Source organism: Chryseobacterium ginsenosidimutans (assembly GCF_039536845.1).
GTDB classification, from domain to species: domain Bacteria; phylum Bacteroidota; class Bacteroidia; order Flavobacteriales; family Weeksellaceae; genus Chryseobacterium; species Chryseobacterium ginsenosidimutans_B.
Genome location: NZ_BAAAZJ010000010.1, coordinates 230686 through 288356, shown reverse-complemented (window position 1 = coordinate 288356; position 57671 = coordinate 230686). Strand labels below are relative to the sequence as shown.

Here is a 57671-nt window from a genome sequence, read left to right as displayed (position 1 = left end):
CTAAATCTTTCGCCATCAACCAATTACAATTGAGGGATTATGTTGCGGAAAGAAGAACTTTGGGCTTTAATGGTGCTTTGGATTATCAGATCAATAAAGAGAATAAGCTTTATTTCAAAGGATTGTACAGCCAATATCTCGATCAACAGACCGTTCGAGAGACTTATTTTAACTTTAATACAAAAAATGTTCAGCTGCAGGCAAGGCACGCTGATTACGTTACAGACTTATATTCTTTTGATCTTGGGGGTGAGCACAAATTATCCGACAAATTGAAACTCGACTGGTCATTGGTAAAATCCAGGTCAAGTTTTGAATTCAATTCTCCTAAAAATCTGGGCAAAGATGAAAGAGGGTATCCTATTGTAACTTTCAGACAGAATATGACCTACGGAAATCTATCAGATGATGGGTTGAAATATTTGACAATGGATTCTCCGGATGGTACAGGCGATGCTTCAGATATTGTTTTGCCACACAATTTGGATGCATTAGATGCTTCTAAATTAAATCTTTACCAAACCATTATCAGCAGAAACAAAAACAGTGAGAGAGATTACAGAGCACAGTTCAATTTCAATTATAAGCTGAATGACAAGATCAATCTGAAGGCCGGAGGGAAATTAATTGATAAAGACAAAAACTTTACTTCAAGTGTTTTCGTATGGATGCCTTCAAAACTATTGGGAATTCCCGGAGCCGCACCTCTTGTGTATCTCAACCAGTTGCAGACGGAAGGTTTCCCGTACAATGGTGGATTTCTGAATCCTTTAGACCAGCCTTACAACAATGTTTTGATCAATCAGATTACCAATGGTCAAATAGATCAGATGTACAGCCCGGAATTTATGGCGGCTAACTCGATGACCAATGTACAGGGAGACACTGCCGCGAGTAATCTTGCAGGATCGTATTCGGGAAAAGAAAATGTATATTCTGCTTATTTGATGGGTAATTTTAGAATAACTGAGAAATTCACAGTGATTGGAGGATTCAGAAATGAATATAATGTGACCAATTTTAAAGGAAACAGTGTTGTAATAAAAGGAACTAATACTGTTGCAGAACCTGTGGAAAAAGAAAATAAATACAATGCATTTTTACCAATGGTAAATATGAAATATAATCTGGATGAGAACACTATTTTCCGAGCTGCATACACCAGATCATTTGCAAGAGCAGATTTCAGTGACTTAAATCCCGGTTTGCAAATCAATGACGCCCTTCAAACAATCACACAAGGTAATGCAGAGCTGAAACCTACTTTTGCAAACAGTTTTGATTTGATGTTTGAAAAGTATTTTCCCAATCTGGGAATTATTTCTGTGGGTAGTTTTTACAAAAAACTGAGCAACATCATATATCAGGATCAAACTACAGAACAGAGAAATGGGCTTAATTATCTTAAAACCTCGCCGGGTAATCTGGAAGATGGCTGGTTATTTGGTCTTGAAGCCAATTTCAGCAAACGTCTTACAGAATTGCCAGGTTTTCTTCAATATTTTGGATTTGAAGGTAATTATACCTATGTAGATTCAAAAACGAAAATACCCGTGTATCAAAACGGAATAGCCTTGGAAAAGATTGAAACGACCCTGCCCAAACAGGCAAAACATATTTTCAATGCGAGTATTTTCTATGAAACCGATAAGTTTATGATAAGATTTGCAGGCAACTATAAAGGGAAATACCTGAACGCCATCCGTTCTTTGGCAGGTCCGGAGCATTACCAATGGTTTGATAAAAACATTACGCTGGATGCCTCTGCTTCTTATGCATTTTCAAAAAGAATAAGAGTGTTTGCTGAACTTAACAATCTTTTCAACGAGCCCAACAGATTCTATCACGGAGAACAGGACAGAACGGAAAGTGTCTCTTATACGGGCTTCCGTGGACAAATGGGCGTTTCTTTAAACTTTTAACATCAATATTCCAATAATGAAAAAAATAATACTATCCACATTCGGATTGCTATCTGTGATGGCAGTAGCACAAAATAAAAAAGAATTCAGCGGTTATCCAAAAGATCTGAAGATCAACCAGATTCAGGTTTTGGGAACGCATAACAGCTACGCAAAACCAGTAGATCCAAAAGTTCTCAAATTAGCAACAGGGATTATGGACAAATTCAAAGACTCTTATTTTGATAAAATGTCGGCGGCAGAAAAAGCAAAATTTCAGGAATACCACCCGAACGGAATAGATTTTGCCGAGGGACTGAATTACAACCATCCCGATTTTAACGAACAGCTGAATGCGGGACTTAGAAACCTCGAAATAGACGTTTACTACGATCCTACAGGAAACAGATTCACCAAACCCGCTTCTTATGAACTTCTGAAAAAACAAGGCGTTACAGATCTTGCACCTTTTTCTACGGAGGATCTGGATAAGCCGGGTTTCAAAGTAATGCACATTGCCGATCTGGATTTCAGAACGCATTACACGACTCTTAAAAAAGCACTTCAGGCTTTAAAAGACTGGTCTGATAAAAACCCAGATCACATCCCGATTTTCATTCAAATTGAAGCAAAAGATTCAGGGCTTCCTCTCTTTCCTAATGCAGCAGAAGTACTGAAGTTTGATCAGAAAGCATTTGATGATCTGGATCAGGAAGTACTTTCTGTATTAGGAAGAGATAATATCATCACGCCTGATGATGTAAGGGGAAAATATAAAACCCTGAATGAAGCTATACTTCATAACAATTGGCCAAAAGTAAATGATTCAAAGGGGAAATTTATATTTATTCTATTACCATCTAGTGCGGGAATCAGTAATAATGAATCACCTTATCTAACAGGACATCCAAGCCTTAAAGGTAGAATGATGTTTATAGAATCTGATCCCGGGAAAGAAAACTCTGCATTCATACTTTATGATAATGCAATCGTAAGACAAAATGAGATCCAAAAATTGGTAAAAGAAGGTTATCTGGTAAGAACCCGCACAGATATAGAAACTTATGAGGCTAAAGTGAATGACAGAACCAGAGAAAAAGCAGCTTTCAGCAGTGGCGCGCAAGTGGTTTCCACAGATTTTTTCAAAAAAGGGAATACATATGGAACCAATTATTATGTAACGATCCCTGGTGGTGAAACTGCAAGATGCAATCCTGTGAATTCACCTGAAAACTGCCGTAAATAAAAAATAAGTACTATTTACAAATTACGCTTAAAATCAATGATTTAAAAAGCCAATAGCAAAAAGCTAATTGCTATCGGCTATTTGCATTTTTTTGCCACAAATGCACGGATGATTTTTTTATTAAATTAATTTGTGCATTTGTGGCAATTTTTTCACAATAATGAGTGAGGGTTTAAAATACTTTTTATACATTTCTAGAAATTTTTCAAATTAAAAAATACAAATAATCCTGCTCAATGCTAAACGATTCTAACCTAAAATTTTCAACTTCAAGAAGTCTGGAAATAACCCAACAGTATTTTAATTTTCTGGACCAGCATATAGAGGATGTGGTAAATGGAAACGTTGCAGAGTTTTTAGAAATAAATGAAATAGCTTCTAGATTGGCTATTTCTCATACACATCTTACCGATACTGTCCAGAAAGAAATGGGGCATCATCCCTGCCACTTTTACGATTCGAAAATAATAGAAATAGCAAAAAAATGTTGATGAATACCAATTTATCAATTGCTGTAATTGCTAAAAAATTAACCTACGACCCCTCCAACTTTTCAAAATTTTTTAAAAATTGGACAAGTCAAACCCCGGGACAATTTCGTAAGGAACATAAAAAGTAAGAGAGGAATTTTGTAACCTCCCTTTATCGCTTTATTGATAAGCATTTGTTTAACATTGTAAAACAGGAAAAGGTACTTGACATTAATGCTTAAAATCACTGAGAACAACAAGCCCAGACATTTGTCTGGGCTTGTTGTGATTGCTAAGTCTAACAGAAATTAGATTTATGCAACATTGATTTTGTTTATTTATTATCCGTTCTGAAACCTGAACAAATCGGCGTTACAATGCATCCATCTTCAATGACAAGAGAGGGCAGTGGGCTTTTAAATAAGGTCTTTTTTATAGTGTTAAAAAATACGTTTGAAAATTGGACTACAACAATTACCAATTGAGCTACTTTTTACAGAACGACAATCCAGAATTTTGTACCTGAGATTAAAGTCAGTTTTAGAAACAATAAAAAAAAGAATTATGCAAAAAAGAAAATTAGGAAATAGCGGATTAGAGGTTTCCGCCTTGGGTTTTGGCTGTATGGGTCTAAACTTTCTGGACGGAAAAGGTCTTGATAAGAAAGAAGCCATCACTTTACTACATAACGCAGTTGAAAAAGGGGTCACATTTTTTGATACCGCAGAAGCTTACGGACCTTACACCAACGAAGAACTCGTAGGCGAAGGACTAAAGCCTTACAGAAAAGACGTCGTGATTGCTACAAAATTTGGTTGTAAAGACGCCAGTCCGGCAATTGGTTTAGACAGCAGACCCGAAACGATCAGGGCAGTAACCGAAGCATCTTTAAAAAGATTAAAGACAGATTATATTGATTTGTTGTACCAGCACAGAGTTGACCCCAATGTTCCGATAGAAGATGTTGCAGGAACAGTAAAAGATCTGATACAAGAGGGTAAAGTGAAATATTTCGGTTTATCGGAGGCAAGTACTAAAACCATTCGGAAAGCGCATACCATACAGCCTGTTGCAGCTTTACAGAGCGAATACTCTTTGTTTTGGCGTGAGCCCGAAAATGAGATCATACCAACTTTGGAAGAGTTAGGAATTGGTTTTGTGCCATTCAGTCCGCTGGGAAAAGGTTTTCTCACGGGTATCATTAACAAAAAATTAGAAGCTGTTGACCGCAGAAATGTAATTCCCCGTTTCACCGAAGAAAATATTAAGGCGAATATGGTTTTAGTGGATGCGCTTTCTGAGATTGCTCAACAAAAAAATATTTCAACCGGCCAATTAGCATTAGCCTGGCTGCTAGCCCAAAAGCCTTGGATAGCACCAATCCCCGGGACTACAAAATTGCATCGTTTAGAAGAAAACATTAGCAGTACGAATATTGTATTAACAGCTAATGAACTTGCAAAAATTGAAGCGACAGTCAATGGAATTACACTTGTAGGTGACCGCTATCCCGAATTTTTAGAAAAACAAATAGACAGATAAAAACCAACAGCAATGCAAAATATTAAGGGAAAAGTAGTAGCCATTACAGGTGCAAGCAGCGGAATGGGCAAAGCCATTGCCCTAGAATTAACCAAAAACGGCGCAAAGGTTGTCTTGGGCGCAAGACGAGCAAAACAATTACAACAAATTGTTGAAGAAATTAAAAGTAAAGGTGGTGAAGCCACTTTTACTCAAATTGATGTGAAGAATAAAGCCGATCTGGTTCGGTTGGTCAATACAGCCGTTGAGCAATACGGAAAATTGGATGTCATTGTAAACAATGCAGGGATCAGCCAATTAAGCCGAATTGACGAGTTGGATATTGACGGTTGGGAAGAAATGATCGACATTAACCTCAAAGGTGTTTTGTACGGAATGGCGGCTGCAATTCCTGTTTTCAAACAACAACAACAACAACAACAACAACAACAACAATCGGGACATATTGTCAATATCATTTCAACATCAGGAATAAAGATTGTGCCCATGCAAGGCGTTTATGCAGGAACTAAAAATGCCATTCGCACGATTGCAGAAGCGTTTCGTCAGGAGTCAGACGGAAGTATACGTATTACAGGGATTTCGCCGGGATTTGTGAAAACAGATTTTGCGAACAACATAAAAAACGAAGAAATGAAAACAGCTATTCAAAAAGGAATGGAACAAATGGCCATAGATCCCATAGCTATTGCTAATGCTGTCATTTATGCCATAAGCCAGCCTGAAGATGTTGAAGTTGGCGACATTGTTATTCGTCCGTCAAAACAAAATTAACTATATTAGTAATTGAAAAAAATGCAACAACAATCCAACATCAATCAAATTAAAAGTATCTCACAGCTTGTGCGTGTCTTGGGATTTCCTGCACCACTGCATCCATTGATCACGTTGGTTGATTACAACAATGTTTCGATTGAAATGTTTCCAAAAGAGCAAAAAATAAGTCTTGATTTCTACAAGATTTCCTTTAAGCCTACCTTCACAGGACACATAAAATATGGACAGGGATATTATGATTTTGAAGAAGGCGGATTGGCATTTCTAAAGCCGAAACAAATTGTTTTCCCACCGGATAACATAGAAAGTTATGAAGGAATCGCTTTGTATTTTCATCCGGATTTTATACGAAACTATCCATTAGGGAAAACAATAACTCAATATGGCTTTTTCTCTTATGATGTTTCAGAAGCCTTATTTTTATCGGCAAAAGAAAAAGAAATTATAGCCAATTTATTTGCTACAATAGCCAGTGAATTAGAAAACAATATTGACAGTTTCAGCCAGGATGTTCTGGTGTCGCAGATAGAACTGTTATTGAATTACAGCAATCGTTTTTACAACAGGCAATTTTTGACAAGGAAAGCCGTCAATCACGATATCATTACTTCTTTGGACAAACTCCTAAACAACTATTTTGAAGAGGGAAATAGTCTAAGAGATGGATTGCCATCCGTGAAATACATCAGCACGGAATTAAAGCTGTCACAACGTTATCTGAGTGATATGTTGAGTTCATTGACAGGGCTGAACACACAACAATACATCCAGAACGCCATCATAGAAAAAGCTAAAGAAAAACTATCAACGACGAGTCTTTCTGTTTCGGAAATAGCTTATGAACTAGGCTTTGAACATTCGCAATCGTTCAGTAAACTTTTCAAGACCAGAACAAATGTTTCGCCTTTAGAGTTCAGGCAGTCTTTTAATTAGAAATCAAAATGTAACGATTTTTCGGATTTCCTTAAAACATCAAAATCCCGACAGAAATCGAGATTTGATTTATTATTTCCAAAGTAAAGTGATATCAAAAGGTAACATATTTTTTTTAGGATTATTCTAGTCACTAAAACTTTTCCTTTCAGATTGTTCTAAAAAACTTCTCAATCCAATCATTAAAAAAGCCAAAACTCCAAAGACAATTCCAACCCAAGGATTAGAAGAAACGCCTTTGGTAATGATTATCCAACCGCCAATGGTTGTTCCCAAAGTCACTCCTAGATTTCCAAATGAAGTAGCGAGGCTATTTCCGAATTCCAAACTATGAGGTACTGACGAAATCTTATAAGAAGGTATGGTATCTTTAAAAGTATTCATCAAATTGTAAAATTTTTTATCTTATGAATTAAAATAAAACTTTATTTGATGTGATATAAGATTTAGTAAAATAAGAGTTTGAAACATTATTTTTAAGATGGTGTTGTTTTACACGTTATTTTTTCAGTTTTTAATCAAAAGGATATTTTTAAATTACTTTACTTTGTCAAAAACCTTTAAAGTATAAGATTATATTTTTTTTATCATAAATAAAGAAGACTTCCAATCAACACCTATACTGTATTGGAATCAACTCTCAATAAATTTTTCAGTCGGCTACAGGGCATATCAATGTGTCTCCGGAATTTACAGAGGAAGATTCAAGTAATCGCGTCAATGCGTCGAAAAAAATATATGAAGAAATATTTGAAAGAATAATTTACAATAAAAAATATGATATAAACTTCAAAACCTATCTGTAAAATTGGAGGAACAGTCATCACTAGACCTGTTCAGTATAGACTGCAAAATCTGCTGAACTATGGTAGAAATGTTGATAAGGTATATGTATATACAAGGAAATGGAAAATATAATGTATTGAACAGCTACGTAATTCATTACTGTACGAATCGTTACGAGGCATATAGTGCATATTTCATTAATAATGCTTTTTCCTTACTTTTGGTAGACAAAGTGGTTTACCCAAAATTGAAGATCCTAAATTCATTTATGTACTTAGTTTTTTTAAGAATCACATTTGAATCAATTTCACCACCAAAAATGGGGAAGAGCCATTTTCCCTGAAATACCCATCTATGATCAGCAGTACTGCCTTCTTTTTGCGTACACTCATCAGCGTTAACTTAGCCTGCTAAGCCTACCCCGAAAATCTAAAATTCTGGATATTGAGATCATTTATCACGGTATTGCTTTGGTGTCATTCCCACATATTTTCTGAAAAGGCGGATGAAGTAGCTGGGCGTTTCAAATTTTAGCTTATCACTGATCTCTATAACTGATAAGCTGGTAAACTTAAGTAAATTCTTTGCTTCCTGAATAACCCTGTTAAGTATATAAGATTTGGACGTTGCCCCTAAATACTCTTTGGTCATCCTGTTTAAATAATTGACTGTTATGAAAAGTTGGTCAGCATAGAACTTAACATTATGTGATTCTAAATAATGCTCATCCACCAGCTTTACGAAGGCCTGAATATGCCTGTTAGCCTGTTCTTCTTTAGTCAATGTATATGTAGACTTAACTGGTACGGCCTCTGCCCGTTCAAGAAGTGCCAGGATCAGATACAATAATGCCCGGAGAACATGTTCACTGCTGCTAACGCCCAATTGGATTTCATTGTTTATTTGCTCCAGATATGCTACAATGTTTTTAAAAAGCTTTTTGTTAAGCCGTATCAACGGAGAAATACGGCCATGTTTCAAATACTTGAATTTGTTCAAAAACTGTTTATCGTTGAAGAATGAAATCAGGAATTCTTCTTCAAACAGCAATACGTATCCTTGCACTGTAGTCTGTTTTGGCCAGCTCCAGATCTCACTGGGAATAGAACAGATCACATCACCTGCACTTACATGCAATTCCGCTTGATTTATAAATATTTTTTCATTCCCCGTGGTTATAAAAGTCATATCGTAATAGGTAAGCCTGTGGGTGGGCTCTTTTTCTATGTACTTATTTATTTCAGAAATGGGGACAATATCTATGAGTAGAGTTTTCCCATATTTTTCATTGATAAAATTATATTGCACTATCGATTTCATGAGTATTAAGATATGACAAATTTATCAATTCAGTTATGGTTACGGCCGGTTCAAATGGTGAAACAATTATTCAACCAGTCCGAAAAGTCAGAATCGTCCGGTACATTAGCATGATTAGTGACATTATTGGCATCATTTGTTTATTTGATACAATTTTGGTGAGCAATATCTTTGTCTGCATCTAATTAAATATTTGGAAAGTCCCGGTTAAGGGTTAATTAGAGCTTAACATTAAAAATTATTAAACAAATAGCATTATGAAGTATTTTATCGAACTTTTTACACCAACACAAGCCTGGCTTGATCTAAACAAAGAAGAGAGAGCCGCTTACATTACTAACATTAATGAAGGCTCAAAACACCTGATGGATCAGGGTGTAGTAATAATCAGTATGAGCGAAAATGACCAGGACACCCTTCATCGTGCCGAATTTAATTTCTTTGTCATCTGGACTATTCCAACAGATGAGCTTGCAAATGCTGTTCAAGACCTTATGGCAAATTCGGACTGGTTTACCTACTTTGATCAGTTAAATCTGAAAGGCGATTCTACGGATATTTTTGAAAAACTTATCAATATCTAATATTAGCAGGTTGGCAGCTGCTTTATTTTGTTCCAGTTTTTCATAAAAATTATCCGTAGGATAAACTTACTCCTGTTTCCGTAGAGAACATAACGCGTGTGCTAATGGAGAAAACAATTTACCTATCGCAAGAAAAAACTTTTTGGATACAACATTCCGTGATTTGAATACTTTTAATCAGGCTGCATGACATAGCTTTGTTTTAAATTAAAATAGTGAATCTATGAGCAACATCAAAGAAGTAAAATTAGGCAGTCAGGGACTTATTATACCAACAATTGGTCTGGGCTGTATGGGTATGACAACAGGGTTTGGGGGAGATATCTATGGAAAAGCCGATGAGAAAGAAGCAATCGCTACCATTCACCGTTCATTAGAACTGGGCGGTAGTTTTTTGGACACGGCAGATATATATGGCCCTTTCCTTAACGAACGGCTGATCGCAAAAGCCATCCACGGAAACAGGGATAAATACACTATCGCCACAAAATTCGGATTTGAAATTAACGATAACGGACAGGCAACTGGTGCATTCAAAGGCAGTAAAAATTATGTAAAAAAAGCTGTAGAGCGTTCATTAAAAAATCTTGGCACCGATTACATTGACCTGTATTACCTTCACCGGTTGGATACCAATACACCAATTGAAGAAACCGTGGGGGCAATGAGCGAATTGGTAAAAGAGGGAAAAGTAAAATACATCGGACTTTCGGAAGTAGGTTCTGAAACCATCAGACGAGCACACCAGGTTCACCCGCTTACGGCAGTACAGTCCGAGTATTCTTTGTTTGAAAGGGAAATTGAAAAGTTGGGCATTTTGGCTACGCTGCAAGAATTAGGTATCAGCCTGGTTGCCTACTCACCTGTAGGAAGGGGATTTTTAAATGGCGAAATACAAAAGCCTGAAGATTTTGCCGATAATGATTTCAGAAGATCTATACCCAAATATCAGGGTGAGCAATTTTACAAGAACTTGGAGCTGGTCAATGAAATTAAAAAAGTAGCTGTCGAAAAAAACATCACTTCTGTACAATTGGCCATTGCCTGGGTCATTGCTAAAGGGCACGTGCCTATTCCAGGTACAAAACGTGTGAAGTATGTGGAAGAGAATATCGTAGCAGCAGGCATTTCGCTAACGCAGGAAGACTTGGACAGATTGGAACGTATCCTTCCTTTGGGAATCGATACAGGGGACAGGTATGATGCAGCAAGCATGAAAGGAGTAAATTTATAGTATTTAAACTGCCAGTAGTTTTACAGGTTGGCGCTTATTTTAAAATTTTAGATGATGAATAATAAAGGTCAGCATATACTTAATTCTGTTTCAGACTTTCATTCTTTGATGAATGTGAAAAAGCCTACCCATCCTTTGATAAGCGTAGTGAGGCTTGAAGACGTCAGCCGGGATGCCAGCCGGGATTTAGAAACAATCATGTTTAATTTCCACACCATTTTTTTGAAAAGAAATTTTGATGGAAAGGTTAAGTATGGTCAGCAATATTACGACTTTGACAATGGTACGATGTCCTTTTATGCACCCAAGCAATTAATAAGCTTAGAGGGTGATCAACCCGGCAAAGTAGAGGGCTGGATGCTGGCTATTCATCCCGATTTCCTTCATGGGTATCCACTTGCAAAAAAAGTAAAAGAGTACGGTTTTTTTGATTACGCCACCCATGAGGCCTTGCATCTTTCAGAAGCTGAAGATGAAATTATTTCAGGTCTAATGCAAAACCTGCAACAGGAAATTGTAGAAAGGATAGATAGCCACACCCAAGATGTTTTGATCGGACATGTAGACCTTTTACTTAGCTACTGTAACCGATTTTATGGCCGCCAGTTTATTACCCGGAAAAAAGTTTCCAGTGATCTGCTTGTAAAATTTGAAACTCTTTTAAAAGCATATTTTAAGGAAGACAAAGCTGAAACAGCAGGTCTGCCAACGGTTCAATATTTTGCTGACCATTTATTCGTATCTCCAAATTATCTGAATGATATGCTCAAAAACCTTACGGGGCAGACCACACAGCAACACCTGCATAATTACCTTATCGAGCAGGCAAAAGAGCTGCTTGCTACGACCAACTTATCGGTAAATGAAATAGCCTACCAATTGGGTTTCGAATTTCCGCAGTCTTTCAGCAAACTATTCAAAAAGAAAACTTTGCTGACACCACTACAATTTAAACAGTCGTATAATTGAATGATCCGTTACGTTATTATTTAAAGAAGGCGAAGTTGAATCCTGAGGGGGCACATTACGATCGACGTTAAATATTTTTTTTATAATCAAATGCCAATTCTGTACATCCAGGAGTTATCAGGACGCCTATGGTGACTACAATATTTCCATTCAAGATGAGCTTGATATACATGCTGATGCTCTTTTGGGTTACATTTCATACAAGCATGGTAGCCAGCTGATCTTCGACAACCTTAAAAACTCCACATCCAGTTATAAAGATAATAAGCATTCAGTAATAGCAGGTTTAGACCAAAAAAGTGATACTATAAGTGGTAATTTGGTAGATGAACCAAAAAGTAAATATTATAATATTGAAATTATTAAAAAAGACAATAAAACTATTGAACTGGTCTTAGGTCGTGCCAATGTATTAAAAATTTGGTACAACGTCAAAAAATGAGAGAACATTTTCAACAAGTATGATTTTCAGGAGGGAAAAAGAATAGCTGTTCAAAGTAAAAACATTTTTGATTCTTTTTAGTGTTTTTAAGTATAGAATGAATTACTGGGAAATTTAGAACAAGGTTAGACTAGGTTGGCACTAATCCTAGGCTTTCAACTTATTTTTGTAACTAATCTTCCGTAATCTTGTTAATTTTTATTTGCAATATGGACATAGAGATATGTCCATATTTTTTGCAGCTAGTACCTAATCTGTGTATTGTAATAAAACTGAACAACGGCCCTAATATGCTTTTGAGGCATACAGAAAAGGGGCTTTCCGAAAAGGTCGAGTAGCCCCTTTTTATTCGGGTAGCTGGGAGAAATTTTTCCTACAGCCAATTCTCAGACGTTAGTTTTTCCTTTTTTGGACACCTTCTTTTCTGTATTTTTTGACAACTCAAACTGTTGGAAGAAAAAAAATGAAATTTATTTTGTATCATTCGATACAAAATATGTATATTTGCAACAGAATATTAATCATGGCAGGCAGGAATAAGATATATAACGAAGAGGAGGCCCTTGATAAGGCGATTAAAGTTTTTTGGGAAAAAGGCTATGAGAACGCGTCTTCGCGGGATCTGCAAAAAGCAATGGGCATCGGAATGGGCAGTTTTTATTTGGCTTATAAAGGAGGTAAAGAAGAATTGTTTCTCAAGTCGATGGATCGTTTTTTTTCCGTTTATCCGACATATGCGTTATCAATGCTGAAAACTATTGAAAATCCCATCGAGGTTTTAAAACAGTATTATTATGTGTTGGCAGAACCGGAGGGCATGTTTGGGCAGTTTGGTTGTTACTTCAGTAATGCGATCATCCAGATTGCTGACCCCGAATTAAAGAACGGTGCTACAGGCCACATTACCCGTATTGTTGAGGTTTTTTCGGCAGCGTTATTACGGGCACAAAATGCAGGCATCATTCATCCGAAGATCCCGCAGGAATTATGGAGTGCTTATCTTCTCAATTTATGGACCGGACTAAATACTACCAGATATATTGAAAAGGATGCGGCCAAGCTAAGAGCTTTGATTGATTTCAGCTTAGGGGTTTTTGAGTAAGCCTTTTTTTTAATCAATTTTGTATCAATTGATACAATTTGTATTTTGCTAGAAACGAAAATAATATAGAATTATAACACAATTAATTTTTTACAAACATGAAAAAGACAATTTTAATTACCGGCACTTCATCAGGTTTTGGTTTAATGCTGGCCAACAACCTGCAACAAAAAGGTTTTAATGTGATCGGCACCAGCCGTGAACCGGAAAAGTACAAGGGAAAAGTTGCGTTTAAATTGCTGCGCTTGGACATTTCTGACGATGACTCTATTGCAGCATTTACCAGGGCACTTTCGGCAGAAACCAAACAACTCGATGTGCTGGTGAATAATGCCGGTTACATGGTGACAGGTATTGCAGAAGAAACCCCGATAGAGATTGGAAGACAACAATTTGAAACCAACTTCTGGGGTACGGTTAAGGTTACCAATGCGTTACTACCGCTGTTCAGGAAGCAAAGATCAGGTCAGATCATCACGGTAGCTTCGATTGTAGGTTTGATCGGTCCGCCGAATCTATCGTATTATTCAGCATCCAAACATGCCGTTGAGGGGTATTTTAAATCGCTGCGCTTTGAATTGAACCAGTTTAACATTAAAGTGAGCGTGGTTGAACCAGTTTGGTTTAAAACCAATCTGGCCCATAACGCGGTATCGTCAACAGTAGGAATATCGGATTATGACAGCTACAGGCGCCAGGTAAATGCTTTCACCAAGAAAGGAATCGATAGTGCAGAAGCACCTGATGCCGTTATAAGTACCATCACTAAATTGATTGATGCCAAAGAGCCGAAGTTCAGCAACCCAGTGGGCAAAATGACCGGGATGATCCTGTTTTTGCAAAGCTATGCCCACAAGATGTTCGAAGGAGCCGTACTAAAAGATGTTAGAAAAGCGATTTAACCGCAAACATTTTTAGTAAAGTCATGCGGGGATAGCGAAAATTTCTATTACCAACAGTTGGAAGCTATTAGAATTTACGCAGTTGTTAATTACGATGCACGACATAACAATACATTCAACATAAATAAACAGAAAATGAATATTACGAATAAAACAGTGCTCATCACAGGTGGTGGCTCAGGAATCGGTTTTGAAACCGCTAAACTATTAAGTGCTAAAGGAAACAAGATCATCATTATCGGCAGAACCGAAAGCAAGTTAAATGCCGCAGCAGCAGTCTTACCCAATACGACAGCTATACGCTGCGATATTACCAGCGAACAGGACGTAAAAGACCTTGTTGCACGGGTGTCTGAAGAGTTCCCGGAATTAAGCGTTTAAGCGTTCTAATCAACAATGCAGGGCGCGCATTTGCTTATACGCACAATGAAAATGCAGGTGCATTTGAAAAGTCGACCGAAGAGTTTGCAACAAATTATTTCTCACTGATCAGGTTAACGGAAAGTTTCCTTCCGCTTTTAAAAGGACAAGTGGAAGCTGCTATCATTAACGTAACATCCATTGTCGCTTTCGCACCATCAGCGCAATTGCCATCTTACTCTGACAGTAAAGCTGCGGTTCGTTCTTACACGCTATCGCTGAGGCATAGCTTAGCCAAAAGTACATCCATTAAAGTATTTGAGTTAATGCCACCTTTGGTTAACACTGAGTTCTCTAAAGAAATAGGGGGCGAACACGGCATATCACCTGTTGAGGTTGCACAAGGGTTGGTCGATGGCATTATGAACGACAAGTTTGAGATCAAGATCGGCCAGACCGCTGACTTCAGGACGTTTTATCTCACCGCACCTGCAGAGGCATTTGCCATGATGAACCAGGGTTAAAAAACCTTTTGGGGCTGGGGCGTACAAAAAACACGTCCGGACCAAACCTTATTATAAATAAAAGAAGATGAAAAATAACAAAATCATTACCCTGGTAAAAATGACTGTCCAACCAGAGTTCGTGGAGGACGTCCTTGTTCAGGCCCGCCAAACCAGGCAAATCATCCAGACTGAGGAAGGTTGCGAGCGTTTTACACTGACAACCAAAACTAAAGCACCAAACACGCTTTTGCTTTTTGCGATATACAAATCAAAAGAAGCATATGACTGGCATCTGGAACAGGATTATTTAAAAGCCTTTTTCCGTTTTCTGGAAGGGAAATTAACGGGCAAACCTGAAGTTGATTTCCTTGAAGAAATTTAAGGCCAATATCCCTTCACAGCTTAACAAATCGGTTGATGTATTCTCGCAGGTAGCCTACCACCAGAAGTGGGGAAGAACTACTTTCACCGAAATATACAATCATACTACATTTTCATATTCAACTTTGGGAACTTTGGTGTTGAAAGTGTTTTTATTGATAAATCCGTGCAATACCAATTCTTGTAGTTGTTTATCCATAACCCTTCTGTCAGCATTGGGAATCATTCGTTGCAGTTCACTCGGACGTTTGAGGTTTTTGGAAATATAATAAACGAGCATCAGTTTCCATTTGCCAGTTAGAAGTTCTTTGAAAAACTGTAATCCGCAATCAAGTTGGACCGGTGTTTTCTTTTGATACATAACTAATGATTTTCTGTTGTAAAATTACACGTTTTTAAACAGGTCGGCAACTGATAGGATACGCATAAATTTGTGCGTAATTGTCTAATAAAAGGGAGCGCTCTACTTTTGAACAAATTAAAATTATAAATAGACAATGATCAAATTTACGTTCTTAGTACAGAAGCTGCCAAGCTTGAGCCTTGAAGAATTTATAGATTATCACAAAAATCAACATGCTCCTTTATTCTGTTCCATCCCTGAGACAGAACTTTACGTTAGAAAATATGTAGTTAACCACCCCATAGTAGCTGAAGGATTTCCTAAGCCTTTATACGATGCTGTTGTAGAAATCTCGTTTGACTCGTTTGAGGATTTCAATACCTTTTTCAATTCAGAAAATTATTTGACAAAGGTTCATCCCGATGAACCCAATTTTTTTGATACTGCAAACTATATTGCAATGGCAAACAATGAAACGATCATTAAGGCTGGTACATAATTAATAACCATATCAATAACGCATATCTAACCCATTAGTTAGATGTGCGTTATTTAAATGAAGTGAAGATGACAGATAATCTCCAACTGAATTATTTACCCCTTTTAAATTAAAAATATAGAACTGCGTAACAGAATTGGTGCTCCGCCCATGTGCCAGTATGTGGCAACGGATGGTGTCGCCAATGATTGGCACGTTACCCACTACCTCCAAATACCCCCAGTTTGTCCGTAGCACGGCCAACTTTGATATGCATCATTTGTGCCGGCGTTGCGGGTCTCATCTTGATTCCAATATTTAATTTATTATTGCCAGGTAGGATATCAAACTTTCATTAGTGTACTTATGTATTAGAATTTCATCCTTTTGATTCATAAATTAAAATAAATAAAGATTAATTTTGTTTCAGCATAATTAAAATAGTAATCCTAAAAACAATAGATGTTATGCACCATTTTAAATCTCTCAGTGAACTCGCTCTTGCCAATGGAATGGAGCCGCCGGAACATCCTTTAGTTGCGTTAATCCGTATAAAGGAGGATATGGTAGTTAATCATCCGGAATTTACCAGCGATTGCTATATGATAGGCCTTAAAAAGGTAAAGGAAGGCTATATGCTTTACGGAAGAACAAAGCTCGATCATCAGAAAGGATCTATGATTTTCACAAAGCCTCGCCAGATCATAGAGATGAAAAATCTTAAATTTGAAGAAGATGGGTATATACTTTTTTTTCATGAGGATTTTTTGAATGGAAGCACTTTATTTCAGGAGATCAGCAGGTATCACTTTTTTGATTACGAGACCAATGAAGCGTTGCATTTAGCGCCGAGGGAAGAGAAGATTATTTGGAATATATTTCATGGACTTGAAATAGAATATCATAACAATGAAGATGAATTCAGTCGTGACATTATAATAGCTGGCATCAATGCCATGTTGCGGTATGCGGAAAGATTTTACAAACGACAATTTATCAACCGCAAGGAGATGTCTGGTAAAACAGTTACCGAGTTCAATAAAATTTTGAATAAGTACATTGCTGACGGACATTTTGAGCAAGGTATCCCAAATGTTACCTATCTGGCGGGCCAACTGAATATTTCACGCAGGTACCTGACTTCTCTTTTAAAGGTTGAAACAGGTAAAACAGCGCAGGAGCTTGTTCATCTGGCACTGATCAATGAGGCCAAAAACCGGCTCCTTACTTATTCCAAAACAGTTTCAGAAATTGCCTATGCATTGGGTTTTGAAAATATGTCTTATTTCTCAAAACTTTTCAAGAGAGAAACCGGGCACTCACCTTCATCCTATAAAAATAAACATATAAACTAAATTGCCGGGCAATTAGTCAGGGCTTAAACATTAATGCTACAATTGCCTTTAAGAATCTGTATCCATTGATTTTTCGGAAGCCATGAGGTCGATCAGGTTTAGTAGCGGGACAGATGGTAATCTAAGTGTTTTTTTGTGTCAGAATAGGCTCCATTAGTGTTAGTTTCCAAACATTTATTAGATCTAAATTTGTATTGTTAATGAGATCAATGAATTATTGAAGATAGTTACTGGAATTTTCATACTGCAAGTGTTCGATACTTGTAAATAAATAAGATTACAGGACATTAAAATCTTCAGACTTAATTGAATTGATTTTTTTGAATAGAATGAATTAACCCATAACACATTACAATATGAATTTATTTCAGGAAATTTTCGAAAAACAGAAAACCTATTTCAATGCGGATCATACCAAATCACTGGAATGGCGTCTAGATCAACTCAGCCGTATGGAAAGAATGCTCTCAGATAATGAGGTGGTATTAAGAGAAGCTGTCGGAAAGGATTTCAAAACTTCTTTTGCTGAGCAGGTATTTGAAGTGTTAGGACCTTTAGCTGTCATTGATGCAACGAAAAAACAGTTGGAAGGATGGATGCAGCCTGAAGAAGCACATTTACCTACATTTTTATCAGAGAGTGGTCACAAGGGAATCGTATACCGTGAACCTTATGGGGTAACACTTGTCATAGCACCATTTAACGGTCCCTTACTGTTGGCTGTAGATCCTGCAGTTACCGCTCTTGCAGCTGGGAATACTGTCATCCTAAAAGCTTCGAATGCGTTGAAGCATACAGGTGATCTATTACAAAATCTTGTAGCCATTTATTTTGAACCGGAATGTTTTACAGTGGTAAAAGGAGACCGTGAAAGCATCTCGGAGCTGCTGAAGCTGCCAATGGACTTTATCTTTTTTACTGGAAGCACGCAGGTAGGAAAAGTGGTGATGAGAGCAGCTGCAGAAAACCTGACTCCTGTACTGCTTGAACTCGGTGGGCAGAACCCTGTGATCGTGGATGAAACTGCCGATGTTGCCGATGCAGCGAAGAAGGCGGTCTGGGGAGCAACTGCCTGGGGAGGGCAATGGTGCACTTCTCCTGGTTATGCCTACGTTCATGAGTCCAGAGCTGAAGAATTTGTACGGGAAGCCCAAAAAGCATTGACAGATATGTACGGTGAAAATCCGCAGCTTAGCCCGGATTATTCCAGAATCATTGACGTTAGGTCTGTACAGAGACTTGCCGGACTTGTGAAAGGAGAAAATATAATAGCGGGCGGGCAATTCGATGAGGAGGAACGTTACTTTGCCCCGACTATTATTTACCCGGCAACATGGGAGTCCAAAATTATGGAAGATGAAATTTTTGGTCCGATACTTCCTATTCTGACTTATTCAAACACGGATGAGCTTGTAGCAAAGATCAAAAGTTTGCCTAAGGCACTTGCAGGATATATCTTTAGCAGCAATCAGAAGAATATCGATTATCTGATCCATTCGCTTTCATTTGGCGGAGGTGCCGTCAATCAGGTTAACGTCCACTTGTATATAGAGTCAATGCCGTTTGGCGGAGTCGGTGCATCAGGAATCGGAAACTATTATGGTAAAAATGGCTTCCAGTCTCTGACTCATGCCAAATCGATTCTTTATTCTCCCTCCGGACAACTAATTGATCACCTTATCCCTCCGTACACTGTAGAAAAGATACAGGCTTTGGGGCAGTGGGGAATCTATTAAGAAGTGATTATACAATTAAAATGAAAGATATGAAAAATTTACTGATCACAGGTGCCAGTGGCGGTATAGGATTGGAAACCGCGAAACTCCTTGCTGAAAAGGGCTATACTCTAACCCTGGTTGCCAGAAGCGGAGATAAGTTGGAAAAGATTAAAGACAGCTTACCGGGTAACAATCATTCCGTGTTTGTAGCTGATCTTTCCATAGCCAATGATGTCAATAAACTCGCAACCCATATTCAGGATAAAAAGTATGATATTCTAATCAATAACGCAGGATCCGGTCTTTATGGCAAATTTGTTGATCTGCCACTGGATGAGCAGATCAGTGGAATGCATCTTAACATGGATGCTGTCGTGATGTTGTCTTATGCTTTTTTAAAAAATGCAAAAAGAGGAGATGCCCTTGTCAATATTGCTTCGCTCTTGGGTCACTCTTCCTTTCCGGGTGCTTCAGTCTACGCTTCAACGAAGAGTTTTGTGGCCAATTTTTCTGAGTCTCTCTGGTATGAATTCAAGTCTAAGGGTATTTTTGTCTTGGGATTCAATCCTGGTGCCGCAAAATCCGAGTTTCACTCACGGGCAGGAAAACAGACCAATGTCTACCCTGAGTTTATCTTATCATCTACTCAAGATGTTGCCAAAGAGTTGGTTGCAGCATTGGAATCCAGAAAGAAGCCTAGGGCAGTTCAAGGCTGGAAAAATAGGTTTATGCTTTTCGGCTTTAAATTCATCAGCAGGAAAATGGCAGTCAATATAATGGGAAAAATGAGTCCGGGAATGAGCAATTAATAATATTCAATCCTTTATGAACTTGCAACTATTTTTGAGACAAAATTTATATACTCTTTATGCTATATTTTTAGATGGATTAGACACCATTTTTGACTTCATTCTTAGTGGTCAATTTAATCAGGATTAGGTGGTCATTTTATCTGGAATATACATTAATGGAGAGATATGAAATTTACGGCTAAACTCAACATACAGAAGTTAAATATGAAATTGAGCGAGGATATGAAAATTATTCTTTGTAAAACAGAACAAATTCCTAGCATTAATAATTATATACTTAAAAAAAATAAAAACTATTTTTACTAAATGGAAATAGACGCATTTAAAAAATTCATAAAAACATTTATTGTAATTGACGACTTGGACCTGGAGCTTGTACTATCCAGATGCAAAGAAAGACAGATACCGAAGGGGAAAATGATTTTAAAAAAAGGACATATTGCCAGCCAATATTATTTTATTCTTTCAGGTGGTGTCCGTTTTTTTTATGATACCTATACCCAGGAAAATACAACATGGGTTGTTTTTAAAAATGAATTTTTTACAGAAATTTCCAGTCTGAATCCCCAAAAACCCAGTAGATTTAATATTGAAGCTATAGAAGATACAAAAATGATCGTAATTGATAAAAAGGATATGGATCTTTTATATGGGTATATTCCTGTTTGGCAAGAATTTGGAAGAAAGATATGGGAGTCTATGTCTGTTAGAATGATTGATCAAATTTTGAGTTTCCAGACATTATCAGCTGAAGAAAGGTATTTAGAATTTATGAACAATCCGGAATTAATTCAAAAAGTGCCCGTCAAACATCTTGCTACATTTTTAGGAATAACTCCTAATGCCTTGAGCAGGATCAGAAAAAATATCAAGTAGCATTTTTTTCTATCATTTGGTAGTTTTAGCCCTCTTAATCTGCCTTAATTTTGCATCATTACTTTGTTAAAAAATAAAAAATGACTGCAATGAAAATTTCTACGGGTAAAATCATTCTTTCCTGTCTAGGGATATTTACTTCAATATCCCCATATCTGGCTGATTGGAATATAACCCATATCTATAATCCTGCCTGGCCACCACATGCCAAATTTCATAACGCCCAAACAATGGTGTTAGGAACTTTTTTAGGGATTTTAACCTTGTACTGTGTTTGGTTCAGAAACTCGATATCTGCCAAGCAAAAACTTAATGAGGCTACCACATTGGTATCATTATATTGGCTTGCACAGCTACCCGCCATTTTATTTCCAGGCACGCAATTACAAGATCCAGGCATATATCATGTTGAATTCCCAAAAATATTTGGTATCGAATTTAACCAGTTGACAATGGATATTACCGTCTTACTGCCACTTATCCTGCTAGCCTACTATCTTGAATACAAAACATTAAAAACAGCTCCTAATAATTAAAAATGAAAAAATCACTTTTAAGAGTCATCTTGTCCATCATCGTTTTTTTTCTATTAACCTCAAATTTAAATGCTCAAAAAATGAAACAGAACAATTCAAAAACCATCAACGAATATTCGGATGAAGAATTAATCAAAAATTTGTCGGGATTTACAAATCATTTTGAAAAAGTAAATAGTATACAATTACATTATGTGGAAGGAGGAAGCGGTGACGCCTTGATTTGCCTTGCCGGCTGGCCACAAACCTGGTACTCTTTCCACACTGTAGCCCCGGAACTTTCTAAAAAACACCGGGTAATTATCGTTGATTTAAGGGGAATGGGTAGCTCGGATAAGCCTGCTTCCGGTTATGATAAAAAAACAATGGCCAAAGATATTTATGAATTAGTTAAAAAACTTGAACTGAAAAAAGTTTCCATTTTGGGTCACGATATTGGCGGAATGGTAGCTATGAGCTTTGCTTTAAACTACCCAGAAATAACCGAAAAATTAATTGTGATGGATGGTGCACATCCAAGTGAAGGCATGATGAAGATGAGTATGTTTCCGGAAAAAGGCGCCTTTAAGGAAAAAATGGACGGAAACAATCCATATGGATGGTGGTTTGCCTTTAACCAGGTCAAAGAACTGCCGGAACAGTTATTGGAAGGCAGATTTAACCTTCTTCTTGACTGGCTGTTTAATTATGCGATGATCGACAGCACAAAAATGTCAGAAGAGGACAGGGCAGTTTACGCATCGGCATACAATAAGCCCGAGAATATACGTGCAGGTAATGCTTGGTATCAGGCATTTCCCCAGGATATTGACGATTCGAAGACCTATCAGACCCTAACTATGCCGGTGCTTGGCATTGGAAGTTATATCGTTTATAACAGTATTAAAATGACGCTGCCCAATTTTGCTAAAAATTGTCAGATTGTACAAATTCCTAATAGTGGACATTATATGAATGAAGAAAAGCCGGAAGAAGTTCTGAAAATAGTGTCTGACTTTTTATCTAAATAAATATATCCAATGCGTAAAATAATTTTAGTGTCTGGGGCTACCGGTGATCTAGGGAAAAGGATCTGCAGAGAACTTATTAGTAGAAGTGCGGAAGTCAGGGCTATTGTACGGACCTCAACAGATCCTGAAAAGGTAAAGGATCTCAAGAAAATGGGAGTCACTATTTTTGAAATTGATATGAATGACGTCGTTCAGATTGCTGACGCCTGTAACGGTGTGAGCTGTGTAGTGTCATCTCTAGCAGGACTAGGGGACGTAATTATCGATCTGCAAAGCAGAGTGCTAGATGGAGCTATAAGGGCAGGTGTACCGAGATTTATTCCCTCGGATTTCTGCTCCAATTATAATAATGATCTGATACCCGGTGAAAATAGGAATTTTGACCTAAGGAGAAACTTTAAAAAATATCTGGAAAGTACCTCGATAAGGGCATCTTCAATCTACAACGGTTGCTTTGCGGACATTCTAAAGTATAATACCCCAATCTTAAATTTAAAAAATAATAGCATTGGATATTGGGGAGAAAAGATTGACTGGAAATTAGATTTTACTACAATGGATGATACCGCGGCATTTACGGCGGAAGTCGCATTAGACGAAAATGCACCAAGAAATTCAGAAATCGCCAGCTTCCAGGTTAGCCCAAATATGTTAGTAAATATGGTAAAAGAAATTTCCGGTAAAGATTTTAGAATTCATAAAATATCAAGTATGGAGGGTTTTAGTGCCTCCATAAAAAAACAAAGGGTGGAATACCCTGCCGGAGAAAATGAATTGTATGCAAAATGGCAACAGGGGCAATATATGTATTCGATGTTTTCCACTCAGCATGTTAAGTTAGCCAATGAGAGTTATAAGAATTTAAGCTGGACAACAGCTCAGGAATATTTAAAAACTTTTTTTAAATAAATTTTCAGTAAAAATACATCAAAGATTAAAAATAAGTAAAACGGTTGTAGATAAAGGCTTTACAACTGTTTTATGATTTTTTGGTAATGAGGTAAAAAAACAGTAAAGCAATGATTGGCAAAAGTAAGGTTACTAAAACGTCACTTTTAATATCGAAAGAATTTTGTTTTAAAATACCATATTTCAGCTTTCTGCGTAGCTTTTCAGATTGTTCCGTAGCTCACATAAGTTTTAATTTTATCATTAAGAATTGTGAGTATGGAAACGACAAAAAAATTAACATTTAAGGTGCTGTTCTACCTTAAAAAGAACGAACTGAAAAAGAATGGCAATGCACCAATTATGGCACGTATTACCATTGATGGAATCCCTAAAACTTTCGGAACAAAGTTAGAAATTAACCCGAATAATTGGGTAACGCCAGAGTATGACCATTAACCGTAATGATAAATCTACTTCTATTTCTACACAGTTAGACAGTCTAATTCCGGCTTCTAAAATTTCAACGCTTACCCAAGGAATGTTTGTCGGTGCTATATCGGACAATTTCGATGAACGTATCGAACAGAAAATATTTTACGCTGAAATCGTAATAGATAACGAAATGGTTTCAGCCGAAATCAAAGCCTACCAAAAGATACCACAGATTCTATCTTTTGTTGATGAAAATGGAGAAGATGGAATGAAACAACAAATTGAAAACAATTATCGTCAGATAAAATTGGATGTTTTGAATATTGTTGAAAGTGAGATGGCGCGAATTAAGAGTGACCCCAATTTACAACATTTGATGCAGCATAGGTAATTATATCTATGATACTTATGTCAGTTCTAAATATACAAACTGATTATAATTCAAGGTATTTGAAGCAACTAACTCAGATAAAATACCTGTATTTGATAGTGTGAAACGGATCAAATCAACCAAGGATTTTTTTGTCTAAATTTGTAGTATATTATTTTGATAATGCATGTCAAAGAAAAACACACAGGTTTATATTCCTTGGCTCGGTAAAATCAGTGATTTCTTCGATACCTTCAGAATTGGAAAAGCAGAAAACAATTCTTTTACCATTATGCGAATGGAAGACCAAGCAGATGGCAAATTGTTGTTCATGCCCCTCTTTCGTGGAAATTTTTTCCGACTTGTCATTTGCAAAACATCAGGACTTCGGTTCCTGTTGCCCGACGAAACTGTCAATACATCCTCAAACTGTATTTATTTTGCCTATCCGGGTAAAATAGAAAGTTGGCAACGTGTGGAAACCATATACGGTTATCTCATTTGTTTTACGCATGAATTTGCGGGAATAGACCAATTGAAACCAATGTTTGAAAAGGATCTTCCTTTCTTCATGAACAGTGCCAATTCAATTTTGAGATTGTCACAGGAAGATATGGATACCATAGGACAAACGGCCGAAACACTGCTCAGCGAAATGAAATCATCCCATACCGATAATTTTAAAATGATACAGCCTTTGTTAAAGGTATTACTTATTAACATCCGTCGCCTGTACTATAAAGATAAAGAGGCAAAAACAGATTTTCAGCTAAAGCAGGCAGCTCTTATGGTCAGGTTCAGGAAGGTGTTGAATGCTTATTCTATCGATACCCCAAATAAAATAAAAGAACATAAGCCAACCGTAAAAAATATTGCAGATGAACTGCATCTCACACCCAGTCATTTGAACTTCCTTGTTAAAAAATATACAGGGCACACTGCGTTATACCATATCAATGAGAAATTATTGCTGGAAGCAAAAAGCCTTTTGACCCATACGGATTTACAGGTGTCCGAAATAGCTAGTCTTCTGAAATTCAATGAAGCAACTTACTTTCATCAGGGTGGACTTTTTGTTTGTAATTTTCACTTGCAAAGAAGCTGTTAAAATCATTCATTGAGGCAAAATAAATAGCAGTTAAAGCGTCAAAATATAGGTCAAAAAACCAATCTCGAATTACTTTTTCTAATTCCATAAAGGCTAGAAAGGAGCGTATAGCTCTTTAGATTTGTCTTCTGGAGAGATGACCAGCAAGAAAAAGAAAAAGGACAAGTACCTGGAATGAGATCGACCGAGGAAAAGTTGAACAAATTTTTCTGAAAGATTATATACCTCACCAGTTATTTTATAATTTTGCAAATAAATCGTACGATTAATTTTTTTAACAATGAAAAGGAAATGATTTGGAACCAATCCTTAAAAGATAAATACCCAATGGTGACTGATGAAGAATGGCAATTACTAAATAAACTAACAGTCACAAAACAGATAAAAAAAGGTGACCATTTTTTAGAATATGGTAAAATTGCAAGATATGCAGCCTTCACTATCTCGGGAGAATTTGCTTTCACTATCTTAAACGAAGATGGTGATGAGAATATCGTCAGATTTGCTTTTGCTGATGATTTTCTTGCCAATTGTGAAAGCTATTATCAAAAAGCTCCATCAGCAGTACAAATAACAGCATTAGAGGATTCAGTGATTAGAATTATGAACATCAAAAAATTACAGCCTCTCTACAATCTACATATGTGTATTTCTGATATAAATATAAAAATATTCCAAAAAATATCGGAGCAAGCTTTCGAACACCAATATATTCTTTCATTAAAAAGTCCTGTCAAAAGATATAAATTTCTACTTGAGAAAAGGCCGGAGATCATCCGAAGAATTTCAATTAAAAATATTGCAAAGTACTTATATGTGAGCAGGGAAGCAATAAGTAGAGCAAGGTTATTTTTATTAAAGTCTCAACGATTGTGATTATAATCACTTAAATGGCTAATTTCTTCCAATACTTTTATGAAAAAAAAATATGAAGCCAGCGCTTGTCTTATTACATGGTCTATTTGGTAATTTGAGTAATTGGAAATATGTAATTGAATACTTCGGAAATGATTTTGATATTCATACTCCAGAATTGCCTATTTTAGATGAAGATAAAAAAAATGATCTTGATTATCTAGTTGACTCAGTACATACTTATGTAAAGAAACACAATCTTGTGAATCTCATTATTGTAGGAAACTCTCTCGGGGGGCATGTGGGTATTTTGTACACTTACAAATATGCAAATGTTAAGAAATTAGTTTTGACAGGAAGCTCTGGACTTTACGAAAATAATATGCTTGGAACTTTCCCTAGGAGACACGATTATGATTATATCAGGCAAAGGGTAGAATATACATTCTATGATCCGTCAACAGCAACTCCGCAATTAATTCAGGAAGTGTTCAGTATCGTGAGTGATAACAAAAAATGTTTCCAGATTATTAAGACAGCTAGAACCGCACAACGAAACTATACAGTAGAGGAACTGAGAAATATAAAAATTCCGACTCTGCTAATCTGGGGCAAAGAAGATAAAATTACCCCAATAAATGTAGCTGAAGAATTTAAATTGCTTTTGTCCAATTCTTCATTATTCTATATTGATGAATGTGGACATGCGCCAATGATGGAAAAACCATCAGTATTCAATAAAATTTTAGAATCTTTTTTAGAAGTTGATATGCTTTAATTTTTTTTTTGAGTAGCGCACTGAATTAGAGTCAAGATTACGATAATTTTAGCAATTAAGAAGACTACATTGACAAATCCAAATTAAGAACAGCCGTTGAGATTGCCAATGTCAAAGAATTCGTTGAAAGCCTGCCATTAAGCTATAATAGGGAACGAAGGTGTTGGAATATCTGGCGGACAAAAACAAAGGCTTTTCATTGCAAGAGCGGTTTATAAGTCTCCGGAATATATTTTTTTCGATGAGGCGACTTCTGCCTTGGACGCCAATAATGAAAAAGTGATTATGGAAAACCTGGAACGATTCTTCAAAGGGAAGACTTCTGTCGTAATCGCTCACCGTCTTTCAACAGTGAAACATGCGGATAAAATTATTGTTTTGGACAAAGGCAAGGTAGTTGAAGAAGGAAACCATTCACAACTTGTAGCTCTTAAAGGAGAATATTATAGGCTCGTCAAAAATCAATTGGAACTTGGAAACTAGAAAAAAATGATTATACAGTATTGAGCTGCGCTCAGAAAATGTGCAGGATATCCTGACACAACCACTTAAAGATACTGCCTGAATTTTAAATTGACTTCGTCGAATCTTCGATTTCTAAACTGTAATTTTTTCTGATCTTTTTCATACTCTTAAAGTTAAAGAGTATAAGAATTGTGTCCTAACAAAGTTAGCAATTCCAAATGACTTCTGCATTTAAAAATGGCAACAAATTTTCCCGCATGGTCAACATCAAGGTCAATATATTGATATCACTTGGTCAAATATACTCGCTAAAAGGTCGACGATATACTCTCCGGAGTGCATCTCCGTATCCGCTGGCTCGGGAAGAGGCGGATGGTATATAAATTTTTCTGGGAATCCTGTATCTCCCAGGATATTTCTACCATCATCCGTCTGGATCAGATAACCAGATACTGGTAACGGCTGTGAAATGTCCGGGTAAATAAAACGGCCTAACTCAAATAGATATAACTTCGTATTTTGTGTATAAAATATGGCTCAATTTTACCATGGTAGAATTGAGCCTGATTGAGAAAAAGCCCCTGTTGGACCATTGTCATCGATTAACGCCATCGCTACACCTGATTTAGCACCTTCTTCTGGTGTTAACGGCGCCTGATCTGAACCGATGGACGTCTGCACCCAACCTGGATTAACTGCATTGACTTTAATTTTGGTTTCACTAAGTGCATTTGCCAGAAAAACAGTGAACTGGTTCAAGGCTGTTTTTGATGCACTGTAAGCATAAGGTTTTAAAGCGTACAGCCAATGAGTCTCATCCAAATGAACCCCGAAGGAACCCGAAACGCTGCTGATATTAACAATGCGCCCTGCCTCGCTTTTTTTGATTGCGGGCAGTAAAGCTTGGGTCAGTTCCACGGTTCCAAAATAATTAATATCAAAAGTATCACGCAATGTCTTCATTGGAACTGTTTCAGTATTGTTTCCAAACCATGCGCTATCTAAAAATACGGCTGCGTTATTAATCAGAATATCGAGTTTTCCATATTCGGCTATGATGAAGGCTTTGGCATCTTCAATATCTTGCGAATTGCTGATGTCAAGTTTTATAAACGTTACGTCGAGAGATTGTGCGCGAAGAATTTCTTCTGCTTTTTTTCCTTCTGCTTCATTTCTTGCTCCCAAAAGAACTTTGATATTTTGCTCTGCCAATTGTTTTACAGTCTCAAAACCAATACCTTTATTAGCGCCTGTTACTAATGCTATTTTTGTCATTTTTTATTGTTTTATACCTGACAAAAGTAGAACGAAGGAAGCAAAAATGGCTTATAGCAATAACACGAATACTTATGAAAATCAAACCCTCTTAAAATAAACTTTAATCAGTCTTTAACTTTCGATAGTCGGTAGGAGAGACTTTATTCTGTTTCTTAAAGAATGAATTAAAATGAGAAGGTTCTTCAAAACCTAATGAATATGCAATTTCAGCGATGTTCCAATTGGTAAGCTTAAGAAGTATTTTAGCTTCCTGACCAATCCTTGCTGCTATGATTTCGCTGACAGTTCTGCCTTTTGATAACTTTACCTGACGGTTTAGATAATTTGGATGAAGCGACAAATGTTCTGCAAAATCCCCTGCAGTTTTTAATTTTATAATATCCTCCCGGGTGTCGACAGGAAATTGAGATTCCAACAACCTTATAAAAGAACAAGCTATCTCTTCAGTCGTACTGTTTATCTTAATATAAGAATCTGTAGGATTTAATTTTTGGGCATTAAAAATAAGTTCTAATAAATAAGTTCGCTGCAAATTTTTTTTGAATTCATTACCCGTAGTTTTTTCATCAAAAATTTTATTATAAATTTCTATAAACTTTTCTGCCTGCTCTTCGGTAAGAGAATAAATATTCTGTCTACCCGGTTTGTATATTGGTAATTCCAGCAATCGATAACCACTGTTATTTTTTGTGATAAACTCTTCTTTGAAAATACAGCTCACACCAGTATAAGTTCCATCTTGTGCCTTAATGCCAAAGGGAATTTTGGAACTGGTAAATATCAATGAATTACCTGCAAGATTAATGTTTCTATCTTCAAATTCAAGACTATAGTTGCCTTGCAATAAGGTGGCAGTGTAGAATGTCTTCCGGGAGTATCTGAAAGAAAAAAAATCATTATCTTTATCTACTTTACTCAAATCGAGAATGTCAAAATTATCGACTAAATTTAGCGTTAATTCTGATGGGTGATTGGTAATGCTCTCAAATAAAATAGTTTTATCTGATAAATGTTCCATAAGCCTAATTTAAATAGTTACACAATCGACTAGCCAAAAGTCTGCTTTACAATGCAAAATTAATACTTTTTATTTAGTGCTAATTCTTAAATAGGAGATCTTTGATAGATTTATTGATATAAATAAATACTCTAAACATTATCAGAGTATTTATTCAATACAAATAACAAATAATCGTAAATAATCATCTTAGATGTCAACATTACAGAAGATTTCTTTTAAGTCGTGTAAATTTATTGTGCCGTTCAATATTCTTGTTCTTAAAATAATGAATGTTCATAACCAGATCTTCAGAATCGACACCTTTCTCACTGTAGAGTAATTGATATCATTATATCAATGTGAATGCGAGGCAAATGGCATTCACAATATCGTCTGCTGCAATGTCTTTCTATTAAAGGCAAATATTGAATTAGAAAATAATTTTTTTGGAATTAAAGGCAAAGTTTATAAATAGTTGTAATCCTTCCGTGTGGCTTTCAAGGTTTTTTATTGTAGTTCATCGACTGCCCACCATTTAAAAAATGAAAAACTTCTTCAGGGTGAGATTTAAAAAATCTTTTCCTCAAACTAAGATTGGTAATGAGAAGTTGATCTAATTTCTTTAAATGCCACAAATTCATCTTTATAATTTTCATAATCATCATTTCTAATTGGCAGCAAAATTAAAGTAATTGTTGAAATAAGAGAATGTGATTAAAGTTCTTTTTTAACAAATACAATTAGTAAAAGTCCTAACTTTGTATCATAATTTATAAAAAATTTCAAAATTGGAACAGTATCTAATACCAATTTATACTTTGCGGGAGGTGATCGATTGGCAAAAGGTCAATCTGGTTAATAATAATATTTGGGCTTTTGACCTGTCGCCACAGATTCTTACGGAGGAAAACTTAAATTATCCAAGTAAGGTTATCTGTTTTGGATTATTTTTGATTACAAGCGGAGAAGCCGTAATTAATATCGATTTTCAGGAACTTCATCTTTGTAAAAATGATATTCTTAACTTGTTTCCGAATAATATATTAGAATTTAAAAAACTTTCCGAAGACTGTCACATAAAAGCCGTCGTTATCTCAATAGATTACTTCACCGAACTTAATATTGGACTTAATTCCCAATATGCATTTGATATTTTATCCAATAATTTTTCAAAGTTGGTTTCCTTAAGTCCATCGATCTGTAAAGCTATCTCTTACAACATACGATGTATTCAAAGACTAAATAATCCTGATATTACTAATCATTTCAGTATAGAAATGCTGAAAATGTATTTCTCTTTGATCGTATATGATCTTGCAAATTTTATGGAGTATGAGTTAAAAAATAATAATTTCAAGAGTTTTAGAAAAGAAGATATTGCAATAAAGTTTGTAAACCTCGTAGCTCATAATTTTAGAAAGCGTAAAGATGTCCAATACTATGCGGATCTATTATTTATAACACGCACACATCTGACAAGAACAATCAAAGATGTTTTTCAAAAAAAACCTAAAGAGATCATAGAAGATAAGATCATTTCCGAAACGAAAATACTTCTTTTAAAAAATGAGTTAAGTATTACCCAGATCATGGATGACCTTAATTACAATGATCAGGCTGCTTTCACAAAATTTTTCAAAAAAAATACCGGAATTACTCCCCATCAATACAGAAAACGCTAAAAAATAAATCGAAAATTTTGTTGCTTTATATATATTACTTTAATTTCGTTTATCATAATGTTCCTTTTTGACAAAATTTGGAATCTTTATGACATTGTTGTCTAACATTTCTGCCAGTACATTTGTAAGCGAAATATTTAGTAACAATATCTTAATTTTATGAATAATCTAAACAGGAATTTCATTTCGAACGCAATAAAAGTTTGTGGTGTTTTTCTACTATTGTCATGCAAAAACAATGACCAGCAGGCTGTGCAGTTTCCTCCAATGGAGTTGCCGGTATCTAAAGTAGAACAAGGAAACGGCCTGGTTTCGAGAGAATATCCTGCAAGTCTTGAAGGAGTGGCAGATGTTGAAATCCGTCCTCAGGTTTCGGGTTATTTAAAACAAATTTATGTTGACGAAGGTGCATATGTGAGAGCGGGACAGCCTTTGTTCAAAATCGAAGATCGTATATATGCGGAGCAGTATAACACAGCAAAAGCTGCAATTTCTGTTGCAAGAGCGAATCTGGCGAACGCGAAAATCGACTTAGACAGAAGAAAAGAATTGGTTAAGGAAAAAATTGTTGCTAATGTACAGTTTCAACAATCGCAGGCAGCTTATGAAGCGGCAAAAGCAACATTGGAACAAGCAGAAGCAACTGCACAATCAGCCAGGATCAATCTTGAGTTTTCAACGATCAAAGCGCCGGTCAGTGGTTATTTAAGCAGAATAAATTATAGATTAGGGAGTCTTATCGGTCCTACAAGTATAGAACCAATCACCCTGCTATCAGATTCTCATCAGGTCAATGCCTATTTCAGTATGAGTGAAGGAGATTTCTTAAGTTTTCAGGATACACATGTGGGAAGTACGCTTGGTGAAAAAATAAAAAATTCACCGATGGTAGGACTGCAGATTGCCAATGGAAAAATATATGAACAGAAGGGTAAACTGGACGCCGTAGATGGTCAGTTTAATGCAAATACAGGTTCTGTAACTTTTAGGGCAAAATTTGATAATTCTAAAAATCTGTTGAAAGCAGGGAATACAGGAAAAATAATTATTGATCAAAATTATGATAATGTGATCCTTATACCTATTGCATCTACGACAACGATTCAGGATAAGGTCTATGTTTTCACTTTGGATTCACAAAACAAAGCCGTTCAAAAATCTATTGAAGTTAACGGGAAAACCGGATTGAACTATATGGTGACCAATGGCATCAAACCAGGTGAGACCTACGTAGTGTCAGGTTTTGAAAGATTGCAACCGGGAATGCCGGTTGTTCCTAAGGTTGATGGGAAGAAAAAAGATCAAAAAGTAGCACACAATCCTCAAACCAATCCTAATTAGAATCAGGTCGTTTAAATAAATATTTTAAGAAATGTTAAAAACAATTATCAAAAGACCTGTCCTGGCCACAGTAATTTCAATTTTACTGGTGATCTTAGGTCTTGTCGGGATGAAAACCCTGCCAATTACATCATATCCGGAGATTGCGCCTCCAAGTGTTACGGTTACAGCAGTTTATCCCGGTGCGAGTTCAGAAGTAATTGCCCGCTCAGTGGCTCCACCATTGGAAAACGCGATCAATGGTGTGGAAAATATGGATTATATTAGTTCTACTTCCAGTACAGGTAATTTAATGCTGACCGTGGTGTTTAAGTTGGGGACAAACCCTGATCAGGCCGCGGTAAATGTGCAAAATAGAGTTTCGCAGGCTACGAGTCAGTTACCGGCAGAGGTTAACCAGATCGGGGTAACGACACAAAAACGTCAAAATAGTATTCTTTCGATGCTCACTTTATATAGTGAAGATCCTAAAATGGATCAGCTATTTGTTGAAAACTATGGAAAGATCAACATTGTACCTGAGCTGAAGCGTATTAAGGGTGTTGGAGATGCGCAGGTTTTTGGTAATAGGGATTATTCAATGAGAGTATGGTTGGACCCGCAAAAACTTGCAGCTTATAATCTAACTCCGCAAGAGGTATCGCAGTCTATTCAGGCATCAAATATTGAAGCTGCACCAGGGAGATTTGGAGAGAGAAGTAAAGAGGCTTTGGATTATGTTATTCGCTATAAAGGGAAGAATACAGAGCCTTCCCAGTATGAAAATATTCTTATCAAAGCTACGCCGGAAGGAAGTGTTCTAAGATTGAAGGATGTCGCAAAAGTAGAGTTTGGTTCTTATGATTACGGTGTAAGCACTTTGTATGATAAGAAGGAAGGTACAATGATCGCCTTGTTCCAGACAGCCGGCTCCAATGCCAACGAAATTGAAATTGCAGCTCAAAAAAGAATTAAAGAACTTTCTGCATCTTTTCCGCCGGGATTAAAGTATAAAATCGTTTACAGTTCAAAAGAATCTTTGGATATGTCGATCGAGCAGGTGGTTCACACTTTGATAGAAGCATTTATTCTTGTATTTATCGTTGTATTTATTTTCCTTCAGGATTTCCGTTCAACGCTGATTCCGGCTATTGCTGTTCCGGTTTCTATTGTAGGGACATTCTTCTTTATGAGTTTATTTGATTTTTCCATCAACTTACTCACCTTATTTGCTCTGGTCTTAGCCATCGGTATTGTGGTGGATGATGCGATCGTTGTGGTGGAAGCGGTTCACGCTAAGATGGAACATAGAAAGCTTAACGCCAGAGCTGCGACAATGTCTGCGATGAGTGAAATCACAGGTGCTATTTTTTCTATTACACTGGTGATGGCAGCAGTTTTCGTTCCTGTTGCATTTATGGAAGGACCTACGGGTGTTTTCTATCAACAGTTTGCTTTGACATTGGCAATGGCCATTGTGATCTCGGCGATTAACGCATTGACCCTAAGTCCTGCGTTATGTGCAATTCTACTCAAACAGCATGATGGAGAGCATGGGGAAGGGCATGAAAAATTGTCTTTCAAGCAAAGATTCTTTGCAGGGTTCAATGCTTCTTTTGATAAATTGACATTCAGATATGGAAAATCAGTTTTGTTCCTTCTCAAGAAAAAATGGGTTGCTTTTTCCGGACTCGCTGTTGTCATTGCACTATTTGTTTGGATGTTCAGTGTAACACCAACAGGTTTTATTCCTGATGAGGATCAATCATTCTTAATTGCTACCGTAACAATGCCTCCGGGATCAACCCAAAGCAGAACAACAGACGTTGTGACAAGAGGAGAGAAGATCCTTTCCCAAAACCCGGCGATAGATAAAGTTGTTTCGGTGAACGGACTAAATATGCTGAACTTCAGTATCTCATCATCAAGTGCGGTCTTTTTGTTAAAGTTAAAGAACCCTGCAGATCGTGGAGAAGTAAAAGATCTTAATCAAATTATCGGTCAGTTGCAAGGAGCTTTGAGTAGTCAGATCAAAGAAGGTTCATTCTTTGTACTTGGGATGCCGACAGTTCCTGGATTTGGTAACACAAGTGGGATGGAGCTTGTTCTTCAGGATCGTAATGCGGGATCATTAGGTAAATTTAATGAAACAGCGAATAGTTTCATTGGTGCTTTAATGCAAAGACCTGAGGTGGCTATGGCATTTACGACATTTAATGCTTCTTTTCCACAGTATGAGATCGTTGTCGATGAAGTGAAAGCAAAACAATTAGGACTGAATGTATCTGACGTCATGGGCGTAATGCAGGGTTATTACGGAAGCTTGCAGGCTTCGGATTTCAATAGATTTGGCAAGTATTATCGAGTGGTTGTGCAATCTTCTCCAGAGTTCCGTGCAGATCCAGCATCTATTGATGGAATCAATATAAAAAATAGTATGGGGCAAATGGTACCTGTAAAATCTGTAGTATCGCTAAAACAGACTGCCGGTCCTGATGTTGTTGACCACCATAACCTTTTTAACGCCATCAGCATAACAGCAATGCCTGCCCCTGGATATAGTACCGGGCAAGTCATGAAAGCAGTACAGGAAGTAAGTGCGCAAAATTTGCCAAATGGAGTGACCTACGATCTGAAAGGAATGGCACGTGAAGAGCAGTCATCCGGCTCGCAATCTGCCATTATCTTCGGTTTGTGTTTCATATTTGTTTATTTTATCCTTTCCGCACAGTATGAGAGTTATTTAGTGCCATTGTCTGTTTTGTTGGGTATTCCTACAGGACTGTTAGGTGTGTTTGTTGGAATTTCTATGGCCGAGATCTCAAACAACATCTATGTTCAGGTTGCACTTGTCATGCTCATCGGATTGTTGGCCAAAAATGCGATCTTGATCGTTGAGTTTGCCATGCAGAGGCGTAAGGCAGGTAAAAGTCTTACAGCTGCTGCAGTAGAAGGAGCAAAAGCCCGTTTAAGACCTATATTGATGACTTCACTGGCTTTTATTGCAGGACTTCTGCCTCTGCTTTTTGCAACAGGTCCTTCTGCTTTGGGAAATCACTCGATCGGATATGCAGCTGTATTCGGAATGCTATTCGGAACCGTTTTAGGTGTCTTCATTACACCCGTATTATTTGTAGTGTTCAAATATCTTCAGGAGAAAATAAGTGGAAAGTCTCTCGATGAAAGTGTTTGGGATTACGAACCTTCCAAATTAGCAAAACATACGCATTAACAATTTAAACAAAAATCAAAAGATGCCAAGCGGGGTAAACAAATTATTAAGAGATCAAAATTGTTTACTCCGGCATCTATGATAAAAAACTTGATATGAAATCAAAGATAATAACATATAAAGCTCTGACATCTGCAGTTATAATGGCTGGCCTTAGTTCTTGTTCGGTCAGTAAGTATAAGCAGCCCGAAATGAAACTGGAAGACAGTTTCAGAAATACAACACAGATTGAAGTGGTTCAGGACAGCACGGTAACAAGCATCGCAAAGATACCATATCGTGAATTTTTCACGGATCCGACATTGCTGGCTTTGATCGATAGCGGTGTAAAAAACAACAATGACCTGAAGGTAGCGATCAAGCAGATTGAGATTGCAGGTTTGAGCTACAATCAGTCAAAATGGGCAAATGTTCCGATGGTCAATTTAAATATTGGAACAGCTTCCATTAACCGTCCGTCTGATAACAGTATGAACGGGATGATGTTCGGCTCAATGTTAGGACAAAGGTATGTTGAAGACTATAATTCTAATGTATCCATTTCCTGGGAAGCTGATATCTGGGGGAAAATAAAAAGCAAAAAAGAAAGCGCACTTGCCAGTTATCTGCAAACTCAGGAAGCTGCAAAGGCAGTCCAGACACAAATTGTAGCACAAATTGCTCAGGGATATTACAATTTATTGATGCTGGATACACAGCTTGAAATTACTACTCAAAACCTTGAATTGGTCAATAAGACTCTAAAAATGATTACCAAACAACAGGAATTGGGAATTACAACAAGTCTCTCTGTACAACAGCAGGAGAATGCAAGGGACCAGATTCTTGCCAGTGTCCCTGTTATAGAGCAGTCCATTACCATTCAGGAAAACTCATTAAGTATCCTGACAGGAAAAATGCCGGGAGAAATTACCCGAAGTTTGAAACTGACTGATATGAAGACACCTGCTTACGAATCTGTAGGAGTTCCTGCAGAACTGTTAAGCTACCGACCTGATGTGAAAATGAGTGAGCTTACAGTCAGACGTGCATTTGCAAATGTAAAAACGGCTAAAGCCAGTATGTATCCGGTATTAAACATTACTGCTCAGGGAGGTTTAAATGCCTTTAATTTTAAAAACTGGTTTGAAATTCCGGGATCATTATTCGGAACAGCATTGGGATCTTTGACCCAGCCGTTACTTAATGGAAAACAGCTTAAAACACAGTATGAGCAGTCTAAAATTTCAATGGAACAGTCTGAACTGAACTTTAAGCAGACTGTACTTGTTGCGGTGGGTGAGGTATCCAATGTTCTGGCAACGATAGAATCTGCGGACAAACAGGAAGTGATCACTTCAGGTTTGGTTGTAAGATCTGACAGAGCAGTGACTACATCAACTAAGCTGTTTCAGCAGGATATGGCTACCTATTTAGATGTTATTGTCGCTCAGAATAATAAACTTCAGGCAGAATTAAGTTTAGCAAACATCAAAGTTCAAAAATTAAATTCTGTGGTTAATCTTTATAGAGCTTTAGGCGGAGGCTGGAAATAAAAATATAATGAAACGAGATCTCTTCAATAGTTTTTTTCACTTTGGTTACATTACCAAAGATATTGATGCGGCGTGTGATATCTACACAAAAAGGTTTGGTGCCAAATTCAAGATGATTGCTCCAAAAGTAAATTTAAGTAATATTTCTCCGGTTCAGCGTATTGCATTTAGCTGCATTGGCAACACACTGATTAAAATTATCGAACCAGATTTAGCTCAAAACAGTATTTTCAACGAATATGTCGTAGAAAACCCGAGAGTGATCCGATTGCATCATCTTGGATACCTAATGAAAGATTCTCAAAAAACCTTAAAGCAATTAGGATGGTCTTTGGAATATGAAATACCATTAAAAGGAAATTTTGAAAACCTGTGGGAATTTTGCTATGCCGATACGCGGAAAGATTTTGGACATTACACAGAGTTTATCCGATTATTCGAAGCCGGAAAAGATTTTTTAGCAGATATTCCGGGTATCAAAAAGGTTAGACCCTAAGCAAATAGTACTGATGAAGAGATAAAAACAATTAATTCCAGATAAAAAAAACATAAAAAATGAATACTGCAGCACTTGAAAATTTACATGATCATATTTTTTTTGAGATTATTACGGATCTGGCTTTTCTGCCAAGTGAATTAAAAGAAAAATTTAATCAGTCGGTAGACTATGCCAATATAAGGATTTGTGAAATTGATCGAAAGATTGAAGAGTTGGAGCAGAATATTTTTTCTATTTCTGCAGATTATAGAGAAAACTGGTTGACACGATTACAGGAACTCAAAGAAAAAAGAAAGGATCTTCTTGTTAAAACCAGAGCCGAAATTGATAAACAAAAAATCAAGTTTCAGATTTGGGTTGACGGAACAGAAGAAAAAACCGGTCAGTACAAGAAAAAGGATGTGGAAGAACAGATTTTTTATCATACAAAAAGGATAGAAGATCTCAAACAAAAAATAATAAGCTAATTTTTTCATTATATCGTTGGTTTTGAAGAATGGGAAATTTTTCACCAATATTTTTTAATCAGTAAGAGAGAGAATTTAGATATGATTTACTACATTTTAAAGGAGTTTTTATGTTGTTTTGGTGAAAACGATCTATTTTTCTCTCTCTTTTTTAACCCAGGGCAATATGACAGATACAGAGAAAAAAATAAAGGATGCAACCATAGAGCTCTTACTGAAGGAAGGTAGGTTTGGTGTTTCCATGCAGGAAATTGCTGAAAAGTCCAAGATCAGTCGCACGGTAATTCATTATTATTTTAGATCCAAGGAAAGGTTGTTTGCACTGGTGAATCAGGAGATTGTTGAAAAACTGGTGATTCCTCGATATCATAAACTGTTTGATAATGAACATTTAAAAATAAAAATAGAAAATTTTTTGACAGCGTCTGAAAGTAGTCTCACAAATTATCCTTACGTAGATATTTATGTTATGACAGAATTTGCGGAAAACGAATATATTCGGAATTATTTCGATTCAGTAAAACCGTCTCTTGAACTTTTGCTGAATCAAATTACTAGAGCAATCACTGAAAAGAAGATCTGTCATTCCGATCCCATACGTTTTCTGATGGACCTTCTTGCATTATCCAGCTACTCTCATATCTGTCTGAATTTTGTAGAGACCAACAACATCTTGCCTGGTGTAAGAAAAGAAAATCTCTTCATGGAAAGAAACGAAACGATTCTAAAAATTCTTTTGCTTCAATATTTATAAAGTTTGAATTTATCTCAAGAACCAGTTTTGATGAAATATACACACAGGTGGTGCTTTAAATTCAATTTAAGTAGTTTGTGTCCTCCTCCGATCATTGTAGTGTGAGTAATGACGGCAGTGGCAATTTTTTGAGTGAAAATTCTAATGAAAACAGTGTGGGAAGAAAAACCACATTCTTCTGCAAGGTAGGCTATTTTGTAATTCAGGTATTCAGGGGAGGTTTTTAATTTCTTAATGATATATTCAAGGCGATTCAGGAAGCAAGAAAAACCGCTAAAATCTTTTAATGTAACCAATCTAAAAAAACAGCGGCTATATAAACTTTGTCTCAAAAATAGTTGCAAGTTCAAGACCCTATTCCTAGTTTTATTACAACTGGAGTAAACATTTCCAATGGAGCTGCAAAAACAGGAGAGTACAGTATATGGACGTCATCTGGACCGGATGCAATTCTCTTAATAAAGTTTTCCAGGGAGGTATAATCTCCATTTTGAGTTCTTTCTTCAGGAATCAGCTGTGCTAATCTCGTTTCCAGCTTTTCAATATGCATAAATCCTAGATAAATATCAGAGCTATAAACCGTTGTTTGGTATTCGCTTAAATTAACACAGGGATTATGAATATTAGCCCCTGACATTCTGGCTTCATGAATATAAACTTCACTTCTGTAGAACCCACCGCCATTATTAATAGCAGAGACCATGAATTCAATAGGGTAGTAGACTTTAAGATACAAACTCTGGTAGCTTTCCACAGCATAAGAAGCGGAATGAGCTTTACAGAATGAGTATCCTGCAAAAGATTCGATCTGACGGTATACTTCCATCGATAATTGTTCTGGATGTCCCAGCCTTTTACAGGATTCAAAGAAGTTGTCTTTTACCTTTTGTAAAGCAGATAAGGACCGTCCTTTACCGCTCATAGCTCTTCTGAGTACATCACCATCAAGAGCAGATAGCCCACCGAAATGCAATGCAATTTTAATAACATCTTCCTGGTATACCATAATGCCATAGGTTTCTCCTAATTCCTTTTCAAAAACCTCATGGAAGTACTCGAATTTTCTAGGATTATTGTGCCTGAAGATATATTCCCGCATCATTCCGCTTTGGGCAACTCCGGGGCGGATAATGGAAGAGGCGGCAACCAGTACTTTGTAATTGTCGCATTTCAGTCTTCTGAGTAAACCCCGCATAGCTGGTGACTCAATATAAAAACAGCCGATTGTCTTTCCGGAACTTAAGAATTTATTACATTGGGCTTCATCTTTTGAGAGAGAGGTATCCCGGATATCGATATCAATTCCTCTTTTTTCCTTCACCAGCTTTACCGTATCATTATTGTCTATTAGTTGATGTGTGAAACCAAGCTAATGTTATGCCAGCTAATTTAATAGATTCATTAGAAATATAATCTCTGTCAGTTTCGTTCCAAGCCCAATCAATTAACCTTTTTACTGCCGAATCATCATCATATTTATATTTTAAAATCTCAGTCCACTGTGCATCTCTATCTGCCATTGAAAAGCTCATTAAATGTTCGTGCAGTGAGTAAGCATTGAAATAGTGTTCGGGTATAGAAGATACAGATAAAATTGTTTCCCAAAATAAGTTAGAAGTACCTTCATAATTAAAAACAAAATTATTAACGTAATCTCTAGATTGTTCGTCAATAGTATTCACTTTTCTCCATAATAGACTCTCTACAAAAGATTCAATGATAGAATAATTATCTTTTAAATGAGGAACATATTCATAAAATTCCTTTCCTGTTTTTTCGGGTATTTGTATTGAGAAAGCGTCTATCAAACCCTGGTTATAATACAAATCATTTTCTTCTTTGACATATTTAAAAAGGTTTCCTCCGTCTTTAAATTCTAATTCTAAATCAGGATATTTTGTAAGTAAATACTTACAAAATAAATGGTCTTCAAATCTTTCGTAAGCTAAGTAAATACCCTCCTCATATTCACCTTTTTGTTTCCAAAATAAATTTTTAGAAAATATGCCTTCGGAAATGAGTTCATCAAGGAAGGTTCCTTTTTTTGATATATATTTCGATACGGTGTCCTCAATTAATTCAATTGCCTTCTCGTAAGCTACATATTTTACATCATTATCAATTTTATATTGAATAATTGCAGAAATTGATTTGTCAACTAAATTTAGTCCATTTGAATACTCAAACCTTTTTGGTGTTGCTAGTACTTCATTTACGTTTTTTACAAAAAAATCAATTATTGAAGTTATACCTTGAATTCCATCGGGGATTTTATTTTGCCCTGACTTATATATTCCCTCACAAAAGAGCTTTAGAAATAATGGATTTTGAAATTCGGGGTGTAAAAGAGGAACATTTGGTAGCTGTATGTTATAATTTGTAAAGAATAATTTGCTTGCTTCATATTCATTACTTCGAAATCCATATAATCTATGTTCTATAACATGTAGTGCTTTTATTTCATCCTTAGGAAAGATCAGATTTTTATACGAAGAGCGGATGCTTAATGCAAGACCTAAATGTTTATACTCTTTTATTTCATGAATAAAGCTTTTAATATTATCGCTCCAAAAATATTTTCCTCTAAGTATACTTCTTTATTTTCAATAAATCTACGGTTGTATGGGTTTTCCCAATCACGATATTTATAAAGTATTTCTGGAAATTCTATGTCGTCTAAAGTGCCAAAATTGAGTTGTGGTTTCATAAGTAGTTACTATTTTCAAACTAAGATAATAAACACATAAGAATTGTAATATCTCAGGAAGTAACAATTTTTTATAGATTCTACACAAAACAGTAACTTTTTACGTTTATCAACTTTCGCTTTCTTACAATTTCTGCTTCATGGATGTATCTAAATTTGTCATAGGAAAAACTAAAAAATGCGCTATCATGGAATATTTATACAAACAATATTTGTCAGAAAATAAGAATATTCGAGTTGAAGAAGGGATTATCATCATTCCTGATATTAGTGGTTATACAGATTTTGTCAATAGTATATGCATTGAAGCTGGCCGTTATATTACCAGAGAACTACTTTCTACAATTTTGCAAGCCAATAACATTGGGATGAACGTATCAGAAATCGAAGGTGATGCGATATTATTTTACAAATTTGGTAGGAAGCCCCCAGTACAGAAAATCTTAAAACTGTATGAATCAATGCTAAAAAGCTTTACGATAAAACTTAAGGAAATTGAATCTATCATTGGGTATGACTTAGGTTTATCATTAAAATTAGTAGCCCATTACGGGACTTTCTCAGAGTATACTATTGGAACTTTTAAAAAACTTTATGGGGAACCAATCGTTAAGACACATGCCCTTTTAAAAAACACGATAAAAAGTAAAACTTATATATTGATGACCAATGCTATTGCTTCTAAGGAATCGATAGAAAAGGAATATTGTTTTGTCAATTATCAATTAGAGAATAATTTTATAACAACCATAAAAAAGGAAAGAAATGGAACAAACAACAAAAACAACATTCGACCACTCAGTTTACAATCTGGTATTGTTTAAAAGCTATAAGGCAACTAAAAAACTAATTAAGTATAGCTTTTACATAGCTTTAATTTATTTTGCCTACGAAGGCTTTATGGCTTGGGATTAATTTCTCATTGCGTAACTGTCTGCCGTTGATGACAATAATTCATCAGCGGCTTTTTATTGTTTATCAGCATTGTGAAATTTTAAATACATTTGTTTAGGCTAAGAATCTATAGAAGCAAAGCAAAATGAATTAGTTTTACTTTAAAGTGCTAACGGTTTTAATTCTAAAAGTTAGAAATATGAAAGATTATAATAGTTACCGAATATCTGCACCTACAGAATTTAAAGATATTTTTTCACATTTTTATTATGCTGAGAATAGATCTAAGGAAACTGTAGAAAAAACACTTTTACCATCGTATCAGACGATCATGATTTTTAGTTTTGGTACTCCTGCATCGTTTATTTCTAAAAACAAAGAAGAAATTAAGGTTGAAAAATGTATTGTGTTGGGACCTATAAAACATGCTTTTAACTATATTTTGCCTGAAGGAGCGGAGATTTTGGTTTGCAATTTTAAAGATGATGCTTTTTTCAGGTTTTTTGGAAATACAGATTTGACTGAAGGTCTGGCTACCCACCCGGATGAATTACTTCATCAAAATTGTTTTACAACACTTTGGTCTGAATTAAAAAAGATTGATTCTAATGAAAATCGAGTTCAGGCTGTGTTAGATTTCTGTCAACCCTATTTACGGGATCGTAACAGAATCGCAGAACAGATTGCTGCCTTTGACCGGACTATCTTTAGCCCAATAAAGGAAATCTCTAAAAAGAACAAATTATCGGAAAGATCACTACAGACCAATCACAAAAAACATTTTGGCTATACCTCAAAGGAGATTTATCGATATCAACGTTTTTTAAAAGCTATTCAAATTATCCAGACCATTTCTTGCCAAAGTAGTAAAATAGATTGGTTTGATATCATCAATCAATGTGGCTATTACGATCAAAGTCAACTTATTAAAGACTTTAAATATTATATTCATCTCAGCCCTTCAAAATACCTGAAATTTCAGGAATCAATATGTGATCCTAAGAATTAATTGAATTTTTGTTTTTTTATATGTATTATATACCAATTGATGTTATGATTGGTTGAGTTTATCTATGTTTTTTAATCATACAAGTATGTAAAATAAGACTTCGTTTTCTTACAATTTTAGAAACTGTAATAGACCGAATTTTGAGGTATTAAAAAACAGTTTTTATGAAACAGACAAATCTTCTAATTACAGGAGCAACGGGAAGTGTAGGTACGCAACTCGTTAAGAAATTGGTTAACATGAATGTCTCTTTTAGAGCACTTGTTCGAAACAATGATCAGGGAGATCTAATGGCTAATTTGCCACAGGCAGAAATAGTCGTTGGTGATCTGTCGGACAGTGATAGCCTTGTTCAGGCATTGCATGGAATCGAGAAAGCATTTTTGCTTACCAATTCATCAGAGTACTCTGAAGAGCTTCAACTGAACTTTGTTAATGCAGCACATAAAGCAGGTGTAAAACATATTGTAAAATTATCTCAGCTGGCTGCAGACCAAGCTTCTCCAGTTCGTTTTCTCAGATACCATGCTATTGTTGAAGATAGAATCAAAGAGTTGGGAATGAATTACACATTTTTACGCCCCAATTTGTTTATGCAAGGTCTTATAGCCTTTGGACATTCCATTAAATATGAAGGGAAATTTTATGGTTCGTTGGGAAATGCTACTGTTAGTGCTGTTGACATTAGGGATATAGCAGGAGTTGCGGCGAGAATATTAACAGAGAATGGGCATGAAAACAAAATCTACAATATAACGGGAAAGGAATCTATCACACATTTTCAAATGGCAGAAACGCTTTCTCGCGTTTTAGACACTGAAATTACCTATGTAGATTTAAATTCCGAACAAATGGAGGGAGCATTAACTGTGGCTGGATTTCCGGAATGGCAAATAGGTGGTCTTATTGAAGATTATGCTCATTATGCAAGAGATGAGGCCTCTGAAATTTTTAATACTGTCCATGATGTAACGGGAAAACCGGCAATCGACTTCGAACAGTTTGTTTATGATCATTTAAAGTTTTTCAAATAATTTAATAATCTTAAAAATAATATACAATGAAAAAGTTAGTTTATGGTTTGCTTTTAATAGTGGGGCTACTTGCAATAACCATTATTTGTCTTGAAGTATTCACTTCATACTCGGTGTCAGAATCTATCAATAAAGAAGCTCCTGTAAAAACCTATCAGGAAATTACAATAAATGCTCCTGCACAAAAAGTTTATCAGATTATGAGTGATATAGATCATTGGACGGATTGGTACAGTGATGTTGAAGATCCTAAATTAAATGGGCCATTCAAAAAAGGAAGCTCTTTTGATTGGAAAAGTGGTGGATTAACCATTCATTCTACTTTGCATACCGTACAGCCAGGGCATAAAATCGGTTGGTCAGGTAAAGCTTTCGGAGCATTTGCCATTCATAATTGGTCATTTACAGAGCACGATGGAAAAACAACGGTAAAAGTTGAAGAAAGTATGGAAGGATGGCTAGTATCCCTAATGAACAAAACATTTCAGAAAGGCTTAGAAAATTCACTACAAATCTGGCTAAAGAATCTTAAGTTTAAAGCAGAGAAAAAGTAGATTTTAAGATAGTTATTTGTTTTTAAATAATTTGATCAATAAGAATCCGGAGAGCGTATAACTCTTCCGGATTCAAATTGTAAAATTAATTGATAATGAATTGTTTATTTTAATAAAGGAACAACTTACTGGAGTTGCTAACTTTGTTAGGACACAATTCTTATATTCTTTAACTTTAAGAGTATGAAAAACATCAGAAAAAATTACAGTTTAGAAATCGAAGATTCGACGAAGTCAATTTAAAATTCAGGCAGTATCTTTAAGTGAGCAGCGAGGCAATGTATCCTTAGTAGCTCAAGAATTGGGTATTTGCAAAGAAAGTTTAGTCAATTGGAGAAAGCTTCACAAAGAAGGTAAACTTACAAAGGAAAAACAGATTTCCTCTGGTCCCATAAGAGAAGAACTGCTGAGGCTTTGAAAGGAACTTGAGGAAACAAAGCTTGAGCATGACATCTTAAAAAAGGCGGTAGGCATCTTCTTGGGGAGAGACGGGTAAGGTATAAATTTATCAAAGAACACGCTAATGTGTTTCCTGTCGGGAAAATGTGTGAGGTATTAAAGGTAAGCAGGAGCAGTTTCTATCATTGAAAGAAAACCTACTATGAGATCAGAAAGAAGAGCTGTTTTATCTGCGGAGATCTTCAGTATCTATCATTGGAGCCATTATTTAAATCAGAATTTTCGGGTTAAAAACAGCAGAGAAGTATGGGTTTCTGATATTACCTATATCCGTACAGGTCAGGGCTGGTTATATCTCACTATAGTTATTGACTTATTTGACAGAAAGGTTAATGATACAATAGATGGTATTGCACATACTCATTATGACGATTTGTTATCTGTTTTTTCACCTGATGATTTAATGGCTATGACTACAGCAAAAGCCGGTCAAATTGACCACTCAATTACGGAGTAAATTGACCACTGATTTCGGAGCAAACTGACCACCAGATTCCAGTTCAAATTGACCACCTCTTATTTGGTTTAAATTTGATATAAAAACTACTGATTTTTTCATGATGTTAGCGTCATACATTCGTTAAAAAAAGCGGATTATGGCAAACAAAATAACAGACATAAGTAAAATTAGAAAAGTCATTAAATTCTATAGCAGTGGAAAGAGTAAGTTATTTATAAGCAGCTATTTATCCCTTTCCAGAAACACGGTAAAGAAATATATTTCTTTATTTGAGGTTCTGGGTTTAAATCTTGAGATCATTAATGAGAAGACTGATGCCGAGCTGGAGCTTCTATTTTCCCATAATACAGTTGAATCTATCAGCCCCAAACTACAGGCTTTGCAGGCTTTTTTTCCTAGAATGGAGCGTGAGCTGAAAAAAGTAGGTATCACGATCCATCATATGTGGGAGCAGTATATTGCTCTTCATCCGGATGGTTTTCAGAGTTCCCAGTTCCGGTATCATTACAAGGTATGGGGTAAACGGGTGAACCCTGTGATGCATATGAATCACAAATCCGGCGATAAGATGTATGTCGATTATGCCGGTAAAACGCTCTCCATCGTTGATAAAGAAAGTGGAGAGCTTAAAGAGGTTCAATTCTTTGTAGCTATCTTGGGAGCCAGCCAGTATACCTATGCTGAAGCCTCTATGAGCCAGCAAAAGGAAGATTTTGTTCGTTCCGTAGAAAATGCGATACGCTTCTTTGAAGGTACTCCGGCTGCAATTGTCCCTGATAATTTAAAATCTGCGGTGATAAAAAGCAGTCGTTTTGAACCCACTATCAATGAGACCTTAGCCGATTTTGCTGAACATTATGAAACAACTATCCTACCTGCAAGAGCGTATAAACCGAGAGACAAATCTTTGGTAGAGGGAGCTGTTAAGATATTATACAGAAGGATCTACGCTAATCTGAAAGATACCAGCTCTTACAGCCTGGATGAGTTAAACCGTGAGATCTGGGATTTACTGGACTCTCATAATGCACGCAAACTCACAGGACGTCCTTATTCCCGCCAGGAATTATTTTTAGAAGACGAAAAGGAAAAAACTGCGTCCACTCCCACAAGGGCGTTTTGAGATCAAATACCAATCCTCTGCAACAGTGATGCAAAACGGGCACGTACAGTTGAGTCAGGATAAGAACTACTACAGTGTTCCGTATCAGTATATCAAGAAGAAGATCAAGGTCTTATACACATCCTCCACCGTAGAGATTTACTACAAATACAACAGGATTGCGATGCACAGGCTCAATTACAAACCTTATGTTTATACCACCATTACAGAACATCTAGCCAGTACCCATCAGTTTGTGGCCGGATGGAGTGCTGCCCGATTCATTGAATGGGCAGGCAGTATCGATGATGCGGTAAGTGAGTATATCATGCGGATCATTGAAAGCAGGAATCATCCTGAACAAGCCTATAAAAGCTGCCTGGGAATCCTGAACTTCGAAAAAAAAGTAGGCAGGGAAAGATTGATCAATGCCTGTAAGCGGGCATTGGATTTTAAGATCTACAGTTTTAAAACCGTACAAAAGATTTTAGAAAACAACCTGGATCAGATTGATTTTGAAAAAGAAGAGCAGCAGGATCAACAATTACCTGATCACGGCAATATCCGAGGAAAACAATATTACAATTAAATATCAAAACTATGAATGAACCCACCGTTAACAAAATGAAGCAAATGAAGCTTTACGGTATGCATAATGCTTTTAAGACCGCTATTGAAAGCGGAAAAACAGACCATTATACCCTCGACCAGTTTATATCGATGCTCATCGATGCCGAATGGGATGAAAGGCACAATAGACGCATAGAGCGCAGTATTAAAAATGCAAAGTTCCATTACAAATCAAGCATCGAAAGTATCAACTTTGATGACCCACGTAATCTCGACCGCAATCTGGTGTTGCGCCTTGCAGGATGCGAGTTCGTAGAGAAAAATGAAAATATCCTGATCACAGGAAGTACAGGCGTGGGTAAAAGTTACCTGGGAACCGCATTGGGTTATCAAGCTTGTATCGAAGGCTTCAAAGTCAATTACTTTAATACTTCCAAGCTGTTTGCCAAATTAAAAATGGCAAAAGCAGACGGATCATACCTGCGGGAACTTGCTAAGATACAGAGACAGGATGTGATCATACTTGATGATTTTGGACTCCAGGCATTAGACAGTGCCAACAGAATAACGCTGTTGGAGATCATTGAAGACCGGCACAATAACGGATCCATCATTGTAACATCCCAAATCCCGGTTCAGGGCTGGTACGATATTATTGGAGAAAAAACCATAGCTGATGCCATTCTGGACAGGCTTATTCATCAATCTCACCGACTAGAACTCCAAGGGGAATTTATGAGAAAGAAAAGAGGAGTTAACAAGGAGTAATTATTTATTATATTTGAATACTAATTGACACATGAAAAACAGTAGTTTTTATTAAAATTATGGGTGGTCAATTTAATCCGAAATTACCTGGTCAATTTAAATTGAAACCAGGTGGTCAATATCACTGGAATTTACAGGATAGATACTTGATAGATAGTTTTTCAGGATCAAGGTTATCAATTACACTCAATATCCCGAATGGCACAAGGAAGTACTGCGGCTCAATGATAGACAGGGTGTAGATATTACGTTGGATATTGCAGGTACTAAAACCATAGAACAGTCATTGCTTTCGCTCAAAGAAAACGGCTTTTTGGCAACTGCTGTATTTATATCAGGGTCGGCACTACCTATTGACATCCATAAACATTCCATCAATATGTCATTTATACGTGTACAGGGATTGGCGACGGGAAGCGCCGAAAGTTTCTCAAAAATGAACCGTGCTATTGAGATCAACAATATTCACCCCGTTATCGATACCGTTTATAAAATTGAAGAGGTCAAAGAAGCATATAAAAGGATTGAAAAAGGAGATATGGTTGGTAAAATCGTTATTTCCATCTAATCAGCGTTCTTCCATTGGATAAACTGAAGTTATGATTTGGATGGGGAAGCAAAAACCCTTGTCGATGATGAAGGAAATGTAATTATTGAAAAAGAGCCTGTCGAGAATGTTGTTACCTGGATTTATGATAACAGTGATCGGGATGTACTTACTCCGATTGCTAAACTGATTAATGATAGGAAATATTCTGTAATAAGTTATAAGAGATCCGCCTTACAAGAATTTATAATTTCAAACAGAGCAATTCCTAAAGCAATAAATATTTGCTTGTTTTTCCAATCATTGAATTGCTCTAAATCTTAAAATTTAGATAACTGTTTAAACATATAATCTATACACTTATTCACTAATTTATTAATATGATTTTAGACTAGCTAAGTAAAGTTGTTAGAAATTACTTTCTTTTTCCGCAGCTTTTTCCCAAGTATCATTTCACTTGTTAGGAAACAGGCTTTATACGGAAGTGATCTTTATTTAATCAGGTTTATTTCATTAATTGCAAAACGGCAATAGCTATTTTTGATATTCAGCGAGCTTCTTACCACCTTTTACAAAGGTGAATGTTTCCTGTATTTCATAGGCATGTGCTGCGGAACAAAAAAGTGCAATTCTGTCGGATAACTTTTTTACTTCATCGCTTCTGAAAAAGGTGTCTTGGGCATTTTTGTCCCTGAAGCCAAGAATTAGCGAAGCTTGGAATTGTACTTCTTCCGCATTGTCGTGTTGTACGTTTGGTGTATTCCATTGCTTTTGGTTCCAGGGCATGTATACCTTGTTCCTCAACTCTTTCAAAACACGCAAATTTGCCAAGGCGGGAGTAAGTTCATTATTGATAAATTTTTTAAATTCCTTTTTATCTACACCTTCTTTAATCCTAAAGAAAACCATACTTCTTGCTTGAATTTTTTCATCAGAATCATTCAAGCTATACCACTTGGAAGCATTTCCCAATGCCGCGTAAAGTAAAGTACGTTTGAAAAGGTTTACTTCGTCCTCGTACGCCAGTTTGTTCTGCTTTTTTCCTCTAAAGACTGAGAAGATATTTCTGAGCGTAACATCTGCTACACCGTCAATCTTACGGTCAGATGGGATAGATGTTTCTACACCATTGATTAAAGGCCAAAGCCCATTGTTTTCTTCGGTAAAGTGTATCTGACGGTATTCTTCAAGTCCCTTATTTGCCGAAATGATCTGCGAGTGTGGATATTTCCAACGTTCCATTCCGGCCTGGCGAGGTTTATCGGTGCGCATCCATAACAAAATGGAAGATGAAGTGTGATTTTCCGATTTTATGGAGGTGTGCACATTTTCAGCTTTTGCCTCTATGTTCTGGGCATAGCTGTGCGTAGGTACAGATAATGCCAATAAAAATATTGCTGCTAATTTTTTCATTGCTAAATTATATAATTGTTGAAAATTATGATGCACAAAATGCCAGTGCTCTTTTTACAAAATCCCAGTGCTGCTGAAACACGCCTCCGTGCCGCGGTTCGTAGTAAATATGTATGGTAGCATCTGGTAAACGCTTTGTGAGACTGTATGAGTTAGGAGTTGGTACCATCCTGTCACTATTGATAAAATAGCCGCTTTCACTTTCACGTTGGATTCGTGCTTCAAATTTGCTGCTCATAAGGTCTTATTTTTAGTAAATTTTCTATTTCAATGATTTTTTATCTTTAGCCGGGTTAACCAGTCCATAGGTAAATTTTGGTACAAGACGGTTTAATAGGTACACAAGTTTTGTATCCCCCACACGTATCGTTAACTGGTTTTTATGCAATCCACTGATAAGCCCTTTTACGAACTGCTCCGGAGATAGTTTTTTGTCTTTTCTGTCTGCTGTCATCTCGGTATCAACCAGCGGAGGCAGCAATTCAAAGACTTTTACATTACTGCCAATAATATGCAGATGCTCTCTTAATGACCTGGTGTAAAATGCCAAAGCGGCTTTGGATGCAGAATAGGTTGCTTCCATGACAGAGGGTACGATACTGAGTATGGATGTCGTATTGATTATGGCGGCTTCTTTTCTTGATTTGAGCATATCCATAAACAGGTTGTTCAGACGGATAACACCAAGATAATTAACCTCCATTTCGTAGGCTGCTCCATTAAGATGCCTATCATCAGCAATGCCAAGATTTAATGGCGGGACGCCAACCCCGGCGTTATTATAGAGGATATCTATACCTCCCAAAGCAGATACCTGAAGGTAGAGTGCTCTGGCATCTTGCTGGTTTCCTGCATCGCTCTGTATTGCAATAAGTGAAGGATACCTGTTCCTTGCTTCATCTAGTTTCTGCTGGTTTCTGCCTGTTATGATAACCTTTGCTCCAATTTCAAGAAACTGTTTTGCGGCTTCCAGTCCTATACCCGAACCTCCACCTGTTATCAAAATTGTTTTTCCTTTTAATTCCATATAATTTCTTTTTAACAGGGATGTGCCCATCTAAGAGCACATCCCATGAACCGCTTTAATTACGGCTGTTTATCCTCTGTTGCGTGAAAGGCTGGCGAACGCTTCCCGGGTAGCGGCTGCATAGGCCTTTGTTTCACCAACGGGTACTTCAAACTGATCTTTTTCAAGGGCGATGAAAAGTTCATCTGCCACTTCCGAAGGCGGTATTCCGTTCGCTCCTCCAATTTCAGCAGAGAATTCTGTGTTTACCAGTGGTGGATAAACCTCGTATACTTGAAGGCTTTTAGATTCCTCGTAGGTTTGTCTCAACGCAACTGTATAGCTGTGCAATGCTGCTTTTGTCGCTCCGTAAGTCGGAAGGAATTTGTGGCTTCCATAAACAGCGATTGATGATATGTTCACTACCGCTGCCGACTCTTTCTCTAATAGGAGGGGCAATAACAGTTCTGTAAAATGGATTACCGAAAAATAATTGGTATTCATTTCGATCTGTGCCTTTTCGTGGGTATTGGTTGTTTCACTCAATAAATATCCGAAAGCTGCTCCTGCGTTATTAATGATAATGTTCACATCTGAATGCTTTGTTTTCAATTCTTCAGCGATTCGTAATCGATCAGCTTCTATCGAGAGATCACCCTGGATAGCAGTAGCGTTGTCAAGTTGCTGCAGTGCATTGGTAAGACGTTCTTCATTACGTCCGTTAATAATCACCTTATTTCCGGCTGCACTTAGATTTTTTGCGATAGCGAGGCCGATACCGGCACTTCCGCCGCTTATGAATACTGTATTTCCTGTTGTTTTCACTTTATAAATTCTAAAATTAAATGATGTGACTGTCGTGATGGTTAGTCTTTCAAAAAGCTGTTTACCTCAGATGTAAAATCATTATGGTACTGGTACAAAGCTCCATGCCCTGAATCGCTCCAGATGACCAATTTGGCATTGGGGATATTCTGGACCATATTATAAGAGTCCTGCGTGGCAACCATGATATCATTATTACCATTAACAATAAGTGCAGGCTGTCTGATTTTTTTTAGCAAGGTAAACTCTTCATCCTGTTCACTTCCCCAACGGATAATTGCTGCTGCCTGATTCTGAATAGCTGTTTGGGTAAAGGCTGGAACACGGTCTTCTTTTATTCTTTTCTGCAACCTTTCCGTATAGTCAAGTCCTGCTTTCTGGCTTGTCGCTGAGGGTGAGAAAAAAAGATATAGACGGGGATTTTCCGGCTCCGCTTTTCGGGCAGCTTCCACATGCTTAAGTATGTTGGCTGTATACTTACCTCCTTTATGACCTGTACCGGCCAGGATAACTTTGTTAACAAGATCGGGATTCTCTGCTGATACGACCTGTGCCACAAACCCACCTATGGAAAACCCTAGCAGGTTAACCTTTTTATGCCCCAGCGCTCTGATTATATCTGCGGCATCCGCAGCCATGCCTTCAATTGTCTCCGGGGTAGTGCCTGCTGAACCTCCCACACCTTTGTTATCCAGAAGTATGATAGGGTGTTTTTCAGCAAGGGGGTTAATAACCGCAGGATCCCAATCATCCATAGTTGCTACAAAATGGATAAAAAATACCAGGGGAATACCTTCTTTCTGACCGAAAGAACGGTAAGCATATTTAGTACCCTTTACCTCAATATATTGGGTAGGTGCAGTTTCCTGTGTATACACGGTAACTTTTTCGTTTTTACTGTCCATCGTTTTATTTTTTTTTGATTGGGAAAATGCTGTATTGACTGTCATACAGACCAATAGGGAAGCAATCCCGATTTTACGGATAATTGTTATTTTCCTCTGCATTATTATTAGTTCTTTTGGAGTGCCGGATAGTCTGTATATCCTTCTGCTCCCGGTGTATAGAATGTATTTTGATCTGGAATGGCAAGCTCCGCATCGGTACGGAATCTCTCAACCAGGTCCGGATTAGCGATAAATGGAGTTCCGAATGATACCAGATCAGCATCACCGGCTTCCAGTACGGCATTGGCCGTTTCTTTCGTGAAACCACGGTTGATGATGATAGTGCCATTATAAATGCTGCGGAAGTGTTTGGCCACCTCCTGGATAGCGAATGGGTTTCCTGTAACATCTGTAAATGGTTCGGTTAGATGAATGTAAGCCAATCCATAGCCGTTAAGCCTATCAACAATATAATCATAGATGGCGATCGTCTCATCGTCAACAGAAATACCCATAAGATTATTTAATGAAGGATTAAAACGTACACCGACACGTGAAATGTCCACAGCTTTTTTAAGTTCATCGAGGATTTCAAAGAGAATACGTGCACGGTTTTCTATAGAACCACCATATTGATCATTTCTTTGGTTGCTGTTCTTACTGAAAAACTGCTGTAAAAGATAACCGTTTGCTCCATGCAACTCTATACCATCAAAACCTGCTTTGAATGCATTGACAGCTGCCTGTCTGAAATCTGCTATGGTTTGCTTGATATCCTCCAGGCTCATTGCTCTGGAAGTTTCACTTTTCTTGAAACCGGTAGGCGTGAATATATCCAGATCTGGATTATAGCTTGATGGAGCCAGCGGTGCGTTTCCATTGTGATGGTCAGGATGCGAATATGCTCCTGTATGCCAAAGCTGGACAAAAATTTTCCCACCTTTTTCATGCACAGCATTTGTAGTTAGTTTCCATCCTTCTATTTGCTTTTCAGAATAAATGCCTGGCACATTCGGAACACCCACGCCATCTCTACTAATAACAGTGCCTTCTGTAATAATAAAACCAGCAGACGCTCTTTGTCCGTAATATTCAGCATTTAATAATGTTGGGGCATTATCTGCATTATCCGATCGGCTTCTGGTCATTGGAGCCATAACGATCTTATTTGACAATTCTACACTCCCTAGAGTGTAGGGTTTGAAAATGTTTTCTGTACTCATTTTTTTTATTTTTGGTAAATGATTTTTATTTTAAAAGGAAATTATGAATATAACCCACAATAAGTTCAGGGCTTTGGTAATGGGGAGCGTGGCCTGCGTCATTAAGGATAAAATGCTGTAGGGTAGGTGCATTTTTTAACAATGGGAACCAATTCTCTACTGCAAGAGATATGTCGTGATCTCCCGAAATAGCAAAAACAGGTACCTGTAAGGTTTTATAACCTTCCCTAACATTGAGGGCATCCTCGGTTGCACTCGCAATGCCGGCAATGTACCGACCGATCAATTCTTCAGTAGAAGGTACTTTACTCCAGTCCAGACGTTCATGGATTCTGTCTGTTGAAGCTTTGGCTGCTGATCTGCTTTTTTCCGATGTAGGTTCGAAGAATAGAGTGACCCAATCTTCAAAATCGTAGGCAGGCTTAGGGGCCAGCTCTAGAAAAAGAGGCTCAAGCGGAACTTCGTTTTTCCCTATTGGATTTCCTCCGATTACGGTATTGCTCAATATGCGGTCCTGTGCCAACCACGTAGCATATTGGGTTACAAACGTACCGTAAGACCATCCCAAGACATGGAATTTATCAATACCCAGGCTGTCGGCCAACTTAATGATCTCACTGGCAACTTCCTTAATATCGGTTGGCAGTTCTCCTTCTGAATAACCGATACCAGGGTAATCAAAAGTGATCACGGTGTTCTTTTCCGCTAATAGATCCAGAAATAATGGGTCCCAGGTATCCAGAGTTCCCCTGAAGCGATTGGCAAGTATGATCGGAGATCCGTTTCCGATCTGACGATAGGCTATATTCCTGTTTTCGATGCTTACAAATTTGGTTTCTGATGTTAACGCTGTTTTACCCATAATGAATGTATGTGTTATGTATTATGTATTATACTTTTTAGTCTATTTTAAAACAATAATATACTTTTTAGTCTATTTTAGTTCAAAAAAATTAGTTGCTATATTGTTCGAGTTCGGCTTTCAGGTTTTTTATCAGAGAAACCATAGGTTTTGTAGAATTCATTACCCTACACATGACAATGCCTCCTTCCACAGCAGCCACAATCTTAAATGCAATGACAGAAGGTTCAAGTTCTTTTGAAAACTCTCCATCTTGTATGCCTTGTTTCAACAGGTTCGTAAGATCTTCCTGCCCTGCACGGAATACGGATGCTACCTTCTCTTTGATCAGTGGGAAATTATCGTCCGCTTCAGCTGCAGTATTAATGATGGGACAGCCTCCCGGGACAAATGTCTGGATGGGATCTTTGTAAAAATCTAAAAAATTGAACAGTTTTCCTTTTACTGTTTTTCCCTTAGCAACTTCCAGTCTCATCTGGTCTGATATCTTTTTTAGCAACAGATCGACCACCTGGTTTGTAAGATCCTCCTTGTTTTCAAAATGACTATAAAGACAGCCTTTTGTGAGCTTTGTAGCTGCAAGGACATCATCAATGCTGACTCCGGAAATACCTTTCTGATTGTATATCGGCGCCGCTGTATGAAGTATAAATTGCTTTGTTTTTTCTGCTTTCGTCAACATGATCTTTCTCTATAACGTTGCAAATATACTAAAAAGTATTTTTAAAAATATACTTTTTAGTATTTTTTTATTTACCATAATTATTGGAATTGAAAAAATGATTTAGGTCACTTAGATTATAGGGTAATATTTGGTAGGCCCTAAATTTCGAATATCATCTATTACTTTTGATAAATCTTCCAAGAAGAAAAGACTTTAGCCAAAGCAATGACATTATCACACTTTCTCAAAACGCTATGTTATAGCAGTCTGTTAAAGCTACTATTGTCAAGCAAACAATAAAGTACACGAAAAAGTCCAACTATTAAAAGCCAAACCGATGTTAGTAGTAATTTTTATTTTCCGTACGATATCATGTCAAATTTATACTTGTCATTGTTCGCCTTTTCATAATTGTCATTTTTTGCCTTTTCGTTTTTTCTAAAAATAAAGGCATAAGCATAATTTTTACTTTGTCTTTCTAATTTTACTTTTCGTTCCAAACCGATTAAGTCAAATTCATAAATTCCTTGCTCAATGTCAAATCCTCTTGCCGGATAATATTTTTCAAGGATTTCTTCTGGTCCACTTGGAATGATATTTTCTTTGTCAGTGATATTTTCTTTAATATTTTCAAGTCGATAAGGGTTTTGCGTCATTTTACAGACATACATTCAATGACAAAGAGGTACTAAATGGGAGTTTCAAAATATGGTTTTCCAGAACGTCTTTTTTTTGACAATAAAGACGATGACAAAACAAGTTACTTTTTAGAGGAGATTGACATTGACCTTTCAGTGGAATCAAAATTTGATTACCCGTCGTTGGGACAAGTTAAAGCTGCAATTTCGGAAACATCATTTCAGTTTGACAATGGACAGATTATTGAAGAATTTGGAAATAAAAAATGGGCTTGTAGACTTTACGAAAATGGGGAAGTAAAAACACCCATTTATATTAACCATGTTATTTTTGACAATGACAAGGTAAAAGATATTAGTTTTCAACGTGGAGACGACAAAGCTATTATTGAATTTTTATGGCATTTGTCAAAATATTGTGGGAGCATTTTATTTTATTGTGACACAGGTTCAATGATATTAATTCGGACAGACAAAACGATTGAAGAAACCCAGAAAAATTTTTACGAGGAAAATTAACTTGAAAGACCTAACGCAAGACAAAACTGCCGCTAACAGGGGATTTGTGTTATGATGGGCTGACGAACAAAGGTTTATCTTTAGTTTTTCAATTTGGCTTTTAGTTATAGGTTGGGCTGACGTTCCCTGATTCCCCACCACAACACAAAGCCCTAAACCGTTAGCTGATATAATATGAGAGATACTCACAAAACATATTGACACAAATTTACGCTGGATCAAAAAAAACACTTTTTAGAATTGAAGTCTGTGACTTTGGCATTTTTTGTTATTCTTTTAAT

Annotated in this window: 62 protein-coding genes and 4 pseudogenes (1 of these 66 running past the window's edge); 49 read left to right on the top strand and 17 right to left on the bottom strand. The window is 36.7% G+C overall.

Going from position 1 to position 57671, the window contains the following annotated elements:
• The 7 genes from ABD745_RS13340 to ABD745_RS13315 all read left to right on the top strand — a co-directional run.
• Window positions 1-1922, top strand: partial view of a TonB-dependent receptor gene (locus ABD745_RS13340; protein WP_344830676.1) — the 3' portion only. Its footprint begins 928 nt before the window's first position; 1922 of the gene's 2850 nt are visible here — the last part of the coding sequence; the start codon falls outside the window, past its left edge; it ends in the stop codon at window positions 1920-1922.
• Window positions 1923-1938: 16 nt separating this feature from the next.
• Entirely contained in the window at window positions 1939-3147 is a 1209-nt protein-coding gene (locus ABD745_RS13335; RefSeq protein WP_344830673.1) for a Ca2+-dependent phosphoinositide-specific phospholipase C, read from the top strand.
• Window positions 3148-3383: 236 nt separating this feature from the next.
• Window positions 3384-3638 (top strand): hypothetical protein, encoded by a 255-nt coding sequence (locus ABD745_RS13330; RefSeq protein ID WP_344830670.1) that lies wholly within the window; start codon window positions 3384-3386, stop codon window positions 3636-3638.
• A complete protein-coding gene (locus ABD745_RS21610; protein ID WP_425549806.1) occupies window positions 3530-3766 on the top strand; it encodes a helix-turn-helix domain-containing protein in 237 nt (78 codons plus the stop codon). The genes ABD745_RS13330 and ABD745_RS21610 overlap by 109 nt, the downstream gene beginning before the upstream one ends.
• A 415-nt stretch (window positions 3767-4181) precedes the next feature.
• On the top strand, window positions 4182-5159 hold the full coding sequence (locus ABD745_RS13325) for an aldo/keto reductase (protein ID WP_344830667.1): 978 nt from the start codon (window positions 4182-4184) through the stop codon (window positions 5157-5159).
• A gap of 12 nt (window positions 5160-5171) precedes the next feature.
• Window positions 5172-5933 (top strand): SDR family oxidoreductase, encoded by a 762-nt coding sequence (locus ABD745_RS13320; protein ID WP_344830664.1) that lies wholly within the window; start codon window positions 5172-5174, stop codon window positions 5931-5933.
• Window positions 5934-5954: 21 nt separating this feature from the next.
• Window positions 5955-6869 carry a helix-turn-helix domain-containing protein gene (locus ABD745_RS13315; protein WP_344830661.1) on the top strand — a complete coding sequence of 305 codons (915 nt, stop codon included), beginning with the start codon at window positions 5955-5957 and terminating at the stop codon, window positions 6867-6869.
• A gap of 126 nt (window positions 6870-6995) precedes the next feature.
• Here the strand turns inward: ABD745_RS13315 and ABD745_RS13310 are convergent, their stop codons facing one another.
• On the bottom strand, window positions 6996-7253 hold the full coding sequence (locus tag ABD745_RS13310; RefSeq protein ID WP_344830658.1) for a hypothetical protein: 258 nt from the start codon (window positions 7251-7253) through the stop codon (window positions 6996-6998).
• Window positions 7254-8105: 852 nt separating this feature from the next.
• Complete coding sequence (locus tag ABD745_RS13305) at window positions 8106-8975, bottom strand: helix-turn-helix transcriptional regulator (protein ID WP_344830655.1); 870 nt, start codon at window positions 8973-8975, stop codon at window positions 8106-8108.
• Between the two features lie 257 nt (window positions 8976-9232).
• Between ABD745_RS13305 and ABD745_RS13300 the strand changes: the two genes are divergently transcribed.
• The 9 genes from ABD745_RS13300 to ABD745_RS13260 all read left to right on the top strand — a co-directional run bounded on the left by ABD745_RS13300 (window position 9233) and on the right by ABD745_RS13260 (window position 15456).
• A complete protein-coding gene (locus tag ABD745_RS13300; RefSeq protein WP_344830653.1) occupies window positions 9233-9559 on the top strand; it encodes a DUF6616 family protein in 327 nt (108 codons plus the stop codon).
• A gap of 223 nt (window positions 9560-9782) precedes the next feature.
• Window positions 9783-10793, top strand: a complete 1011-nt coding sequence (locus ABD745_RS13295; RefSeq protein WP_344830651.1) for an aldo/keto reductase — start codon at window positions 9783-9785, stop codon at window positions 10791-10793.
• Window positions 10794-10844: 51 nt separating this feature from the next.
• Entirely contained in the window at window positions 10845-11762 is a 918-nt protein-coding gene (locus tag ABD745_RS13290; protein WP_344830648.1) for a helix-turn-helix domain-containing protein, read from the top strand.
• Between the two features lie 184 nt (window positions 11763-11946).
• The gene (locus ABD745_RS13285; protein WP_344830646.1) at window positions 11947-12204 is read left to right on the top strand and encodes a hypothetical protein; all 258 of its coding nucleotides are present in this window, start codon (window positions 11947-11949) and stop codon (window positions 12202-12204) included.
• 523 nt (window positions 12205-12727) lie between these two features.
• Window positions 12728-13306 carry a TetR/AcrR family transcriptional regulator gene (locus tag ABD745_RS13280; RefSeq protein WP_344830643.1) on the top strand — a complete coding sequence of 193 codons (579 nt, stop codon included), beginning with the start codon at window positions 12728-12730 and terminating at the stop codon, window positions 13304-13306.
• A 98-nt stretch (window positions 13307-13404) separates the two neighbouring features.
• Window positions 13405-14208 (top strand): SDR family NAD(P)-dependent oxidoreductase, encoded by an 804-nt coding sequence (locus ABD745_RS13275; RefSeq protein WP_344830641.1) that lies wholly within the window; start codon window positions 13405-13407, stop codon window positions 14206-14208.
• Between the two features lie 135 nt (window positions 14209-14343).
• The gene (locus ABD745_RS13270; protein WP_344830637.1) at window positions 14344-14589 is read left to right on the top strand and encodes an SDR family NAD(P)-dependent oxidoreductase; all 246 of its coding nucleotides are present in this window, start codon (window positions 14344-14346) and stop codon (window positions 14587-14589) included.
• Entirely contained in the window at window positions 14577-15092 is a 516-nt protein-coding gene (locus tag ABD745_RS13265) for an SDR family NAD(P)-dependent oxidoreductase (protein WP_344832316.1), read from the top strand. The genes ABD745_RS13270 and ABD745_RS13265 overlap by 13 nt, the downstream gene beginning before the upstream one ends.
• A 67-nt stretch (window positions 15093-15159) precedes the next feature.
• Window positions 15160-15456 carry a putative quinol monooxygenase gene (locus ABD745_RS13260; protein WP_344830635.1) on the top strand — a complete coding sequence of 99 codons (297 nt, stop codon included), beginning with the start codon at window positions 15160-15162 and terminating at the stop codon, window positions 15454-15456.
• 99 nt (window positions 15457-15555) lie between these two features.
• Here the strand turns inward: ABD745_RS13260 and ABD745_RS21605 are convergent, their stop codons facing one another.
• Window positions 15556-15735, bottom strand: a complete 180-nt coding sequence (locus ABD745_RS21605) for a winged helix-turn-helix transcriptional regulator (protein ID WP_425549799.1) — start codon at window positions 15733-15735, stop codon at window positions 15556-15558.
• A gap of 217 nt (window positions 15736-15952) precedes the next feature.
• Here ABD745_RS21605 and ABD745_RS13250 point away from each other — a divergent pair, with 217 nt between their 5' ends.
• The 11 genes and pseudogenes from ABD745_RS13250 (at window position 15953) to ABD745_RS13200 (ending at window position 25384) form a co-directional block, all read left to right on the top strand.
• Window positions 15953-16297: an EthD domain-containing protein gene (locus ABD745_RS13250; RefSeq protein WP_344830629.1), complete on the top strand. Its 345-nt coding sequence runs from the start codon at window positions 15953-15955 to the stop codon at window positions 16295-16297.
• Window positions 16298-16743: 446 nt separating this feature from the next.
• Window positions 16744-17631 (top strand): helix-turn-helix domain-containing protein, encoded by an 888-nt coding sequence (locus ABD745_RS13245; protein WP_344830627.1) that lies wholly within the window; start codon window positions 16744-16746, stop codon window positions 17629-17631.
• A gap of 356 nt (window positions 17632-17987) precedes the next feature.
• A complete protein-coding gene (locus ABD745_RS13240; RefSeq protein WP_344830624.1) occupies window positions 17988-19367 on the top strand; it encodes an aldehyde dehydrogenase family protein in 1380 nt (459 codons plus the stop codon).
• Window positions 19352-20158: an SDR family NAD(P)-dependent oxidoreductase gene (locus ABD745_RS13235; RefSeq protein ID WP_344830621.1), complete on the top strand. Its 807-nt coding sequence runs from the start codon at window positions 19352-19354 to the stop codon at window positions 20156-20158. Before ABD745_RS13240 ends, ABD745_RS13235 begins: the two co-directional genes overlap by 16 nt.
• Before the next feature lie 309 nt (window positions 20159-20467).
• Window positions 20468-21037, top strand: coding sequence for a Crp/Fnr family transcriptional regulator (locus ABD745_RS13230; protein ID WP_344830616.1), 570 nt, complete (start codon window positions 20468-20470; stop codon window positions 21035-21037).
• Window positions 21038-21117: 80 nt separating this feature from the next.
• Window positions 21118-21573 carry a DUF6640 family protein gene (locus ABD745_RS13225; protein WP_344830614.1) on the top strand — a complete coding sequence of 152 codons (456 nt, stop codon included), beginning with the start codon at window positions 21118-21120 and terminating at the stop codon, window positions 21571-21573.
• 2 nt (window positions 21574-21575) lie between these two features.
• On the top strand, window positions 21576-22583 hold the full coding sequence (locus ABD745_RS13220) for an alpha/beta fold hydrolase (RefSeq protein WP_344830612.1): 1008 nt from the start codon (window positions 21576-21578) through the stop codon (window positions 22581-22583).
• A 9-nt stretch (window positions 22584-22592) separates the two neighbouring features.
• A complete protein-coding gene (locus tag ABD745_RS13215; protein WP_486303571.1) occupies window positions 22593-23492 on the top strand; it encodes an NmrA family NAD(P)-binding protein in 900 nt (299 codons plus the stop codon).
• A gap of 258 nt (window positions 23493-23750) precedes the next feature.
• Window positions 23751-23906: pseudogene (locus ABD745_RS21600) on the top strand (Arm DNA-binding domain-containing protein); the annotation flags it as partial.
• Between the two features lie 4 nt (window positions 23907-23910).
• Window positions 23911-24297: pseudogene (locus tag ABD745_RS13205) on the top strand (conjugal transfer protein TraG); the annotation flags it as partial.
• A 166-nt stretch (window positions 24298-24463) separates the two neighbouring features.
• A complete protein-coding gene (locus ABD745_RS13200) occupies window positions 24464-25384 on the top strand; it encodes a helix-turn-helix domain-containing protein (protein WP_344830608.1) in 921 nt (306 codons plus the stop codon).
• On the opposite strand, the gene ABD745_RS21595 is transcribed toward ABD745_RS13200, so the two are convergent.
• Entirely contained in the window at window positions 25314-25472 is a 159-nt protein-coding gene (locus tag ABD745_RS21595) for an EthD domain-containing protein (protein WP_425549798.1), read from the bottom strand. The genes ABD745_RS13200 and ABD745_RS21595 overlap by 71 nt on opposite strands.
• Before the next feature lie 203 nt (window positions 25473-25675).
• Between ABD745_RS21595 and ABD745_RS13195 the strand changes: the two genes are divergently transcribed.
• The 3 genes and pseudogenes from ABD745_RS13195 to ABD745_RS13185 form a co-directional block, all read left to right on the top strand.
• A complete protein-coding gene (locus ABD745_RS13195; protein ID WP_344830605.1) occupies window positions 25676-26260 on the top strand; it encodes a Crp/Fnr family transcriptional regulator in 585 nt (194 codons plus the stop codon).
• 52 nt (window positions 26261-26312) lie between these two features.
• Window positions 26313-27017, top strand: coding sequence for an alpha/beta fold hydrolase (locus ABD745_RS13190; RefSeq protein WP_344830601.1), 705 nt, complete (start codon window positions 26313-26315; stop codon window positions 27015-27017).
• A gap of 59 nt (window positions 27018-27076) precedes the next feature.
• Window positions 27077-27500, top strand: a pseudogene (locus ABD745_RS13185) (ATP-binding cassette domain-containing protein); the annotation flags it as partial.
• Between the two features lie 525 nt (window positions 27501-28025).
• Here ABD745_RS13185 and ABD745_RS13180 read toward each other — a convergent pair.
• Both ABD745_RS13180 and ABD745_RS13175 read right to left on the bottom strand, forming a co-directional pair.
• Window positions 28026-28757 (bottom strand): SDR family oxidoreductase, encoded by a 732-nt coding sequence (locus ABD745_RS13180; protein ID WP_344830598.1) that lies wholly within the window; start codon window positions 28755-28757, stop codon window positions 28026-28028.
• 103 nt (window positions 28758-28860) lie between these two features.
• Window positions 28861-29778, bottom strand: coding sequence for an AraC family transcriptional regulator (locus ABD745_RS13175; RefSeq protein ID WP_344830595.1), 918 nt, complete (start codon window positions 29776-29778; stop codon window positions 28861-28863).
• Window positions 29779-30548: 770 nt separating this feature from the next.
• Between ABD745_RS13175 and ABD745_RS13170 the strand changes: the two genes are divergently transcribed.
• From ABD745_RS13170 to ABD745_RS13140, 7 genes are all read left to right on the top strand, one after another.
• Window positions 30549-31442, top strand: coding sequence for a helix-turn-helix domain-containing protein (locus tag ABD745_RS13170; protein WP_344830591.1), 894 nt, complete (start codon window positions 30549-30551; stop codon window positions 31440-31442).
• 159 nt (window positions 31443-31601) lie between these two features.
• Window positions 31602-32783: an efflux RND transporter periplasmic adaptor subunit gene (locus tag ABD745_RS13165; RefSeq protein WP_344830588.1), complete on the top strand. Its 1182-nt coding sequence runs from the start codon at window positions 31602-31604 to the stop codon at window positions 32781-32783.
• 31 nt (window positions 32784-32814) lie between these two features.
• Window positions 32815-35994, top strand: coding sequence for an efflux RND transporter permease subunit (locus ABD745_RS13160; RefSeq protein ID WP_344830584.1), 3180 nt, complete (start codon window positions 32815-32817; stop codon window positions 35992-35994).
• A gap of 95 nt (window positions 35995-36089) precedes the next feature.
• Window positions 36090-37529, top strand: a complete 1440-nt coding sequence (locus ABD745_RS13155) for a TolC family protein (RefSeq protein ID WP_344830578.1) — start codon at window positions 36090-36092, stop codon at window positions 37527-37529.
• A gap of 7 nt (window positions 37530-37536) precedes the next feature.
• Window positions 37537-38025 carry a VOC family protein gene (locus ABD745_RS13150; RefSeq protein ID WP_344830575.1) on the top strand — a complete coding sequence of 163 codons (489 nt, stop codon included), beginning with the start codon at window positions 37537-37539 and terminating at the stop codon, window positions 38023-38025.
• Between the two features lie 59 nt (window positions 38026-38084).
• Entirely contained in the window at window positions 38085-38495 is a 411-nt protein-coding gene (locus ABD745_RS13145) for a hypothetical protein (RefSeq protein WP_344830574.1), read from the top strand.
• 166 nt (window positions 38496-38661) lie between these two features.
• Entirely contained in the window at window positions 38662-39249 is a 588-nt protein-coding gene (locus ABD745_RS13140) for a TetR/AcrR family transcriptional regulator (protein ID WP_344830571.1), read from the top strand.
• Between the two features lie 418 nt (window positions 39250-39667).
• On the opposite strand, the pseudogene ABD745_RS13135 reads toward ABD745_RS13140, so the two are convergent.
• The 3 genes and pseudogenes from ABD745_RS13135 to ABD745_RS13125 form a co-directional block, all read right to left on the bottom strand.
• Window positions 39668-40588 (bottom strand): annotated as a pseudogene (locus ABD745_RS13135) (helix-hairpin-helix domain-containing protein); the annotation flags it as partial.
• The gene (locus ABD745_RS13130) at window positions 40587-41057 is read right to left on the bottom strand and encodes a hypothetical protein (protein ID WP_344830569.1); all 471 of its coding nucleotides are present in this window, start codon (window positions 41055-41057) and stop codon (window positions 40587-40589) included. The gene ABD745_RS13130 and the pseudogene ABD745_RS13135, both read right to left, overlap by 2 nt.
• Window positions 41058-41782: 725 nt before the next feature.
• Window positions 41783-41956, bottom strand: coding sequence for a hypothetical protein (locus ABD745_RS13125; protein ID WP_344830567.1), 174 nt, complete (start codon window positions 41954-41956; stop codon window positions 41783-41785).
• Window positions 41957-42144: 188 nt separating this feature from the next.
• On the opposite strand from ABD745_RS13125, the gene ABD745_RS13120 reads away from it, so the two are divergent.
• The 11 genes from ABD745_RS13120 to ABD745_RS13075 all read left to right on the top strand — a co-directional run bounded on the left by ABD745_RS13120 (window position 42145) and on the right by ABD745_RS13075 (window position 49677).
• A complete protein-coding gene (locus ABD745_RS13120) occupies window positions 42145-42780 on the top strand; it encodes a DUF2652 domain-containing protein (protein WP_344830565.1) in 636 nt (211 codons plus the stop codon).
• Between the two features lie 269 nt (window positions 42781-43049).
• Complete coding sequence (locus tag ABD745_RS13115; protein ID WP_344830562.1) at window positions 43050-43859, top strand: AraC family transcriptional regulator; 810 nt, start codon at window positions 43050-43052, stop codon at window positions 43857-43859.
• Window positions 43860-44023: 164 nt separating this feature from the next.
• Window positions 44024-44893, top strand: a complete 870-nt coding sequence (locus tag ABD745_RS13110; protein WP_344830559.1) for an SDR family oxidoreductase — start codon at window positions 44024-44026, stop codon at window positions 44891-44893.
• Window positions 44894-44919: 26 nt separating this feature from the next.
• Entirely contained in the window at window positions 44920-45447 is a 528-nt protein-coding gene (locus tag ABD745_RS13105) for an SRPBCC family protein (RefSeq protein ID WP_344830557.1), read from the top strand.
• A 223-nt stretch (window positions 45448-45670) separates the two neighbouring features.
• Complete coding sequence (locus ABD745_RS21590; RefSeq protein WP_425549805.1) at window positions 45671-45865, top strand: transposase; 195 nt, start codon at window positions 45671-45673, stop codon at window positions 45863-45865.
• Window positions 45866-46048: 183 nt separating this feature from the next.
• Window positions 46049-46363 (top strand): hypothetical protein, encoded by a 315-nt coding sequence (locus ABD745_RS13100; RefSeq protein WP_344830555.1) that lies wholly within the window; start codon window positions 46049-46051, stop codon window positions 46361-46363.
• Window positions 46364-46502: 139 nt separating this feature from the next.
• A complete protein-coding gene (istA, locus tag ABD745_RS13095) occupies window positions 46503-47489 on the top strand; it encodes an IS21 family transposase (RefSeq protein WP_344830552.1) in 987 nt (328 codons plus the stop codon).
• A 28-nt stretch (window positions 47490-47517) separates the two neighbouring features.
• Complete coding sequence (locus ABD745_RS13090) at window positions 47518-48057, top strand: Mu transposase domain-containing protein (RefSeq protein WP_344830549.1); 540 nt, start codon at window positions 47518-47520, stop codon at window positions 48055-48057.
• Between the two features lie 11 nt (window positions 48058-48068).
• Window positions 48069-48806, top strand: coding sequence for an IS21-like element helper ATPase IstB (gene istB, locus ABD745_RS13085; protein ID WP_344830546.1), 738 nt, complete (start codon window positions 48069-48071; stop codon window positions 48804-48806).
• 166 nt (window positions 48807-48972) lie between these two features.
• Window positions 48973-49374, top strand: a complete 402-nt coding sequence (locus ABD745_RS13080; RefSeq protein WP_344832311.1) for a zinc-binding dehydrogenase — start codon at window positions 48973-48975, stop codon at window positions 49372-49374.
• A 36-nt stretch (window positions 49375-49410) separates the two neighbouring features.
• A complete protein-coding gene (locus tag ABD745_RS13075) occupies window positions 49411-49677 on the top strand; it encodes a hypothetical protein (protein ID WP_344830545.1) in 267 nt (88 codons plus the stop codon).
• 210 nt (window positions 49678-49887) lie between these two features.
• Here ABD745_RS13075 and ABD745_RS13070 read toward each other — a convergent pair whose 3' ends face one another.
• The 8 genes from ABD745_RS13070 to ABD745_RS13035 form a co-directional block, all read right to left on the bottom strand.
• Complete coding sequence (locus tag ABD745_RS13070) at window positions 49888-50766, bottom strand: hypothetical protein (RefSeq protein WP_344830542.1); 879 nt, start codon at window positions 50764-50766, stop codon at window positions 49888-49890.
• Between the two features lie 262 nt (window positions 50767-51028).
• A complete protein-coding gene (locus ABD745_RS13065; RefSeq protein WP_344830540.1) occupies window positions 51029-51793 on the bottom strand; it encodes an SDR family oxidoreductase in 765 nt (254 codons plus the stop codon).
• Between the two features lie 69 nt (window positions 51794-51862).
• Window positions 51863-52597: an SDR family oxidoreductase gene (locus ABD745_RS13060; protein WP_344830538.1), complete on the bottom strand. Its 735-nt coding sequence runs from the start codon at window positions 52595-52597 to the stop codon at window positions 51863-51865.
• 41 nt (window positions 52598-52638) lie between these two features.
• On the bottom strand, window positions 52639-53604 hold the full coding sequence (locus ABD745_RS13055; protein ID WP_344830536.1) for an alpha/beta fold hydrolase: 966 nt from the start codon (window positions 53602-53604) through the stop codon (window positions 52639-52641).
• A gap of 5 nt (window positions 53605-53609) precedes the next feature.
• Entirely contained in the window at window positions 53610-54707 is a 1098-nt protein-coding gene (locus tag ABD745_RS13050) for an alkene reductase (RefSeq protein ID WP_344830533.1), read from the bottom strand.
• Between the two features lie 25 nt (window positions 54708-54732).
• Window positions 54733-55569: an alpha/beta fold hydrolase gene (locus ABD745_RS13045; RefSeq protein WP_344830531.1), complete on the bottom strand. Its 837-nt coding sequence runs from the start codon at window positions 55567-55569 to the stop codon at window positions 54733-54735.
• Window positions 55570-55660: 91 nt separating this feature from the next.
• Window positions 55661-56251: a TetR/AcrR family transcriptional regulator gene (locus ABD745_RS13040; protein WP_344830529.1), complete on the bottom strand. Its 591-nt coding sequence runs from the start codon at window positions 56249-56251 to the stop codon at window positions 55661-55663.
• A gap of 335 nt (window positions 56252-56586) precedes the next feature.
• A complete protein-coding gene (locus ABD745_RS13035) occupies window positions 56587-56889 on the bottom strand; it encodes a hypothetical protein (RefSeq protein WP_344830526.1) in 303 nt (100 codons plus the stop codon).
• A gap of 36 nt (window positions 56890-56925) precedes the next feature.
• On the opposite strand from ABD745_RS13035, the gene ABD745_RS13030 reads away from it, so the two are divergent.
• Window positions 56926-57390, top strand: coding sequence for a hypothetical protein (locus ABD745_RS13030; protein WP_344830523.1), 465 nt, complete (start codon window positions 56926-56928; stop codon window positions 57388-57390).
• Window positions 57391-57671: the final 281 nt, after the last annotated feature.

Excerpts from the sequence above, each read along its gene's own strand:
- ABD745_RS13335 (WP_344830673.1), top strand. The coding sequence starts at position 1,939 with ATGAAAAAAATAATACTATCCACATTCGGATTGCTATCTGTGATGGCA.
- ABD745_RS13330 (WP_344830670.1), top strand. The coding sequence starts at position 3,384 with ATGCTAAACGATTCTAACCTAAAATTTTCAACTTCAAGAAGTCTGGAA.
- ABD745_RS13325 (WP_344830667.1), top strand. The coding sequence starts at position 4,182 with ATGCAAAAAAGAAAATTAGGAAATAGCGGATTAGAGGTTTCCGCCTTG.
- ABD745_RS13320 (WP_344830664.1), top strand. The coding sequence starts at position 5,172 with ATGCAAAATATTAAGGGAAAAGTAGTAGCCATTACAGGTGCAAGCAGC.
- ABD745_RS13315 (WP_344830661.1), top strand. The coding sequence starts at position 5,955 with ATGCAACAACAATCCAACATCAATCAAATTAAAAGTATCTCACAGCTT.
- ABD745_RS13310 (WP_344830658.1), bottom strand. The coding sequence starts at position 7,253 with ATGAATACTTTTAAAGATACCATACCTTCTTATAAGATTTCGTCAGTA.
- ABD745_RS13305 (WP_344830655.1), bottom strand. The coding sequence starts at position 8,975 with ATGAAATCGATAGTGCAATATAATTTTATCAATGAAAAATATGGGAAA.
- ABD745_RS13300 (WP_344830653.1), top strand. The coding sequence starts at position 9,233 with ATGAAGTATTTTATCGAACTTTTTACACCAACACAAGCCTGGCTTGAT.
- ABD745_RS13295 (WP_344830651.1), top strand. The coding sequence starts at position 9,783 with ATGAGCAACATCAAAGAAGTAAAATTAGGCAGTCAGGGACTTATTATA.
- ABD745_RS13290 (WP_344830648.1), top strand. The coding sequence starts at position 10,845 with ATGATGAATAATAAAGGTCAGCATATACTTAATTCTGTTTCAGACTTT.
- ABD745_RS13280 (WP_344830643.1), top strand. The coding sequence starts at position 12,728 with ATGGCAGGCAGGAATAAGATATATAACGAAGAGGAGGCCCTTGATAAG.
- ABD745_RS13275 (WP_344830641.1), top strand. The coding sequence starts at position 13,405 with ATGAAAAAGACAATTTTAATTACCGGCACTTCATCAGGTTTTGGTTTA.
- ABD745_RS13270 (WP_344830637.1), top strand. The coding sequence starts at position 14,344 with ATGAATATTACGAATAAAACAGTGCTCATCACAGGTGGTGGCTCAGGA.
- ABD745_RS13260 (WP_344830635.1), top strand. The coding sequence starts at position 15,160 with ATGAAAAATAACAAAATCATTACCCTGGTAAAAATGACTGTCCAACCA.
- ABD745_RS21605 (WP_425549799.1), bottom strand. The coding sequence starts at position 15,735 with ATGCTCGTTTATTATATTTCCAAAAACCTCAAACGTCCGAGTGAACTG.
- ABD745_RS13250 (WP_344830629.1), top strand. The coding sequence starts at position 15,953 with ATGATCAAATTTACGTTCTTAGTACAGAAGCTGCCAAGCTTGAGCCTT.
- ABD745_RS13245 (WP_344830627.1), top strand. The coding sequence starts at position 16,744 with ATGCACCATTTTAAATCTCTCAGTGAACTCGCTCTTGCCAATGGAATG.
- ABD745_RS13240 (WP_344830624.1), top strand. The coding sequence starts at position 17,988 with ATGAATTTATTTCAGGAAATTTTCGAAAAACAGAAAACCTATTTCAAT.
- ABD745_RS13230 (WP_344830616.1), top strand. The coding sequence starts at position 20,468 with ATGGAAATAGACGCATTTAAAAAATTCATAAAAACATTTATTGTAATT.
- ABD745_RS13225 (WP_344830614.1), top strand. The coding sequence starts at position 21,118 with ATGACTGCAATGAAAATTTCTACGGGTAAAATCATTCTTTCCTGTCTA.
- ABD745_RS13220 (WP_344830612.1), top strand. The coding sequence starts at position 21,576 with ATGAAAAAATCACTTTTAAGAGTCATCTTGTCCATCATCGTTTTTTTT.
- ABD745_RS13215 (WP_486303571.1), top strand. The coding sequence starts at position 22,593 with ATGCGTAAAATAATTTTAGTGTCTGGGGCTACCGGTGATCTAGGGAAA.
- ABD745_RS13200 (WP_344830608.1), top strand. The coding sequence starts at position 24,464 with ATGTCAAAGAAAAACACACAGGTTTATATTCCTTGGCTCGGTAAAATC.
- ABD745_RS21595 (WP_425549798.1), bottom strand. The coding sequence starts at position 25,472 with ATGGAATTAGAAAAAGTAATTCGAGATTGGTTTTTTGACCTATATTTT.
- ABD745_RS13195 (WP_344830605.1), top strand. The coding sequence starts at position 25,676 with ATGATTTGGAACCAATCCTTAAAAGATAAATACCCAATGGTGACTGAT.
- ABD745_RS13190 (WP_344830601.1), top strand. The coding sequence starts at position 26,313 with ATGAAGCCAGCGCTTGTCTTATTACATGGTCTATTTGGTAATTTGAGT.
- ABD745_RS13180 (WP_344830598.1), bottom strand. The coding sequence starts at position 28,757 with ATGACAAAAATAGCATTAGTAACAGGCGCTAATAAAGGTATTGGTTTT.
- ABD745_RS13175 (WP_344830595.1), bottom strand. The coding sequence starts at position 29,778 with ATGGAACATTTATCAGATAAAACTATTTTATTTGAGAGCATTACCAAT.
- ABD745_RS13165 (WP_344830588.1), top strand. The coding sequence starts at position 31,602 with ATGAATAATCTAAACAGGAATTTCATTTCGAACGCAATAAAAGTTTGT.
- ABD745_RS13160 (WP_344830584.1), top strand. The coding sequence starts at position 32,815 with ATGTTAAAAACAATTATCAAAAGACCTGTCCTGGCCACAGTAATTTCA.
- ABD745_RS13155 (WP_344830578.1), top strand. The coding sequence starts at position 36,090 with ATGAAATCAAAGATAATAACATATAAAGCTCTGACATCTGCAGTTATA.
- ABD745_RS13150 (WP_344830575.1), top strand. The coding sequence starts at position 37,537 with ATGAAACGAGATCTCTTCAATAGTTTTTTTCACTTTGGTTACATTACC.
- ABD745_RS13145 (WP_344830574.1), top strand. The coding sequence starts at position 38,085 with ATGAATACTGCAGCACTTGAAAATTTACATGATCATATTTTTTTTGAG.
- ABD745_RS13140 (WP_344830571.1), top strand. The coding sequence starts at position 38,662 with ATGACAGATACAGAGAAAAAAATAAAGGATGCAACCATAGAGCTCTTA.
- ABD745_RS13125 (WP_344830567.1), bottom strand. The coding sequence starts at position 41,956 with ATGAAACCACAACTCAATTTTGGCACTTTAGACGACATAGAATTTCCA.
- ABD745_RS13120 (WP_344830565.1), top strand. The coding sequence starts at position 42,145 with ATGGAATATTTATACAAACAATATTTGTCAGAAAATAAGAATATTCGA.
- ABD745_RS13115 (WP_344830562.1), top strand. The coding sequence starts at position 43,050 with ATGAAAGATTATAATAGTTACCGAATATCTGCACCTACAGAATTTAAA.
- ABD745_RS13110 (WP_344830559.1), top strand. The coding sequence starts at position 44,024 with ATGAAACAGACAAATCTTCTAATTACAGGAGCAACGGGAAGTGTAGGT.
- ABD745_RS13105 (WP_344830557.1), top strand. The coding sequence starts at position 44,920 with ATGAAAAAGTTAGTTTATGGTTTGCTTTTAATAGTGGGGCTACTTGCA.
- ABD745_RS13100 (WP_344830555.1), top strand. The coding sequence starts at position 46,049 with ATGAGATCAGAAAGAAGAGCTGTTTTATCTGCGGAGATCTTCAGTATC.
- istA (WP_344830552.1), top strand. The coding sequence starts at position 46,503 with ATGGCAAACAAAATAACAGACATAAGTAAAATTAGAAAAGTCATTAAA.
- ABD745_RS13090 (WP_344830549.1), top strand. The coding sequence starts at position 47,518 with ATGCAAAACGGGCACGTACAGTTGAGTCAGGATAAGAACTACTACAGT.
- istB (WP_344830546.1), top strand. The coding sequence starts at position 48,069 with ATGAATGAACCCACCGTTAACAAAATGAAGCAAATGAAGCTTTACGGT.
- ABD745_RS13070 (WP_344830542.1), bottom strand. The coding sequence starts at position 50,766 with ATGAAAAAATTAGCAGCAATATTTTTATTGGCATTATCTGTACCTACG.
- ABD745_RS13065 (WP_344830540.1), bottom strand. The coding sequence starts at position 51,793 with ATGGAATTAAAAGGAAAAACAATTTTGATAACAGGTGGAGGTTCGGGT.
- ABD745_RS13055 (WP_344830536.1), bottom strand. The coding sequence starts at position 53,604 with ATGCAGAGGAAAATAACAATTATCCGTAAAATCGGGATTGCTTCCCTA.
- ABD745_RS13050 (WP_344830533.1), bottom strand. The coding sequence starts at position 54,707 with ATGAGTACAGAAAACATTTTCAAACCCTACACTCTAGGGAGTGTAGAA.
- ABD745_RS13045 (WP_344830531.1), bottom strand. The coding sequence starts at position 55,569 with ATGGGTAAAACAGCGTTAACATCAGAAACCAAATTTGTAAGCATCGAA.
- ABD745_RS13040 (WP_344830529.1), bottom strand. The coding sequence starts at position 56,251 with ATGTTGACGAAAGCAGAAAAAACAAAGCAATTTATACTTCATACAGCG.
- ABD745_RS13035 (WP_344830526.1), bottom strand. The coding sequence starts at position 56,889 with ATGACGCAAAACCCTTATCGACTTGAAAATATTAAAGAAAATATCACT.
- ABD745_RS13030 (WP_344830523.1), top strand. The coding sequence starts at position 56,926 with ATGGGAGTTTCAAAATATGGTTTTCCAGAACGTCTTTTTTTTGACAAT.